The organism is Pinisolibacter sp. DMC19, assembly GCF_056313985.1.
Genome location: NZ_JBQUZF010000003.1, coordinates 114,817 through 171,121, shown reverse-complemented (window position 1 = coordinate 171,121; position 56,305 = coordinate 114,817). Strand labels below are relative to the sequence as shown.

53 protein-coding genes (1 of these 53 cut by a window edge) are annotated in these 56,305 nt (G+C 69.7%); 29 read left to right on the top strand and 24 right to left on the bottom strand.

Annotated elements, in window-relative coordinates; all coding sequences use genetic code 11:
- Positions 1-316, bottom strand: partial view of a bifunctional diguanylate cyclase/phosphodiesterase gene (locus ACT53U_RS08975; protein ID WP_476154293.1) — the beginning only. The gene continues 3,278 nt to the left of window position 1, outside the view; only the first 316 of its 3,594 coding nucleotides appear in the window; its start codon is at positions 314-316; its stop codon lies off the left edge, out of view.
- Positions 317-901: 585 nt separating this feature from the next.
- On the opposite strand from ACT53U_RS08975, the gene modB reads away from it, so the two are divergent.
- The 4 genes from modB (at position 902) to ACT53U_RS08955 (ending at position 4,435) form a co-directional block, all read left to right on the top strand.
- On the top strand, positions 902-1,591 hold the full coding sequence (gene modB / locus ACT53U_RS08970; RefSeq protein ID WP_476154291.1) for a molybdate ABC transporter permease subunit: 690 nt from the start codon (positions 902-904) through the stop codon (positions 1,589-1,591).
- A complete protein-coding gene (gene modC, locus ACT53U_RS08965; RefSeq protein WP_476155040.1) occupies positions 1,591-2,706 on the top strand; it encodes a molybdenum ABC transporter ATP-binding protein in 1,116 nt (371 codons plus the stop codon). Before modB ends, modC begins: the two co-directional genes overlap by 1 nt.
- Positions 2,703-3,560, top strand: a complete 858-nt coding sequence (gene modD / locus ACT53U_RS08960) for a ModD protein (RefSeq protein ID WP_476154289.1) — start codon at positions 2,703-2,705, stop codon at positions 3,558-3,560. The genes modC and modD overlap by 4 nt, the downstream gene beginning before the upstream one ends.
- A gap of 80 nt (positions 3,561-3,640) precedes the next feature.
- Positions 3,641-4,435, top strand: a complete 795-nt coding sequence (locus tag ACT53U_RS08955; protein ID WP_476154286.1) for a TOBE domain-containing protein — start codon at positions 3,641-3,643, stop codon at positions 4,433-4,435.
- A 189-nt stretch (positions 4,436-4,624) separates the two neighbouring features.
- Here ACT53U_RS08955 and ACT53U_RS08950 read toward each other — a convergent pair whose 3' ends face one another.
- Positions 4,625-5,050: a MerR family transcriptional regulator gene (locus tag ACT53U_RS08950; RefSeq protein ID WP_476154284.1), complete on the bottom strand. Its 426-nt coding sequence runs from the start codon at positions 5,048-5,050 to the stop codon at positions 4,625-4,627.
- A gap of 152 nt (positions 5,051-5,202) precedes the next feature.
- On the bottom strand, positions 5,203-5,424 hold the full coding sequence (locus ACT53U_RS08945) for a hypothetical protein (protein WP_476154282.1): 222 nt from the start codon (positions 5,422-5,424) through the stop codon (positions 5,203-5,205).
- 317 nt (positions 5,425-5,741) lie between these two features.
- On the opposite strand from ACT53U_RS08945, the gene ACT53U_RS08940 reads away from it, so the two are divergent.
- From ACT53U_RS08940 to pyk, 5 genes are all read left to right on the top strand, one after another.
- Positions 5,742-7,667 carry a BTAD domain-containing putative transcriptional regulator gene (locus tag ACT53U_RS08940; protein ID WP_476154280.1) on the top strand — a complete coding sequence of 642 codons (1,926 nt, stop codon included), beginning with the start codon at positions 5,742-5,744 and terminating at the stop codon, positions 7,665-7,667.
- 28 nt (positions 7,668-7,695) lie between these two features.
- On the top strand, positions 7,696-7,977 hold the full coding sequence (locus ACT53U_RS08935; protein WP_476134587.1) for a hypothetical protein: 282 nt from the start codon (positions 7,696-7,698) through the stop codon (positions 7,975-7,977).
- Positions 7,978-7,980: 3 nt separating this feature from the next.
- Positions 7,981-9,285, top strand: coding sequence for a YcaO-like family protein (locus tag ACT53U_RS08930; RefSeq protein ID WP_476154279.1), 1,305 nt, complete (start codon positions 7,981-7,983; stop codon positions 9,283-9,285).
- Entirely contained in the window at positions 9,282-10,025 is a 744-nt protein-coding gene (locus ACT53U_RS08925; protein ID WP_476154277.1) for a TfuA-like protein, read from the top strand. The genes ACT53U_RS08930 and ACT53U_RS08925 overlap by 4 nt, the downstream gene beginning before the upstream one ends.
- 182 nt (positions 10,026-10,207) lie before the next feature.
- Complete coding sequence (gene pyk, locus ACT53U_RS08920) at positions 10,208-11,617, top strand: pyruvate kinase (RefSeq protein WP_476154275.1); 1,410 nt, start codon at positions 10,208-10,210, stop codon at positions 11,615-11,617.
- A 78-nt stretch (positions 11,618-11,695) separates the two neighbouring features.
- On the opposite strand, the gene ACT53U_RS08915 is transcribed toward pyk, so the two are convergent.
- Positions 11,696-12,544: a MurR/RpiR family transcriptional regulator gene (locus ACT53U_RS08915; RefSeq protein ID WP_476154273.1), complete on the bottom strand. Its 849-nt coding sequence runs from the start codon at positions 12,542-12,544 to the stop codon at positions 11,696-11,698.
- Positions 12,545-12,841: 297 nt separating this feature from the next.
- Between ACT53U_RS08915 and ACT53U_RS08910 the strand changes: the two genes are divergently transcribed.
- The 4 genes from ACT53U_RS08910 (at position 12,842) to eda (ending at position 17,244) form a co-directional block, all read left to right on the top strand.
- The gene (locus ACT53U_RS08910) at positions 12,842-14,206 is read left to right on the top strand and encodes a GntP family permease (protein ID WP_476154271.1); all 1,365 of its coding nucleotides are present in this window, start codon (positions 12,842-12,844) and stop codon (positions 14,204-14,206) included.
- A gap of 10 nt (positions 14,207-14,216) precedes the next feature.
- Positions 14,217-14,714 (top strand): gluconokinase, encoded by a 498-nt coding sequence (locus ACT53U_RS08905; RefSeq protein WP_476154269.1) that lies wholly within the window; start codon positions 14,217-14,219, stop codon positions 14,712-14,714.
- Positions 14,711-16,531 (top strand): phosphogluconate dehydratase, encoded by a 1,821-nt coding sequence (gene edd, locus ACT53U_RS08900; RefSeq protein WP_476154267.1) that lies wholly within the window; start codon positions 14,711-14,713, stop codon positions 16,529-16,531. The genes ACT53U_RS08905 and edd overlap by 4 nt, the downstream gene beginning before the upstream one ends.
- A 77-nt stretch (positions 16,532-16,608) precedes the next feature.
- Complete coding sequence (gene eda / locus ACT53U_RS08895) at positions 16,609-17,244, top strand: bifunctional 4-hydroxy-2-oxoglutarate aldolase/2-dehydro-3-deoxy-phosphogluconate aldolase (RefSeq protein ID WP_476154266.1); 636 nt, start codon at positions 16,609-16,611, stop codon at positions 17,242-17,244.
- A gap of 18 nt (positions 17,245-17,262) precedes the next feature.
- Here the strand turns inward: eda and cowN are convergent, their stop codons facing one another.
- Positions 17,263-17,571, bottom strand: coding sequence for a N(2)-fixation sustaining protein CowN (cowN, locus tag ACT53U_RS08890; protein ID WP_476154265.1), 309 nt, complete (start codon positions 17,569-17,571; stop codon positions 17,263-17,265).
- A 116-nt stretch (positions 17,572-17,687) separates the two neighbouring features.
- Complete coding sequence (locus ACT53U_RS08885) at positions 17,688-18,422, bottom strand: LytTR family DNA-binding domain-containing protein (protein WP_476154263.1); 735 nt, start codon at positions 18,420-18,422, stop codon at positions 17,688-17,690.
- Between the two features lie 252 nt (positions 18,423-18,674).
- Here ACT53U_RS08885 and ACT53U_RS08880 point away from each other — a divergent pair, with 252 nt between their 5' ends.
- Positions 18,675-18,923, top strand: a complete 249-nt coding sequence (locus ACT53U_RS08880) for a hypothetical protein (protein WP_476154261.1) — start codon at positions 18,675-18,677, stop codon at positions 18,921-18,923.
- Positions 18,924-18,989: 66 nt separating this feature from the next.
- Here ACT53U_RS08880 and ACT53U_RS08875 read toward each other — a convergent pair whose 3' ends face one another.
- From ACT53U_RS08875 to ACT53U_RS08855, 5 genes are all read right to left on the bottom strand, one after another.
- Entirely contained in the window at positions 18,990-20,090 is a 1,101-nt protein-coding gene (locus ACT53U_RS08875; protein ID WP_476154260.1) for a CaiB/BaiF CoA transferase family protein, read from the bottom strand.
- A gap of 13 nt (positions 20,091-20,103) precedes the next feature.
- Positions 20,104-21,234, bottom strand: coding sequence for an acyl-CoA dehydrogenase family protein (locus tag ACT53U_RS08870; RefSeq protein WP_476154258.1), 1,131 nt, complete (start codon positions 21,232-21,234; stop codon positions 20,104-20,106).
- Between the two features lie 20 nt (positions 21,235-21,254).
- On the bottom strand, positions 21,255-22,445 hold the full coding sequence (locus tag ACT53U_RS08865) for an acetyl-CoA C-acetyltransferase (RefSeq protein ID WP_476154256.1): 1,191 nt from the start codon (positions 22,443-22,445) through the stop codon (positions 21,255-21,257).
- Positions 22,446-22,471: 26 nt separating this feature from the next.
- Entirely contained in the window at positions 22,472-23,239 is a 768-nt protein-coding gene (locus tag ACT53U_RS08860) for an SDR family NAD(P)-dependent oxidoreductase (RefSeq protein ID WP_476154254.1), read from the bottom strand.
- 316 nt (positions 23,240-23,555) lie between these two features.
- Positions 23,556-25,232: an AMP-binding protein gene (locus ACT53U_RS08855; protein WP_476154252.1), complete on the bottom strand. Its 1,677-nt coding sequence runs from the start codon at positions 25,230-25,232 to the stop codon at positions 23,556-23,558.
- 92 nt (positions 25,233-25,324) lie between these two features.
- On the opposite strand from ACT53U_RS08855, the gene ACT53U_RS08850 reads away from it, so the two are divergent.
- Positions 25,325-26,419, top strand: a complete 1,095-nt coding sequence (locus ACT53U_RS08850; protein ID WP_476154250.1) for an AraC family transcriptional regulator — start codon at positions 25,325-25,327, stop codon at positions 26,417-26,419.
- A 40-nt stretch (positions 26,420-26,459) separates the two neighbouring features.
- Here the strand turns inward: ACT53U_RS08850 and ACT53U_RS08845 are convergent, their stop codons facing one another.
- Positions 26,460-26,891, bottom strand: coding sequence for an organic hydroperoxide resistance protein (locus ACT53U_RS08845; protein WP_476154248.1), 432 nt, complete (start codon positions 26,889-26,891; stop codon positions 26,460-26,462).
- A 224-nt stretch (positions 26,892-27,115) separates the two neighbouring features.
- Between ACT53U_RS08845 and ACT53U_RS08840 the strand changes: the two genes are divergently transcribed.
- The 8 genes from ACT53U_RS08840 (at position 27,116) to ACT53U_RS08805 (ending at position 34,826) form a co-directional block, all read left to right on the top strand.
- Positions 27,116-27,595, top strand: coding sequence for a MarR family winged helix-turn-helix transcriptional regulator (locus ACT53U_RS08840; RefSeq protein WP_476154246.1), 480 nt, complete (start codon positions 27,116-27,118; stop codon positions 27,593-27,595).
- Between the two features lie 350 nt (positions 27,596-27,945).
- A complete protein-coding gene (gene hemP, locus ACT53U_RS08835) occupies positions 27,946-28,107 on the top strand; it encodes a hemin uptake protein HemP (protein ID WP_476154244.1) in 162 nt (53 codons plus the stop codon).
- A gap of 409 nt (positions 28,108-28,516) precedes the next feature.
- Positions 28,517-30,883, top strand: a complete 2,367-nt coding sequence (locus tag ACT53U_RS08830; protein WP_476154242.1) for a TonB-dependent receptor — start codon at positions 28,517-28,519, stop codon at positions 30,881-30,883.
- 93 nt (positions 30,884-30,976) lie between these two features.
- On the top strand, positions 30,977-31,660 hold the full coding sequence (locus ACT53U_RS08825; RefSeq protein ID WP_476154240.1) for a Fe2+-dependent dioxygenase: 684 nt from the start codon (positions 30,977-30,979) through the stop codon (positions 31,658-31,660).
- Between the two features lie 10 nt (positions 31,661-31,670).
- On the top strand, positions 31,671-32,450 hold the full coding sequence (gene exbB / locus ACT53U_RS08820; RefSeq protein ID WP_476134553.1) for a tonB-system energizer ExbB: 780 nt from the start codon (positions 31,671-31,673) through the stop codon (positions 32,448-32,450).
- A gap of 5 nt (positions 32,451-32,455) precedes the next feature.
- Positions 32,456-32,926, top strand: a complete 471-nt coding sequence (exbD, locus tag ACT53U_RS08815) for a TonB system transport protein ExbD (RefSeq protein ID WP_476154238.1) — start codon at positions 32,456-32,458, stop codon at positions 32,924-32,926.
- A complete protein-coding gene (locus ACT53U_RS08810) occupies positions 32,923-33,735 on the top strand; it encodes an energy transducer TonB (RefSeq protein WP_476154237.1) in 813 nt (270 codons plus the stop codon). Before exbD ends, ACT53U_RS08810 begins: the two co-directional genes overlap by 4 nt.
- Positions 33,732-34,826 carry an alpha-hydroxy acid oxidase gene (locus ACT53U_RS08805; RefSeq protein ID WP_476154235.1) on the top strand — a complete coding sequence of 365 codons (1,095 nt, stop codon included), beginning with the start codon at positions 33,732-33,734 and terminating at the stop codon, positions 34,824-34,826. The genes ACT53U_RS08810 and ACT53U_RS08805 overlap by 4 nt, the downstream gene beginning before the upstream one ends.
- Here ACT53U_RS08805 and ACT53U_RS08800 read toward each other — a convergent pair whose 3' ends face one another.
- The 6 genes from ACT53U_RS08800 to chvE form a co-directional block, all read right to left on the bottom strand.
- Positions 34,827-35,576, bottom strand: a complete 750-nt coding sequence (locus tag ACT53U_RS08800; RefSeq protein WP_476154233.1) for a sulfite exporter TauE/SafE family protein — start codon at positions 35,574-35,576, stop codon at positions 34,827-34,829.
- Positions 35,577-35,753: 177 nt separating this feature from the next.
- Positions 35,754-36,794 (bottom strand): UDP-glucose--hexose-1-phosphate uridylyltransferase, encoded by a 1,041-nt coding sequence (locus ACT53U_RS08795; protein ID WP_476154231.1) that lies wholly within the window; start codon positions 36,792-36,794, stop codon positions 35,754-35,756.
- Positions 36,791-37,966 carry a galactokinase gene (gene galK, locus ACT53U_RS08790; protein WP_476154229.1) on the bottom strand — a complete coding sequence of 392 codons (1,176 nt, stop codon included), beginning with the start codon at positions 37,964-37,966 and terminating at the stop codon, positions 36,791-36,793. Before galK ends, ACT53U_RS08795 begins: the two co-directional genes overlap by 4 nt.
- Before the next feature lie 78 nt (positions 37,967-38,044).
- On the bottom strand, positions 38,045-39,256 hold the full coding sequence (mmsB, locus tag ACT53U_RS08785) for a multiple monosaccharide ABC transporter permease (protein ID WP_476154227.1): 1,212 nt from the start codon (positions 39,254-39,256) through the stop codon (positions 38,045-38,047).
- Positions 39,253-40,788, bottom strand: a complete 1,536-nt coding sequence (gene mmsA / locus ACT53U_RS08780; RefSeq protein ID WP_476154225.1) for a multiple monosaccharide ABC transporter ATP-binding protein — start codon at positions 40,786-40,788, stop codon at positions 39,253-39,255. Before mmsA ends, mmsB begins: the two co-directional genes overlap by 4 nt.
- Positions 40,789-40,948: 160 nt before the next feature.
- Positions 40,949-42,016, bottom strand: a complete 1,068-nt coding sequence (gene chvE / locus ACT53U_RS08775; RefSeq protein ID WP_476154223.1) for a multiple monosaccharide ABC transporter substrate-binding protein — start codon at positions 42,014-42,016, stop codon at positions 40,949-40,951.
- Between the two features lie 668 nt (positions 42,017-42,684).
- On the opposite strand from chvE, the gene ACT53U_RS08770 reads away from it, so the two are divergent.
- Entirely contained in the window at positions 42,685-43,725 is a 1,041-nt protein-coding gene (locus ACT53U_RS08770) for a LysR family transcriptional regulator (protein ID WP_476154221.1), read from the top strand.
- Here ACT53U_RS08770 and araC read toward each other — a convergent pair.
- Entirely contained in the window at positions 43,635-44,666 is a 1,032-nt protein-coding gene (gene araC, locus ACT53U_RS08765; protein ID WP_476154219.1) for an arabinose operon transcriptional regulator AraC, read from the bottom strand. The genes ACT53U_RS08770 and araC overlap by 91 nt on opposite strands.
- A 190-nt stretch (positions 44,667-44,856) precedes the next feature.
- On the opposite strand from araC, the gene ACT53U_RS08760 reads away from it, so the two are divergent.
- Genes ACT53U_RS08760 through ACT53U_RS08750 form a run of 3 tightly spaced genes read left to right on the top strand, consistent with a single transcriptional unit; the run spans position 44,857 to position 48,633 of the window.
- Positions 44,857-46,482, top strand: coding sequence for a ribulokinase (locus ACT53U_RS08760; RefSeq protein WP_476154217.1), 1,626 nt, complete (start codon positions 44,857-44,859; stop codon positions 46,480-46,482).
- Between the two features lie 11 nt (positions 46,483-46,493).
- A complete protein-coding gene (gene araD, locus ACT53U_RS08755; protein ID WP_476154216.1) occupies positions 46,494-47,195 on the top strand; it encodes an L-ribulose-5-phosphate 4-epimerase AraD in 702 nt (233 codons plus the stop codon).
- Positions 47,196-47,226: 31 nt separating this feature from the next.
- Positions 47,227-48,633: an L-fucose/L-arabinose isomerase family protein gene (locus tag ACT53U_RS08750; RefSeq protein WP_476154214.1), complete on the top strand. Its 1,407-nt coding sequence runs from the start codon at positions 47,227-47,229 to the stop codon at positions 48,631-48,633.
- A gap of 354 nt (positions 48,634-48,987) precedes the next feature.
- Here ACT53U_RS08750 and tal read toward each other — a convergent pair whose 3' ends face one another.
- On the bottom strand, positions 48,988-49,944 hold the full coding sequence (gene tal / locus ACT53U_RS08745) for a transaldolase (protein ID WP_476154212.1): 957 nt from the start codon (positions 49,942-49,944) through the stop codon (positions 48,988-48,990).
- Between the two features lie 434 nt (positions 49,945-50,378).
- Between tal and ACT53U_RS08740 the strand changes: the two genes are divergently transcribed.
- Entirely contained in the window at positions 50,379-51,206 is an 828-nt protein-coding gene (locus tag ACT53U_RS08740) for a Cof-type HAD-IIB family hydrolase (RefSeq protein WP_476154210.1), read from the top strand.
- A gap of 3 nt (positions 51,207-51,209) precedes the next feature.
- Here the strand turns inward: ACT53U_RS08740 and ACT53U_RS08735 are convergent, their stop codons facing one another.
- Genes ACT53U_RS08735 through ACT53U_RS08720 form a run of 4 tightly spaced genes read right to left on the bottom strand, consistent with a single transcriptional unit; the run spans position 51,210 to position 55,216 of the window.
- Positions 51,210-51,950 (bottom strand): SDR family oxidoreductase, encoded by a 741-nt coding sequence (locus ACT53U_RS08735; RefSeq protein WP_476154209.1) that lies wholly within the window; start codon positions 51,948-51,950, stop codon positions 51,210-51,212.
- A gap of 8 nt (positions 51,951-51,958) precedes the next feature.
- Positions 51,959-53,293 (bottom strand): FAD-binding oxidoreductase, encoded by a 1,335-nt coding sequence (locus ACT53U_RS08730; RefSeq protein WP_476155038.1) that lies wholly within the window; start codon positions 53,291-53,293, stop codon positions 51,959-51,961.
- Entirely contained in the window at positions 53,293-53,757 is a 465-nt protein-coding gene (locus tag ACT53U_RS08725) for a GtrA family protein (protein ID WP_476154208.1), read from the bottom strand. Before ACT53U_RS08725 ends, ACT53U_RS08730 begins: the two co-directional genes overlap by 1 nt.
- Positions 53,758-53,767: 10 nt before the next feature.
- Positions 53,768-55,216, bottom strand: a complete 1,449-nt coding sequence (locus ACT53U_RS08720) for a UbiA family prenyltransferase (protein WP_476154206.1) — start codon at positions 55,214-55,216, stop codon at positions 53,768-53,770.
- Between the two features lie 189 nt (positions 55,217-55,405).
- On the opposite strand from ACT53U_RS08720, the gene ACT53U_RS08715 reads away from it, so the two are divergent.
- Entirely contained in the window at positions 55,406-56,293 is an 888-nt protein-coding gene (locus tag ACT53U_RS08715) for a cation diffusion facilitator family transporter (protein WP_476154204.1), read from the top strand.
- Positions 56,294-56,305 lie beyond the last annotated feature (12 nt).

Below are 56,305 nucleotides of genomic sequence, written 5' to 3'. Positions count from 1 at the left end.
CATGGTCGTCGCGCTGTGTGGCGAAGACCACGCGATAGGCGACGTGCGAGATCACCAGGAGCGCCACCAAGGCGAAGGTCAGCGCGATCAGGGGGGCGCGCGACAGGCCGACGCCGTCGGCCGTCGGGGCGACCGTCGACGCGGGGGCATTGCGCAGCACGACGTGGATCAACGCCGCCGACATGACGACGTAGAGCAGGCCCTTGAAGGTGGCGAGCTCGGTCATGGTCGCCGGATCGGCGATCCGCGCCAACATGGCATCGGAGAAGAAGATCCAGGCCGCGGACGCCAGCACGTAGCCCAACGTCGTCCGCAACGCGTAGGATCGGTTTGCCGAACACGAAGGCGTCTTGCGTTCCTCGGATGTCATGAACTCCGTCTCGACCTCGCGATGATCCCGCCGACACAACGACGACTGATTGCATGATCACGCTTTCGGCGCAGCGGTATTCCTCTCTGTGCGAGAGATAACCCGAAGTCCGTAAAGATCTGCTTTCATGACAAAGAAAAACGCGGCTCATTCGACTCCAGGGGGCAAGAGTCGGCCGTTTCATCCTCGATGAAAGACGGATCGGCTCGACCGACCGGAGGTTTCGATCCGAGCGCGACGGAACGCTGACGTGCGGACACGCGATCGATCGCCGTCTTCTTCGTGCCGTCGATACTGGAATTCTACTTTTGCGACAGGCGACGACGCGGAAGGCATGTCGAAGGGCCCGTCGTCGTGGCGCAGGCGCGATCGACCGGTCCGCCGTCGCGCCGCATCGCGCACCGCCGCGACGCAGGACCGCACGAGCGTTGTGCAATCGCGCTATATTTCGCCATTGAATTCGGCGGTCTCCTCTCCCAAGATCGCGCCGCCGCGGCGGATCGCGGCGGACAAGAGAAGGCGACGGACGGCGTGTTCGAACCACAGGAATGGACGGCCATCGGCCTGTCGCTGAAGATCGGAACGATCGCGACCGTCGTCTCGTTGCCCTTCGCCATCGCCGTCGCCTGGGTGCTGGCGCGGCGGCGCTTCCCCGGCAAGGCGCTGGTCGACGGGCTCGTCCACATGCCGCTGGTCCTGCCGCCGGTGGTCACCGGCTGGATCCTGCTGGTGGTGATGGGGCGGCGCGGCGTGGTCGGGTCGTTCCTCGCCGACTGGTTCGGCCTGGTCTTCTCCTTCCGCTGGACCGGCGCGGCGCTGGCAGCGGGCATCATGGGCTTTCCGCTGATGGTCCGCGCCATCCGTCTGTCGCTCGAGACGATCGACCCGCGGCTCGAACAGGCGGCCTCGACGCTCGGCGCCTCGCCGCTCTGGGTCTTCGCCACGGTGACGCTGCCGCTCGCCCTGCCCGGCATCGCCGCCGGCGCGGTGCTCGCCTTCGCCAAGGCGCTCGGCGAGTTCGGCGCGACGATCACCTTCGTCTCCAACATTCCGGGCGAGACCCAGACCATCCCGGCCGCCATCTATACCTACACCCAGACGCCGGGCGGCGACCTCGGGGCCCTGAAACTGTCGCTGGTGGCGGCGCTGATCGCGCTTGCCGCACTGGTCGCCTCGGAGGTCATGGTGCGGCGCGCCGGTCGCGGGGGAGGCTTCGAATGATCGAGGTCTCGGTCCAACTCGCCCGTCGCGACTTCGCCCTCGAGGCGCGCTTTGCCGGCGACGGCGGCGTCACCGCGCTGTTCGGCCCGTCGGGCTGCGGCAAGACGACGGTGATCCGCCTCGTCGCCGGTCTCGAACGTCCGGACGCCGGGCGGATCGTGCTGGGCGACCGGGTGCTGGTCGACACCGAGAAGCGGATCTTCGTCGCTCCGCATCGCCGCCGCATCGGCCTCGTCTTCCAGGACGCACAGCTCTTTCCCCATCTCTCGGTCGCCGCCAACCTCGGCTACGGCCGCTTCTTCACGGCGGAGACGTCGCGGCGGATCGAGCGCGACGCGGTGATCGCGGTGCTGGGGATCGGCCATCTGCTCGACCGGCGGCCGGCGACGCTGTCGGGCGGCGAGCGCCAGCGGGTGGCGATCGGCCGGGCGCTGCTCACCTCGCCCGACCTTCTCCTGATGGACGAACCGCTCGCCGCGCTCGACGAGGAGCGCAAACTCGAGATCCTGCCCTTCGTCGAAGGGCTGCGCGACGAGTTCGGCATTCCGATCCTCTACGTCTCCCACGCGGTGGAAGAGGTGGCGCGTCTCGCCTCGATCGTCGTCAGGATGGATCGCGGCCGCGTCACGGCGATCGGCGCGCCGGAGGACGTCATGGCGCCGGCGGCGCTCGCCCATCCGGTCGGCCGTTTCGACACGGTGTCGGTGCTGACCGGACGCATCGCCTCGACCGACCGCACCTACGGCGTCACCCATCTCGCCCATCCCGCCGGCTCCCTCGTGCTGCCGACGGTGATCGACGACCACGGCGGCCCGATCCGCCTCGCGGTGCGGGCGACCGACGTGACGCTGGCGCGCGAGGCGCCCGGCGGCATTTCCACCCGCAGCCACATCCACGGCCGCGTCGCCGCCGTCGAGGCGGGCGGCGGCGCCTTCGTCCATGTCCGGCTCGAGCTCGCGGGCGGCGAACATCTCGTCGCCTGGGTGACGCGGCTCGGCTGGGACAGTCTGAAACTCGAGACCGGCGACATGGCCGTGGCGCTGATGAAGTCGGTGTCGATCGACGAACGCGGCGTCACCGATCGCGTGCCGCGACCGGCAGGAGACATGCGATGACCACCTTTCGACCGACCTGCGAGGAAGCCGACCGGCTGGCGCTCGAGGACGTTCCCCACGCCGACCTCACCACCGAGGCGCTCGGCATCGCCGATCGACCGGCCCGCATGCGCTTTTCCGCCCGCGATGCGCTGGTGGTCGCCGGCATCGGCATCGCCGAAGCGCTGATCGCGCGTGCCGGCGGGGCCGTCACGCGCCTCGTCGGAGACGGCGACACGGCGGCGCCGGGGACGGTGCTCCTGACGGCGACCGGACCGGCGGGCGCCCTGCATCGGACGTGGAAACAGGCGCAGACCACGGTCGAGATCCTCTCCGGCGTGGCGAGCGCGGCGCGCGAGATGGTCGAGGCGGTCGCCGCGACCGGCCGGGCCGTGCCGGTCGCCTGCACCCGCAAGGCCTTTCCCGGCGGCCGGCGCATGCTCGGGGCGGCGATCCGGGCGGGCGGCTGCGTCGTCCATCGCCACGGGCTCTCCGACACCGTTCTGGTCTTCGACCAGCACCGCATCTTCATGCCCGACGAGCCGCTCGCCGGGCTCGCCGCACGGCTGAGGGCGGCGGCGCCGGAGAAGAAGCTGGTGATCGAGGTCGCGACCCCCGAGGAGGCGCTGGCGGCGGCGCGGGACGGTTTCGACGTCATCCAGACCGAGAAGTTCACCCCCGCCGACCTGGCACGGGCGGTCGCCATGGTGAAGGCCGAGCGGCCGGCGACCGTCATCGCCGCTGCCGGCGGCATCCACCCCGGCAACGTCGGTGCGCACGTGGCGGCCGGTGCCGACGTGATCGTCACGTCCTGGCCCTACGGTGCCCGGCCGCGCGACGTCGCGGTGGCGCTCGAGCCCGACTGCGACGGATGAACGACGCGTCGCGACTTCCCGGCCGCGCGTCGGTCGGATAGACTCGAACCGTTCCCTCCCGCGATTGCACCGAGCCCCCCATGACCGACGGCAAGATCGACGCCCTCCTCGCGATCCGTTCGAGCGAAGGACGACTGCTGGTCGGACGCGAGCGCATCCACCTGCTGGAGGCGGTCGTCGAGCACGGCTCGATCACCAAGGCCGCCAAGGCGACGGGCTTCTCCTACAAGACCGCCTGGGAGGCGGTCGACGCGATCAACAACCTCCTGCCCACCCCCGCCTTCGTGACGCGGGCCGGCGGCCGGGTCGGCGGCGGCGCCGAGGTGACGGAGGCGGGACGGCGGCTGATCGACACGTTCCACCGGCTCGAGGACCGGCTCGCGGCGATCTCCTCGGCGATCGCGGAGGAGGGAATCGACGGGCTCGAGGACGCGCTGCTCTGGGCGGTCGGGCGCAAGATCTCGGCGCGCAACGTCTTCCAGACCGAGGTGACGGCGCTGAAGCGCTGGCCGGTCGACGTCGAGGTGACGCTGGCGGTGTCGTCGACCGCCGCGATCCGCGCGGTCGTCACCAATGCCTCGGTGGAGGAACTCGGGCTGGCGCCGGGCCGACGCGTCGTGGCACTGGTCAAGGCCTCCTTCGTCCATCTGATCCCGCCGGAAGAGGCGACCGGGCTCCGGCGCAACGTCTTTCCCGGCACGGTGCGCGGGCGCATCGACGCGGAGGTCAATTCCGAGATCCGCATCGACATCGGCGACGGCAAGACCATGGTCGCCGTGGTGCCACGCGAGACGGCGGAGGATCTCGGCATCGCCGAGGGCGGACCGGCGGTCGCCACCTTCGACGCCGACCACGTCATCCTGGCGGTCGACTGAGCGACCGCGATCCACATCGAATCCTGATGCCGCGAGGCGGAAATCCCGATCGATCCCTGATGCGGTTCGGCGCAGACGTCGTGCGTCGCAACCGACCGAGGGATGTCGCGATGTCGGATTGGATGTGTTTCGTCGGCGCGATCGCGCTCGTCTTCATCGCGGCCCGATCGCGGGGACTGATCTGAGGCCTCAGGCCTCGGTCGACGACGGCGCGATGTCGTCGATCCACAGGCGCAGGTCGTCGCGCAGCACCTCGAGCCGTTCGATCTCGGCGCAGAGCCCGGCGTGGCGCGCCTCGAGACGGCGGGCGAGATCGGCACGGGCCGCCTCCGGCCCGACCTCGTCGCGCAGCACCAGCAGTTCCGCGATCTCCGGCACCGGCAGATCGTATTTGCGCAGCGACACGATGAAGCCGATGCGTGCCACGTCGGTCAGATCGTAGAGCCGGTAGCGCGACGCGGTGCGACGCGGCTTGATCAGCCCGAGCTGTTCGTAGAAGCGGATGGTACGCAGAGAGATGCCGAAGCGGTCGGAGATCTCGCGAATCTGATGTTCGCGGTTCTCGATTTCGCCGCTGGCCAACGAGAATTCACAATCGAGAGGACCGAGCAGCATTCGCTTCTCCCCATGTGCAACTGTCGTCGGTCGTGCCGAGATGGGATCGGGTGTCCGGATGGGACGGCGTCGCGACGCGGTGCCGGGGATGGCACCGGTCTTCCGCGAGCGGCCCGGAGGCCGCACGGAGAGGTGTGAGGTGCGGGGGGCGGTCAACCGCGCGAGCGCGCCGGCGCCTCGAGATTGGATCGGTGCTCGACGACGGTCTGGGCGATCATGCGGAGCATGTAGACGAGAAAGTCGTCGTCCAACCGCTTGGCCCGATCGATGTTCGACAGGACCTCGCGATAGAGAACGTCGAGTTCCCTGGCGCGATCGAAGGGCGGAGCGACGATCTCCGATCGCCCGTACTGTTCGGGTCCGACATTCAGCATGCGACCGCCTCCATTTCGGGTTCGTATCACACGAGCATATCGCCGCCCCCGTCACGAGCCGACAGTTGAGACGCAGCGTAACTACAACCAAATCTTCCGCCGCGAGACGCCTTCACGGTCCGGCATCCTGCCGCGATGCAACGTATGGTTTTCAATCCAATTCATAGGGTTGTCGGTAATTTCGAGAATCGCGCAAAAGCGTCACAGCCCCCCGTCACACACCATAGCCGGGAGGCGTCGATGCGGTTTCGCGGTTCGGTCGACTGCGATATCGTCCACATCCGTCGCGTGAAGTCCGAGAGGTGCGTGGAAACCGCATGAAGGCGTCGCTGGCCCTTCTGGGAAGACCCCGTCTCGAGAGGTCCGACGGCACCGCGGTGGTGCTGCCGGCCAAGGCCTTCGCCTTGGCCGCACAGATCGTGCTCGACTGCCCGAGCCGCGAGACGACGCGCGGCACGGCCGCCGCCTTCCTGTGGGAGGCCGCGGGCCAGCAACGTCGCCGCTCGGGCAATCTGCGACAGCTGATCCAGCGCATCCTGACCGCCCAGAGCGAGAGCGGCGTGCGCGTCTTCGTCTTCGAGGACGACCGTATCCGTCTCGACGGCACGGCGGTCGGGATCGATCTCGACCTCCTGCCGACCGAGAATGCGCCGATCGACGGCGACGGCGTCCACGCGCTCGGACGCCTCTACCGCGGCGAGCTGCTCGCCGGCATCGACGAGGACGGACCGGAGTTCGCGCAGTGGCTGATGGCGCGGCGCGAACGGCTGCGCGACCTCTTCGTCAGGACCGTGGCGCCGCTGGTCGACGCCGATCCGCCGCGACTCACCGACGAACAGACCGCCTATGTCGCCCATCGCCTCGCCGAGATCGATCCCTGCGAAGAGGCCGGCTATCGCGGCCTGATCCGGCTCCACGGCCGCCGCGGCGACGCCGAGGCGGTGCAGCGCACCTTCCGCCAGTTGCAGAGCGAGCTCGAGCGCATCGTCGACGCCAAGCCGTCGGAGACGACACGGGCGGTCTATCTGGCGGCGACGCGACGCCTCGTGCCGACCCGAGAGGCCGGTTCCACATTCGCCGGCATGGCGCCCGCCTTCGCGCCGCTGGTCGGTCGCATCCGGCCGCTGATGGCCGTCCACATCCGCATCGCCTCGTTCCTGAGCGACGCGGAGGCCGAACGGGCGCGATCCCACGTCGACGAATGCGTCGATCTGCTGTGGCGGTCGCATTCGGTGACGGTGATGCGGAGCGACGACGAGCCGGGCATGCCGTCACGCCCCTTCGCGGGGTGCGACTATCGCCTCGATCTCGGCGCCAGCCGCTCCGAGGACCGTCTGGTGCTGCGTTTCCAGCTGCGCGCGACGACGACCGGCGAGGTCCTGTGGTCGTCGAAGGCGGCGCCGGACCAGTCGCCGGCCGCGCTGACGCGGGCGGTCGAGGACATCCAGCGCTACGTCGAGATCGGCGAACTGGCGGCGGGCGACCACCCCGCGAGCGTCGAACGGCAGGTCCACCGCCTGACGCTGCAGGGCGAACGCTGGCTGAAGAACATCGAGCTGCCGTCGGTCCGTCGCGCCAAGTCGCTGTTCCGCAACGCGCTGAACAGCCGCGGCGAGCACGCTCCGGCGCTCGCCGGTCTGTCGCGCGCCTTCCGGATGGAATGGCTGCTGCTCACCCGCGGCGACATGACCGAACTCGAGACGGCGGAGCACTGGGCCAAGAAGGCGATCGCCGCCGACCCGGACGACGCCCGCGGCGCCCACGAGATGGGGATCTGCCAGATCTATCGCCGCCGCTTCGAGCACGGGCTCGAGCTGCTCGAGCGCGCCGCCCGGAGTGCCCCCGCCAACGTCACCATCGCCGAGGACCTCGCCGACGCACGGGTGATGAGCGGTCTGATCGACCAGGGCCTCGCCCAGTTCGATGCCCTGCTGGCCCGCCTGCCCCACCCCAGCGACCAGCTGCTGTGGTATGCGGCCGGCGGCTTCTATCTCGCGGGCCGGTACGACCGGGCGATCGACCTGCTCGATCGCATGGTGATGCCCGACACCGCCTTCCATCTGCGCGCCGCCTGCCACGCCATGCTGAACCAGCGGGCCGAGGCCGACCACTTCGTCCGGGCGATGCGCGACCGACTGCCCGACTTCAGAATCGGCTCGCGTTCCCACATGGCGCCGCTCCGGCGACCGGAAGACCGGGAGCATTTCGAGGCGGGGCTGGTGTCGGCCGGGTTCGATCGATGAGCGATCGAAGAACGAAGAGGAGAAGCCTATGGCCAATACCGTCGTACTCAAGGTGACCGGCGACGACCGCACCTTCGTGGTGGATCTCGAGACCCTCACGGTCCAGGTGGCCGACGCCGATCTCGTCGCGACGGGCGACGAAGCCACGGTCGAGGGCATCGAATGCGCCGTGGCGCTCGACGTCCGCGCCGAGGGCGCCTCGCATGCGCTCTTCGCCAATTCCCACGCGCTCTTCGCCAACTCGCATGCGCTGTTCGCCAATTCGCATGCGCTCTTCGCCAACTCGCACGCCCTCTTCGCGGCGCGCTGAGCCATGACGACCCCCGCGCGCGCCGGCGCGCCCGAGATCGCCTCGATCTTCGCCGTCGGCGCGCGCGGCTTTCCCTCCGACTACCTGGACCGGGCCCGCGATCCGGAAGAGACCGTCGCCCTGATGTGGCCGCGCGCCGCCGAGTTCGGCCTGACGCGGCTCGCCGCGGTCACCGGTCTCGACCGCATCGGCATCCCGGTCTGGGCGGCGATGCGACCCAACTCCAAGAGCCTGGCGCTGTGCCAGGGCAAGGGCGTCTCCGACGCCGCCGCCCGTGCCTCGGCGCTGATGGAGGCGGTGGAGGTCGCGACCGCCGAGCAGGCGACCGTGCCCAGCCGGATCGCCACGACGGCCGAACTCGCCGCCGAGGGCCGCGCCTTCGACACGCTCGAGACCCTCTTGCTGCACGGCGCGACGCCGCCCGCCGCCGACGAGCCGATCGCCTGGTTCGAGACCCACGATCTCACCGGCGCCGGCACGCGGCTGGTGCCGCTCGAGGCGATCCGCCTCGACGACGCGACGACCCCCAATCGCTGGTGGCAGTCGACCGACGGTCTGGCCTCGGGCAACACCGTCTGGGAGGCGACCTTCCACGGTCTGTGCGAGCGGATCGAGCGCGACGCGCTGGTGCTCTGGTCGCTCAAGGGCGACGCCGACGTCGCCGCCGCCTGTTTCGATCCGCGCGAGCTCGGCGATCCGGTCCTCGACGGTCTCGTCGACCGGATCGAGGCGGCCGACATGCGGATCCGCCTGTTCGACACGACGTCCGACCTCGGCCTGCCGACCCACATGGCGATCCTGTCGCGTCCCCCGAGCGGCCACGAGGACAAGTGGAAGCACTTCGACCTCGCCTCCGGCAGCGGCTGTCATCCCGATCCGGTGCGCGCCGCGATCCGTGCGGTGACGGAGGCGGCGCAGTCGCGCCTGACCTCGATCGCCGGAGCGCGCGACGACTTCGCCCCCGAGATCTACGGCGCCGGCATCAACCGGGCGCTGCTGCCTTACGTCCGCGCCGAGCCGCGTGCGGGTGCCGCGCGGGCGACCGGGCGGCGGCTGGCGCGCGACGCCTATCTGCCCGAGATGATCGCCCACATGGCCGAACGCGGCGTCGGCGACGTGACGGTGGCGGTGCTCGCCGACGGGTCGCAGGGCCATGCGGTCGTCAAGGTGATCGCGCCCGGGCTCGAGAACCCGCCGGGCGAACGCCGCGTGCGTTTCGGACGTCGGGCACTCTCGGCTGCGCTGTCGGCGCGGATCGCCGCGGCCAAGGCGGCAGGGGCGGCGAAGGTTCCGGAGACGGTGGCATGAAGATCCTCTTTTCCGGCCCGACCCTGCACGGCCTCGTCCGCGACGGGCGGATCGAGGCGGCACCCGATCTCGTCTGCCGCCCGCCGGCCCGCCAGGGTGACATCTTCGCCGCGGTCGAGGAGGGCGCGACGGTGATCGGCCTCGTCGACGGCCGTTTCGACGACGTCGCAGCCCCCTGGCACAAGGAGATCCTGCACGCGCTGTCGCTCGGCTGCACGGTGCTCGGCGCCGGCAGTCTCGGGGCCTTGCGCGCGGCCGAATGCGCCGCCTTCGGCATGATCGGCATCGGCCGGGTCTACGAGAGCTATGCCTCGGGCGCCCGGTTCGACGACAGCGACGTGGCGCAGGTCCACGGCCCCGACGAGATGGAGCACCTTCCACTCTCCGAGCCGCGAGTGAACGTCGAGGCGACGCTCGACGCGCTCGTCGAGGCCGGGGCGATCGACGCCGCGACCCATGCCCGCCTGACCGAGGCGGCGCGACGCATCCACTTCGCCGACCTGTCGATGGGCGCGGTCGCGGCGGCGGCGAGCGACGATGCGGCCGAGGGCCGGCGGATCGCCGACCTGCTGGTCGCGGCCCGGGTCGACCGGAAGCGGCTCGACGCGCTGGAGCTGGTCGCGGCGATGGCCGAGCTGCCGGCCCGTCGCGGCGCGGCGCCGGCCGACTGGACGCTGGCGCTGCCGCATCGCTGGCTGCAGTTCACGGCCAGGGCACGGGCGGCGGCCGGGGCGGCGTGAGATCGGCCTCGGTGCGGGACATCGTCGAGCGCCGCCACCGCTGCATACTCCTCGCCCCCACGAGGCGAAAACACCCCGCCGGACGGCCTGCGGCCCTTTGAAACTCGATTTATTCATACTTTCGTCGTATATGGCTGGCACGAGTCTTTTCCGTCCGCCCCGCAACGAAGGATGCCCGCCCCATGCGCCGCCACCGCCGCGCCAAGATCGTCGCCACCGTCGGTCCCGCCTCGTCTTCTCCCGAGATGCTGAAGAAGCTGCATCTGGCCGGCGTCGACACCTTCCGCCTCAACTTCTCGCACGGCTCCCACGCCGATCACGAGAAGGTCTTCCGCGCCATCCGGGCGCTCGAGGCCGAGGTCGGCAGCCCGATCGGCATCCTGCAGGACCTCCAGGGTCCGAAGATCCGCGTCGGCAAGATCGCCGGCGGCCGTTTCGAGACCAAGGCCGGCGACCGGCTGCGCTTCGTGCTCGGCACCACCGAGGGCGGACCGGACGCCATTCCGCTGCCGCATCCCGAGATCTTCGCCGCCGTCGCACCGGGCCACGACCTGCTGATCGACGACGGCCGCGTCCGCGTCCGCGTCACCGCGCTCGAGGCCGCGGTGATCGAGGCGGAGGTGATCGTCGGCGGCACGATCTCCGACCGCAAGGGCGTCAACCTGCCCGGCACCATGCTCGACCTGTCGCCGCTGACCGAGAAGGACCGCGCCGACCTCGCCTTCGGGCTCGAGCTCGGCGTCGACTGGGTGGCGCTGTCCTTCGTGCAGAAGCCGGCCGACGTGATCGAGGCCAAGGCGTTGATCGATCGGCGCGCCGGTCTCGTCGCCAAGATCGAGAAGCCGCAGGCGCTCGAGCATCTCGACGACATCATCCGCCTCTCCGACGCGATCATGGTGGCGCGCGGCGATCTCGGCGTCGAGATCCCGCACGAGGACGTCCCCGGCCGCCAGAAGGAACTGGTGCGCGCCTGCCGCCGCGCCGTGACGCCGGTGATCGTGGCGACCCAGATGCTCGATTCGATGGTCGCCTCGCCGACGCCCACCCGCGCCGAGGCCTCCGACGTCGCCACCGCCATCTACGACGGCGCCGATGCCGTCATGCTGTCGGCCGAATCGGCGACCGGTCAGTGGCCGGTCGAGACGGTGTCGATGATGGACCGCATCATCCGCGCTACCGAGAGCCACTCGCTCTACCGCTCGATCGTCACCGCGACGCAGCCGCCGGAGGAGGACACCCCGCCGCACGCGGTCGCCGCCGCCGCCGCCGATCTCGCCGAGGCGATCCGTTCGCCGGCGATCGTCGCCTATACCGCCTCGGGCAACACCGCCGGCCGCATCGCCCGCAAGCGTCCGGCTCTGCCGATCCTGGCCATGACGCCGTCGGAAGCGGTGTCGCGCCGGCTGACGCTGATGTGGGGGGTGCATTCGGTGCTGTCGGGCTCGGCGACGAGCGTGCAGGAGATGGTCGACCGCGCCTGCCGCGTCGCCAAGACCCTCGGCTTCGCCACCGCCGGCCAGCCGATCGTCGTGGTCTCCGGCCGTCCCGATGCGCCGGGCACCACCAACAATCTGCGCGTCGCCGAAGTCTGAGCGGCGCGACCCTCGCGAACACGAGAACGGCGGCCGAGAGGCCGCCGTTTCCATGTCCGAACCCGCGATGTTCCGCGCTCAGGGCCGGCGCCGGCGCACCGCCTGTTTCGTCCGCTCGAGCTGCAGGCGGGCGATGTCGCCCTCGAGCAGGGCGACGGCCACGGTCAGCATGTCGCCGATCACCAGATGGGCGAGGCGCGAGGCCATCGGCGCGTAGACCTCCGAATCCTCCGACACGGCGACGGCGATGGTGACGCTGGCGAGGTCGGCGAGCGGCGAGCCGTCGCGGGTGATGGCGATGACGTCGGCGCCGGCGGCGCGTGCCTCGCGCGCGGCTTCGAGCACGTCGGAGGTGCGGCCGGAGTTGGAGATCGCCACCACGGCGTCGCCGGGACGAAGCGTCAGCGCCGACATGCAGAAGACGTGGGGATCGGTATAGGCGACGGTCGGCATGCCGAGGCGGAAGAACTTGTGCTGGATGTCCTGCGCGACGATGCCGGAATTGCCCGAGCCGTAGAACTCGATCCGCCGCGCCGCGGCCAGGATGCGCGCGGCCGTCGTGACCGCCTCGGCCGGCAGGTGTCGGCGGACCTCGACCAGGGCGGCGATCGCCCCGTCGACGATCTTGCGCGCCACCACGTCGGAGGTGTCGTCCGGGTCGACGTCGGGGTGGGCGAAATGGACCGCCTGACCGCGGTCACGGGCCAGCCGCAGCTTGAAGTCGCGGAAACCCTTGCAGCCGACGGCGTTGCAGAAGCGCACGACGGTCGGGGCGCTGACCTCCGCGCGGGCGGCGATCTCGTCCATGGTCCATTCGACCGCGGCGTCGGGCGCGGCGAGGACGAGGTCGGCGAGTTTCTGCTCCGACGGGCGCATCGCCTCACGCGCGGCCTCGAGTCGGACGAGGAAGGAAGGATCGGCGATCACGGGCGTCTCCTCGGGTGACGGGTCGGGCACCGATCCGCGGGCGCGGGGGCGCGGGGGCGCGGCGACCCTGCGACGGCGCCCGACCAGCCATGTAGTTCTTATACACGATCGCCTCCGAAACGGGCGGGAAATTCGGTCGCATACGGAAAAATCCGCTTGTGGCGATCGACTTTCGGCGTAGTTGTGTAGTAAACCTACATGGGCAGCGCCGCTGGTCGATCACGCGCTCCATCCCATGTCAGGGACACGGGATATCGGCAAGCCCCGAGAGAGGGCGCCGAGATCATGGAGGACATCATGCCATCCGCAGCCGCCGTCGCGGGACCCCAGCTCCTGCTCTATGCCCTTCTCGCCATCGTCGCGCTGGTCGTCATGATCGCGCGCTACAAGGTCAATCCCTTCGTCACGCTGGTGATCGTGTCGCTCGCCATGGGCGTCGCCGCCGGCATGCCGCTCGACAAGGTCGTCGGCTCGTTCCAGTCCGGCGTCGGCGGCGTGCTCGGCTTCATCGCCGTCGTCGTGGCGCTCGGCACCATGCTCGGCAAGCTGCTCGCCGAATCGGGCGGCGCCGAACGCATCGCGCTGACGCTGATCGGCGTCTTCGGCGAGAAGCGCGTCCATTGGGCGATCATGTTCGTCGCCTTCATCGTCGGTATGCCGGTGTTCTTCCAGGTCGGCTTCGTGCTGCTGGTGCCGCTGGTCTTCGCCATCGCCAAGCGCACCGGCACCTCGCTGATCATGCTCGGCGTGCCGCTGGTCGCGGGTCTGTCGATCGTCCACGGTCTGGTGCCGCCGCATCCCGCCGCCATGCTCGCCGTCGGCGCCTTCAAGGCGGACGTCGGCCTGACCATCATCTATGCCGTGCTCGTCGGCCTTCCGGCCGCAGCCCTCGCCGGCCCGATCTACGGCAAGTGGATCTCCCCGAGGATCATCCTGCCGGATCACAATCCGCTGGCCGAGACCCTGTCGGCGACCGGCACCCGCGAGGATCTGCCGAGCTTTGCGACCTCGGTCCTCACCATCATGCTGCCGGTCTTCCTGATGATCGGCTCGTCGATCGCCGACCTGACGCTCGCCGCCGGTACGCCTTCGCGCCAGATCCTCGACTTCATCGGCAACCCGGTGATCTCGCTGCTGATCGCGCTCGTCGTGGCGTTCTGGACCTTCGGCTTCCATCGCGGCTTCGACCGCGAGAAGATCCTCGCCTTCACCACCGACTGCCTCGCCCCCACCGCCACCATCCTGTTGGTCATCGGCGCCGGCGGCGGCTTCAACCGGGTGCTGCTCGACAGCGGCGTCGGCAAGGCGATCGCCGATCTCGCGGTGCAGCTGCACGTTCCGCTGCTGGTCCTGGCCTTCGTCGTCGCCGCGGTGATCCGCGTCGCCACCGGCTCGGCCACGGTCGCACTGACCACCGCCGCGGGCATCGTCGCCCCGATCGCGGCGGCCGCGAGTGCGGGTGCCGTGCGGCCGGAACTGCTGGTGCTCGCCACCGGCGCCGGCTCGATCATCCTCAGCCACGTCAACGACTCGGGCTTCTGGTTGATCAAGGAATACTTCAACATGTCGGTGGAGCAGACGCTCAAGACCTGGACCGCGCTCGAGACCATCCTGGCGCTCGCGGCCTTCGGCCTGACGCTCCTCCTGTCCACCATCGTCTGAGGATAGATCCATGATCATCGTGCTGATGGGCGTCTGCGGCTCGGGCAAGACCACGATCGGCGAGAAGCTCGCCGAGACGCTCGGCTGCGGCTTCTCCGACGCCGACGGGTTCCACCCGGTGGAGAACGTCGAGAAGATGCGGGCCGGCATCCCGCTGACCGACGACGATCGCTGGCCCTGGCTGCGCGCCCTGCGCGCCGCCATGGAGGGCTGGCAGGCCGAGGGCAAGAGCCACGTCTTCGCCTGCTCGGCGCTGCGCGAGGTCTATCGCGAGGTGCTGTCGCCGAAGGGTGACGTCGTCTTCGTCTACCTCAAGGGCTCGCCGGAAGTGATCGGGCCGCGGCTTCGGGCGCGGCAGGGTCACTACATGAACCCGGCGCTGCTCGACAGCCAGTTCGCCACGCTGGAGGAGCCGAAGGACGCGCTCACCGTCGACATCGGCGGCACGCCGGAGGAGATCGTCACCGACATCCTCGGCCGTCTCCCGAGCGAAGGAGCGGCGGCATGAGCGTTCGCGACGCCATCTCCGCCGTCACCGAACGGATCGAGCGTCGCTCCCGCGACGCTCGATCCGCCTATCTCGACGAGATCCGCGCGGCGGCGGCCGACCGCCCGGCGCGGCGGCGACTGCCGTGCTCGAACCTCGCGCACGGCTTCGCCGCCTGTCCGTCCTCCGAGAAGGACCGGCTGGTGGCGGCAGACGCGCCGAACCTCGCGATCGTCACCACCTACAACGACATGCTGTCGGCGCATCGGCCCTACGAGCGCTATCCGGCACTGATCCGCGACGAGGCCTTCCGCCTCGGCGCGGTGGCGGAGGTCGCCGGCGGGGCGCCCGCCATGTGCGACGGCGTCACGCAGGGCCGCGCCGGCATGGAACTGTCGCTCTTCTCGCGCGACGTCATCGCCCAGTCGACCGCCATCGCCCTGTCGCACGACATGTTCGACGCGAGCCTGATGCTCGGCATCTGCGACAAGATCGTGCCCGGCCTCGTCATGGGCGCGCTCTCCTTCGGCCATCTGCCGACGGTCTTCGTGCCCTCCGGGCCGATGGGATCGGGCATGACCAATGCCGAGAAGAACGCGGTGCGCCAGGCCTTCGCGGCCGGCAAGGCGACCGAGGCGGATCTGCTCGACGCCGAATCGAAGTCCTATCATTCGGCCGGCACCTGCACCTTCTACGGCACCGCCAACACCAACCAGATGCTCATGGAGATCATGGGCCTGATGCTGCCGGGCTCGGCCTTCGTCGCCCCGGACACGCCGCTGCGCGACGCGCTGACCCGCGCCGCCGTCTCCCGTGCCATCGAGATCGCCCGGCCGGGCGCGAAACTGCCGATCGGCGAGATGCTCGACGCCCGTGTCTTCGTCAACGGCATGGTCGGGCTCTGCGCCACCGGCGGATCGACCAACCTGACGATCCATCTGATCGCCATGGCGCGGGCCGCCGGCCTCACCATCGACTGGGACGACTTCGCGGCGATCTCCGCGGTGGTGCCTCTGCTGGTGCGCGCCTATCCCAACGGTCAGGCCGACGTGAACGGCTTCCGCGATGCCGGCGGCATCCCCTTCCTGGTGCGCGAACTCATCGGCGCCGGCCTGCTGCACCCCGACGTGACGACCGTCATGGGCGAGGGGCTCGCGCCCTACGCCCTGACGCCGAAGCTCGACGAGGCCGGCGGGCTGGTCTTCGCCGAGACGACGCCGACGACGCGCGATCCGGGCGTGGTGCGGCCGGCGGCCGAGCCCTTCCGCCCGACCGGCGGTCTCGAACTGGTCACCGGCAATCTCGGCCGGGCGATCGTCAAATCGTCCGCCGTGGGCGACGCCCATCTGGTGGTCGAGGCGCCGGCGAAGGTCTTCCATTCGCAGGAAGAGCTCCTCGCCGCCTTCAAGGCCGGGGCGCTCGACGACGGCGACTTCGTCGCGATCGTCCGCTTCCAGGGGCCCAAGGCGATCGGCATGCCGGAACTCCACAAGCTGACGCCGCCGCTCGGCGTGCTGCAGGACAAGGGCCGCAAGGTGGCGCTGGTCACCGACGGCCGCATGTCCGGCGCCTCCGGCAAGGTGCCCGCCGCCATCCACGTCTCGCCGGAAGCCGCCGACGGCGGGCCGATCGCCCGCGTCCGCGACGGTGATCTCGTCCGTCTCGACGTGACCAAGGGCACGCTCGAAGTTCTGGTTCCGGCGGAAGAGTGGGCGGCGCGCCCGCTCGCCACCGCCGATCTTTCGGCGCATGCTCGCGGCACCGGGCGCGGCCTCTTCGGCATCTTCCGTCGGGCCGTCGGCTCGGCCGAGGAAGGGGCGAGCGCCATCCTCGGATGATCTTCGCCCGGCGCCCTCGGTGCCGGGCCTCTCCTCTCTCCCCCGAGCGGGCGAGACCCATCGATACGGAGCATTTCATGGCCCAGGACGTCGCCGCCATCGATCGCGTCATGACCCTCGCGCCGGTCATCCCGGTGCTGATCCTCGACGATCCGGAGACCGCGGTCTCGGTCGGCCGGGCGCTGGTCGCCGGCGGCCTGCCGGCACTCGAGGTGACGCTCCGGACGCCGCGGGCGCTCGACTGCATCGCCGCGCTCGCCGGCCTGCCGGGTGCCGTCGTCGGCGCCGGCACCATCCTCGAGGGCGCGCAGGCGGAAGCCGCCAAGCGGGCCGGCGCGACCTTCCTGGTCTCGCCGGGCGCCACCGCGAAGCTCGTCGCCGAGGTCGAGGCGCACGGCGTGCCGCTGCTTCCCGGCGTCGCCACCGCCGGCGAGGCGATGGCCATGCTGGAGCGCGGCTACGAGCGGCTGAAGTTCTTCCCGGCCGAATCGGTCGGCGGCGCCGGCCACCTGAAGTCGCTCGCCTCGCCGCTGCCGAAGATCCGCTTCTGCCCGACCGGCGGCATCGATCTCGCCAAGGCGCCGACCTATCTCGCCAGCCCGAACGTGACGTGTGTCGGCGGCTCGTGGATCGCCCCGGCGGATGCGATCAAGGCCGGCGACTGGGACCGCATCGAGCGGCTGGCCCGCGAGGCGGCGGCCCTGCCGCGCTGAAGAGCGCGGCGGTTCGCCTCAGAAGCACTCTTCCTCGAGCTTCTTCAGATCGGCCAGCGCGACCTCGTCGTCGTGGTCCTCGAAGAGCTCGACCATGTAGTAGACGTGGGAATGGAGCAGCAGCAGCCGGTCCTGGATCGAGGCGGCGCCGGCTTCCGCCGTCGCCAGCCGCGCCTCGAAACGCTGCCAGAACGGGTTGTTCTTCGCAGGATCTGCGAGATGGCGGCGCAGGTGGCCGAGCACCACCGCCATGTTGCCCTCGAAGTCGATGTCGCGGAACGTGACGTAGCGGTCCGGCCGCGCCTCTTCCTTCCCGATCGCCGTCATGGACGCCCTCCCTCGTTCGGCCCCGACATGGTCCGTGTCCGGCACGAAGGGCGCAACGCCGACCGCTCGGGCCGCGCGAACCTCGCACGAACGGCACTCCTGTTGCACGAACGGCATCACACCGCCAACCGTGCCCTGAGTTCGGCGACGACGCGGCGGCCGACCGGCACGCCCGTGCGGGCCGCGTCGTCGAGCGTCAGCATCCAGCGGCCGTCGACGCGCTCGACGGCGCGGACATGGCCGAGATTGACCAGATGGCCGCGATGGACGCGGAAGAAGCGCGCCGGATCGAGCCGCGCCTCGAGGTCGGCGAGCGAGCGCGGGCAGAACAGCCGCCCCTCGTCGGTCAGTGCCTCGGCATAGTGGCCGCGGGCGGAGAGGACGAAGACGCGATCGACGTCGACCAGGGCGATCCGCCCCTTGGCGCCGCGTTCGACCGGCAGCTTGGCGAGCGGCGCGCCCACCGGCTCCGGCCGCGCCTCGGCCGGCGGCAGCGTGAAGCCGAGCGGCACGAAGAGCAGGGCGAAGCCGGAAGCGCTGGCCTCGGCCGAGGCGAGCCGCGATGCCTTGGCGAGGAAGTTGCCCATCGGCGTCGCGACCAGGGTCGAGGCCTCGCCGTCGACGCCGCGCGCGTCGTCGATCAGGCGGCGGATGCGTTCGCGCGCGGCGGGGGGATGGAGATCGAGCAGGTCGCGGCCGAAGACCTCGCCGGAGCGCACGGCGAGCGCCCGTTCGGCGACCGCGTTGGCGGCGATCACACGACCGCCGGCATCGAGCACCGCCACGCCGACGGCGAGACGTTCCAGCCGATATTCGAAGGGCGGCTCGCGCTCCGTCTTCCGTTCCGTCACGCCGATGCTCCCGTCATCGATGTCGTCGCATCGTCATAACGCCACGCGACGGCCCGGTTCGTCGAGCCCCGATCGTCGTCGCCGAGCAGTGCCCCGGTATCGCCGTGCCACCGATGCCGAATGGCCACATCTTGCTGGATCCTGTCCGAGTTGCAGATTGAGTATATCTTCTCACCGACTTTAGTCGTATGATGACCTTTCCGGCACTCGACATGCCGGCAACGATCCGGCAACTCCGGAGCGACAGAGAGCATGAACACACTGTTGAAACCCAATTGGCGCCAGATCGACGCCGGCATCTGGAGCCGCCACGGCGGCCGAGGGCACGTCGAGATCTGTTTCGCCACCGCGGGCGACTACACGCCGATCTACGAGATCGCCGTGTATGACGAGCGTGGACGATCGATCGCGGCAGAAGGCCCGACGATCTTCCGGAGCCTCGACGAGGCCCGGCGCCACGCCGAGACGCACCACCTGCCCGCTCTCGCGAAGGCGGCCTGACACCGCCTCACGACCCGTTTCGATGACTCTCGCGACCGGCCGTCCGCGGCCGGTCGCGTCTGTGCGTCACGAAACGCGAGGTTCGCCGAGCCATTCGGCGAGCGCCTCCGCACCGCCCTCGCCGAGGCGCGGCGCGGAGCGCGGCCGCGCGGGCACGTCGCGGGAGAAGCGCGGCGCCGGTGCCGGCTGAACGCGGCCGTCGATCTCGACGAAGGTGCCGCGCGCACGGTTGTGCGGATGCTCCGGCGCCTCGTCCATCGACAGGACCGGGGCGACGCAGGCGTCCGATCCTTCGAAGACGGCGCACCATTCGTCCCGCGACCGCGCCAGGAACAGCGCGGCGAGGCGGGCGTGAAGGCGCGGCCAGACGGCGGGATCGAGATGGTTCGGCCAGTCCGCCGGATCGAGGCCCAATCGCGTGGCGAAGTCGACGAAGAACTTGCGCTCGAGCGGCGCCACCGCGACGTGGCGGCCGTCGGCACAGACATAGGTGCGATAGACCGCCGCCGCGCCGTCGAGGAGGTTCGACGCGCGTTCGTCGCGCCATTTCCCCTCCCCCTTCATCGAGTACATCATCGCCATCAGGAGCGACGCGCCGTCGGTGATGGCGGCGTCGATCACTTGACCGCGACCCGAGCTCTGGCGGGCGAAGAGCGCGGCGAGAATGCCGGTGACGAGCATCATCGAGCCGCCGCCGAAGTCGCCGACGAGGTTCAAGGGTGGCACCGGCGCCTCGGCGCCGCCGATCGCGTGCAGCGCTCCGGTCAGGGCGATGTAGCCGAGGTCGTGGCCGGCGGTGTCGGCGAGCGGGCCGGTCTGGCCCCAGCCGGTCATGCGGGCATAGACGAGGCGGGGATTGATCGCGGCGAGCGGCTCGGGACCGAGGCCGAGGCGCTCCATCACGCCGGGGCGGAAGCCTTCGACCAGCACGTCGGCGGCGCCTGCGAGATCACGGGCGGTTCGACGGCCGTCTTCCGATTTCAGATCCAGCACCAGCGAACGACGGCCGCGATCGAGCACGTCGCGGTCGAGGCCGAGGAGGCTGTCGCCGCCGGCCCGGTCGATCCGCAGCACGTCGGCGCCGAGATCGGCCAGCACCATGCAGGCGAAGGGCGCCGGGCCGAGGCCGGCGAATTCCAGCACGCGCAGACCGTCGAGCGGACCCATGGGCTTTCCTCCCTCACGCCACCGCGCGGGCGATGACCAGACGCTGTATGTCGCTGGTGCCCTCGTAGATCTGGCAGACGCGGACGTCGCGCCAGATGCGTTCGACGGGGAAGTCGCGGGTGTAGCCGACGCCGCCGTGGATCTGGATCGCGGCGGAGGCGACGCGCTCGGCCATTTCCGAGGCGAAGAGCTTGGCCATGCAGGCCTCCGTCAGGCACGGTTCGCCGGCTTCCCGCAAGCTCGCCGCATGCAGGACGAGCTGGCGCGCCGCCTCGATCTCCGTCGCCATCGAGGCCAGTCGAAAGGCGACCGCCTGATGCTCGGCGATCGGCTTGCCGAAGGTCTGGCGCTCGCGGGCATAGTCGCGCGCCGCCTCGAAGGCCGCGCGCGCCATGCCGACCGCCTGGGCGGCGATGCCGATGCGGCCGCCCTCCAAATTCGCCAGCGCGATCTTGTAGCCTTCACCCTCGGCACCCAACCGGAGGTCGGCCGGAATGCGCAGCCCCGTGAACGCCAGTTGGCAGGTGTCGGAGGCGTGCTGACCGATCTTCTCCTCGACCCGGATCACCTCGTAGCCGGGCGTGTCGGTCGGCACGATGAAGGCCGAGATGCCCTTCTTGCCGGCGGCAGGGTCGGTGACGGCGAAGAGGATGATCAGGTTCGCGTTTTTCCCTGAGGTGATGAACTGCTTCGTCCCGTCGATGACGTAAGCGTCGCCGTCGCGTCGCGCCCGGGTCTTGAGATCCGAGGCGTCGGAGCCGGCGTGCGGCTCGGTCAGGGCGAAGCCGCCGATCCATTCGCCCGACGCCAGTTTCGGCAGGAAGCGGCGTTTCTGCGCCTCGGTGCCGAACTTGACGATCGGGCCGCAGCCGACCGAATTGTGCACCGACAGGATGGTCGAACAGGCGCCGTCGCCCGCGGCGATCTCTTCGAGCACCGCGGCATAGGCGACCGCGCCGACGTCACAGCCGCCCCATTCCTCCGGCACCACCATGCCGAGGAAGCCGAGGGCACCCATCTCGCGCAGTTCGTCGCGCGGGAAGGCGTGGTCGCGATCGCGCGCCGCCGCGGTGGGGGCGAGGCGTTCGCGGGCGAAGTCGCGGGCCATGTCGCGGATCGCCGCGCGGGTCTCGTCGAGACGCATGGGAGATCTCCTTCGTCGGCTCAGAACATCAACTCGACGGCGACGGCGGTCGCCTCGCCGCCGCCGATGCAGAGCGAGGCGACGCCGCGCTTCGCACCGCGCTCGGCCAGCGCCGCCATCAGCGTCACCAGAATGCGGGCACCCGATGCGCCGATCGGGTGCCCGAGCGCGCAGGCGCCGCCGTTGACGTTGACCTTGTCGTGCGGCAGGTCGAGATCGCGCATCGCCGCCATGGCGACGACCGCGAAGGCCTCGTTGACCTCGAAGAGATCGACCTCGCCGCTGCGCCAGCCGGTCTTTTCCATCAGCTTGCGGATCGCGCCGATCGGCGCGGTGGCGAATTTCGACGGTTCCTGCGCATGAGTGGCGTGGCCGGCGATGCGGGCGAGCGGCGTCAGGCCGCGCTTCTCGGCTTCGGACGCACGCATCAGCACCAGCGCCGCGGCACCGTCGGAGATCGACGAGGAGTTCGCCGCCGTCACCGTGCCGCCGGCGCGGAAGGCGGGCTTCAGCGTCGGGATCTTGTCGAGGCGGGCCTTGCCGGGCTGCTCGTCGATCGAGACGACGCGCTCGACCTTGCCGGACTTCACCGTGACGGGAACGATCTCGCCGGCGAAGCGACCTTCTGCGATCGCCTTCTGGGCACGGGTGAGGGACGCGATGGCGTAAGCGTCCTGCTCCTCACGGGTGAACTGATAGGCCTCGGCGCAGTCCTCGGCGAAGGTGCCCATCAGGCGACCCTTGTCGTAGGCGTCCTCGAGCCCGTCGAGGAACATGTGGTCGAGCACTCGTCCATGACCGAGGCGATAGCCGCCGCGGGCGCGATCGAGGAGGTAGGGGGCGTTGGTCATGCTCTCCATGCCGCCGGCGACGACGATCGAGGCCGAGCCCGCCGCGATCAGATCGTGGGCGAACATCGTCGCCTTCATGCCCGAGCCGCACATCTTGTTGACGGTGGTGGCGCCGGCCGAGAGCGGCAGCCCGGCCTTCAGCGCCGCCTGACGCGCCGGGGCCTGGCCGAGACCGGCCGGCAGGACGCAGCCGAAGACGATCTCCTCGACGGCATCGGGCGCGAGCTTCGCCCGCTCCAGCGCGGCGCGGATGGCGGTGGCGCCGAGTTCCGGCGCCTCGACGTCGGAGAGATCGCCCTGGAAGCCGCCCATCGGCGTGCGGGCGGCGGAGACGACGACGATCGGATCGTGGTTCGACATGGGGCTTCCTCCTCGTTCTTGCTTATTCAGCGCGGCGCCATGCGCAGCGCGCCGTCGAGGCGAATGACCTCGCCGTTGAGCATGTCGTTCTCGATGATGTGGGCGACCAGAGCGGCGAACTCGTCGGGGCGGCCGAGCCGCGACGGGAAGGGCACGCCGGCGCCGAGGCTGTCCTGCACCTCCTGCGGCATGCCGGCCATCATCGGCGTGGCGAAGATGCCGGGGGCGATCGTCACGCAGCGGATGCCGGAACGCGCCAGTTCGCGGGCGACCGGCAGGGTGAGACCGGCGACGCCCGCCTTGGAGGCGGCATAGGCGGCCTGACCGATCTGGCCGTCGAAGGCGGCGATCGAGGCGGTGTTGACGATGACGCCGCGGCGGCCCTCGTCGTCGGCCGGCTGCTTCGACACGGCGTCGACGACGAGGCGCAGCATGTTGAAGGTGCCGATCAGGTTGATCGTCACGGCGCGGGCGAAGCTGTCGAGCCCGTGCGGTCCGTTGCGGCCGACGACCTTCTCGCCCGGCGCGACGCCGGCGCAATTGACGAGCCCGTCGAGCCGGCCGAAGGCGGAAAGCGCTGCGGCAACCGCGGCCTCGCCGTCGGCGGCCGAGGTCACGTCGGTCCGCTGGAAGCGCGCGGCGGCGCCGAGTTCGGCGGCGACGCGTTCACCCGCTTCCGCATTGACGTCGGCGATGAGCACGCGGGCGCCGTCGGCCACCAGCCGCTTCGCCACCGCCGCGCCGAGGCCGGAGCCGGCACCGGTGACCACGAAGACTCGATCTGCGATCTGCATCGATCGTCCTTTCTCAGGGCGCGGCCCCTCGGCGCGCGGGTATTGTTTCGTTCGCCGCCCAACAGGCGGTCTTTCGATGGAGCCCCTTCATCCTGAGGTGCCCGGCGCAGCCGGGCCTCGAAGGGCGAAGGGGCGATGGGCACGATCCGTCGGGTTCGTTCCCTCTGAAGCGCTCGTCTCCCGGCCCTTCGCCCTTCGAGGCTCGCGTTGCTCGCACCTCAGGATGAAGGACCTGCACGAAGGCCTCGGGTGAGCCCCCCTCCCTGACCCTCCCCCTCGAGGGGGGAGGGAAAAGAGAGGCCTCGCCCCGTTTGGCTCACGCCGCCGGCTTGTCCATCGCGCGGAGCACGAAGCGCTGGAGCTTGCCGGACGGGGTCTTGGGCAGTTGCTCCATGAACTGGATCTCGCGCGGATAGGCATGTGCCGACAGCCGCTTGCGGACGTGGACGCGCAGTTCCTCGGCGAGGTCGTCGCCACCGGAGACGCCCGGCTTCAGCACGACGAAGGCCTTGACGATCTCGGTGCGCTCCGGGTCGGGCTTGCCGACCACCGCCGCCTCGATCACCGCCGGGTGCTCGATCAGCGCGCTCTCGACGTCGAAGGGACCGATGCGGTAACCCGACGAGGTGATGACGTCGTCGTTGCGGCCGACGAAGGAGATGTGGCCGGAGGGCTCGAGTTCGGCGACGTCGCCGGTGCGATACCACTTCGGTCCGAGCGACGGGGTCTCCTGGTTCAGATAGCCGCCGAACCAGAAGAGCGGCGAGGCGGTCACGTCGACCGCCAGTTCGCCCGGCATGTTGGGCGGTAGCTCGGTGCCGTCGATGTCGATCACCCGGACGCGATGGCCGGGCATCGAGAAGCCGGCGGACCCGGCGCGGACGTCGTGGGCGAGGCCGTGGTGGTTGTTGACCACCATGCCGAGCTCGGTCTGGCCGTAGTGATCGGCGATCGGCGCGGCGAGCGCGGTGTCGAACCAGCGGATGACTTCCGGGTTCAACGGCTCGCCGGCCGAGGAGACGACGCGCAACTGCCCCTTGATCGAGGCCGCCGCCTCGTCGCCCGCCGCCATCAGCAGGCGATAGGCGGTCGGCGAGCCGGCGAGATTGGTGATGCCGTGCTCGCGGATGATCCTGTAGGTGCTCTCGGCGGTGAAACCGCCTTCGTAGAAGGTCGTCGCGTGGCCCAGCATCAGCGGGCCGGTGACGGCATAGTAGAGACCATAGGCCCAACCCGGATCGGCGATGTTCCAGAAGCGGTCGGAGGGGCGCAGGTCGACCGCCTGTTCCATGTAGACGCGGAAGCCGAGCAGTGCGCGGATCGGCACCGGCACGCCCTTGGGCAGGCCCGTGGTGCCGGAGGTCGACATCATCAGGAAGGCGTCGGTGCCCTTGCGCATGACGGGCGCGAAGCTCGGCGCGGCGGCGGCGAGCGCTGCGGTGAAGTCGAGATCGCCATCGGTGACGCTCTCGCCGCGGGCTGGGCGCGCCACCACGGCGATCACCGGCTTCACCGCGACGTCGTCGAGCTTCGGCCGGTTGGTCGGGTCGGTGACGACGAAATTCGCGCCCGAGGTCTGAAGGCGATGCTCGATCGCCTTGGGGCCGAAGGCGGTGAAGAGCGGCTGGTAGACACCGCCGACCCGCCACGTCGCCAGAATGGTGACGAGCAGTTCCGGGCAGCGCGGCAGCATGCCGGCGACGACGTCACCCGCCTTCACGCCGTGGGCGGAAAGGACATTGGCGAAGCGGGCGGCACGGTCGGCGAGGTCGGCGAAGGTCAGCGTCTCGCGCTCGCCGCGGGCGCCTTCCCAAACGAGGGCGACGGCGCCACCGGATGCATGCGAGTCACAACATTCGACGCAGACGTTGATGCCGGTCTCGAGGTCGCCGGCAAGCGTCTTCGCCACATCCTCGGGGCGGAAGGCGGCGTGGAACGTGGCGTAGTCGGGGCGGGTCGAGACGGATTCCGGGCGTCGATCGGTCGGGCTCATGATGGGGCATCTCCTCCGGACGAGCGCCGCGTCTTCTTGCGTGCGTGCACCCGTCGTCGTGGTGATCGAACACCCGGACGACATGGCCGTCGATGACCCGACTGGCGAGATTTCGTCGGCGGTTTTACCATGTCGCGGAAAGCGCCGCGCGAGACGGCGCCGCGGGGGCGAAGATGTCCGAGAATACCGAACGGCGGATGATCCGGCCGAGCTTCGTCGAGGAGGCGCTGGAAGCCCTCAGACGCAAGGGCCTGCCGACCGCGCCGGTTCTCGCCGCAGCCGGGCTGCCGCCCGACGTCGTCGAGCCGGTGTCGGCGGAGGCCTATGGACGGATGTGGCTGGCGCTCGCCGCCGCCATGGACGACGAGTTCTTCGGCCTCGGCGCGCGGCCGATGCGGCCGGGCAGTTTCGTCATGCTGTGCCACGCCCTGCGCGACACCGGGACGCTGGAGCGGGCGCTGCGGCGGGCTCTCCGCTTCCTCGCCGTGCTGCTCGAGGATCCGCGCGGCGAGCTCGTCGTCGCCGACGGGCTGGCGCAGGTGATCCTGCACGACGCCGGCAGCGCGCGGAGCGCCTTCGCCTATCGCACCTTCTGGATCGTGCTGCACGGCATCCTGTGCTGGCTGGTCGGGCGGCGCATTCCGCTGCGGCTCGTCGACTTCCGCTGCGCCGAGCCGGCGGGCGTCGCCGACTATCGCCAGTTCTTCGGCGCGCCGGTCGACTTCGGCCGACCGGTGAGCCGCATCGCCTTCGACGCGCGGCATCTGGCGCTGCCGATCGATCGGTCGGAGAAGGCGCTGAAACAGTTCCTGCGCGCCGCGCCCGCCAATCTGCTGGTGCGCTATCGCTACGACGCCGGCGTGGTCGCCCAGGTCCGGGCGAAGCTGCGCGCGCTGCCGCCGAGCGCCTGGCCGGATTTCGAGGCGACGGCGCGGGCGATGCGGATGTCGCCGTCGACGCTGCGCCATCGGCTGCGGCAGGAGGGGCAGAGCTGGAACACGGTGCGCGACGACATTCGCCGCGAACGGGCGATCGCGGCGCTGACGACGACGGGCCGCGGCGTCGTCGAGATCGCCGGCGATCTGGGCTTCGCCGAGCCGAGCGCCTTCCACCGCGCCTTCCGCAAGTGGACGGGCAAGAGCCCCGGCGCCTTCCGCCGCGAGGTCGCGGGGCGGGCGCCGGGGTGAGACGTCCGGGGGGAGACGTCGGGCGTTCGGCGGGCGCCGATCAGCCGCGGGTGGTGGTCGGCACCGGCACCGAGGCGCGGATGGCGTTGGAATAGGGGCAGATGCCGTGCGTCACCTCGACCAGCTTCGCCGCCTCGTCCGCCGGCATGCCGGGGAGAAGCACGTCGAGCGCGGCGGTGATGCCGAAGCCGCCTTCCGAGCGCGGGCCGATGCCGATGGTGGCGGTGACCGTGGTGCCTTCCGGCAGCTTGGTCTTCAGCTGCTGCGCGCCGACGCGGAGCGCGCCGAGGAAGCAGGCGGAATAGCCCAGCGCGAAGAGCTTCTCCGGGTTGGCGCCGTCGCCGCCGGGGCCGCCGAGTTCCTTCGGCACCACCAGATCGAAGGCCAGCGTGCCGTCGGCCAGCACCGTCCTGCCGTCGCGGCCGCCGCCGCTCGCCGTGGCCGTGGTGGTGTACTTCGCATCGACGGACATGGGTCTTCTCCTCTTTCGTCGGGATCGGTTCGGGTGCCCGCCCGTCCGATGTCGAACGGATGCGGGCGGGGACAAGGGGCGACGACGTCACGCTCGCGTGTCCCGTCGTCGGTTTCGATTTCCATCGTCAGCGATTTTATCGCGCACGATATTTATCCGAGATAGACCTGCCGCGACGAGATGTCAAGCTTGCGATCATATCGCGTGCGATTTATATTGAAGCCATGACCGAACGCACCGTTTCCGCCACCGACGCCGCCTGCGCCCGCCTGCCGGGTCTCGACGACTTCCTCTGCTTCGCCGTCTATGCGACGGGGCTGGCCTTCAACCGCGCCTACAAGCGGCCGCTGGAGCGCCTGGGGCTGACCTATCCGCAGTATCTCGTCATGGTGGCGCTGTGGGAGGAGGACGGCGTCGGCGTCGGCCGGCTCGGCGAGCGGCTGTCGCTCGACACCAACACGCTGACGCCACTCCTGAAGCGGCTCGAGGCGATGGATCTGGTGGTGCGCCGCCGGGCGGTCGAGGACGAACGCCGCGTGCTGGTGTCGCTCTCCGACAAGGGCCGCGCCCTCGCGGAGGCCCGCGGCGAGGTGATGCGCTGCATCGTCGAGGCGACGGGCATGAGCCTCGAGGAGATCGAACGCATCGCCGGCGACATGCGCCGCCTGCGCGCCAATCTCGAGCGGGCGACGGAGACGGCCTGAGCCGGGCGCGGAAGGCGGTCGAAGGCCGAGGTCACGTGTCCGGCCGGGATACGGGGATACGGGGATACGGCGGTCACACGCCGGACCACATGGCACAACTCCGTTCGCGCCGCCGGACCGCCCGCTTCGTGCCCCCTCTCTGCACGCCGCGCGCCCACACGTCTCCTCCCCAGCCCCGCCGAGCCGCTACACGCCCCCCTCCCCGTCCCCGTCCCCGACGAAACGGTCGCCCTCTCCCCCTGCCATGCGTCTCGAACTATTGCGAGTCAGTCGCATTTGCAATATTGCTCACGAGATCATGCACGGGGACGGCCGGGGGGCCGCTCGTTGCGTCGCACGAGGAGGGGGGCATGCAGGCACCACCGGACACCGAAGACGAACGCCGCACCGCACCGCCGGTCTGGCCGATCGAAAAACTGGTCGGGACGGGCCGTGAGGCGCTGATCCGCCACGACGAACAGCTCTACCGCTTGCGGATCACCGCGCAGAACCGCCTGATCCTCACCAAGTGAGGTCGCGCGGTCGCGGCCTCGCAGGCCGGTCGAGAGGTCGGTCGGGCGAGACGAGAGGAAGGCGCCTCCTTGCCGGGCGGACCTCCTCGATGCATCGCACACGGCCTCGACGCGCTTCCTCGACGTCGACCGGAGGTCTCCGCCGGCAGGGGCGGCGTGCCTTGACCGACCGGTCGAATTCGCAAGTGCGAAGAGTCGCTTGACATGTATTTGCGACTGATTATCATTACTATCACTCGACCAGGCAGCCCAAAGGACGGTCCGTCCAGCCACCCAAGATCGAGCATCGTCGGCGGAGCCCGTTGTCGCGCCTCCGCCTCCGATCGATCGAAGGGTCGGGTGCCTCGTGCCGCCCGACCCATGGACGGCGAGCCACGTGCTCGCGCCTTTGGGGGGCTGCATCGCAATCATGAGCAACACCGTTCTTTCTCCCGCGTCCCTGAGGGCGCGGCTGGCGGCGCCGCGCGCCGTCTCGCGACCCGAGATCGCGGTACCGGTCGCCGTCGCCACGATGGTGGCGATCGCCGGCGGCGCGCAGGCGCAGAGCGCGCCGCAGGAACTGCCGGCCCTGACCGTCGAGGCGTCGAAGGAGACGAAGAAGGCGCCGTCGAAGAAGCGGGCCGCCACCACCCGTCCGGCACCGGCCGCGCCACAGGCCGCGGCGCCGACGCCGGCCGCTCCGGCGCCGATCCCGGTGGCGGGCGCCGGTGGCAGCAATCCCAATGCCGAGCCGGGCGCGCCCTGGAAGATCAACACCTCGACCAACTCCAAGTTGGTCCGGCCGATCGCCGAGACGCCGCGCACCATCGTCGCCATCCCCAAGGAGGTGATGGAGGACAAGGCGGCGACCTCGTTCCGCGAACTGGTCCGCACCACCGCCGGCATCACGCTGGGGTCGGGCGAGGGCGGCAATCCCTTCGGCGACCGTATCTTCATCCGCGGCTTCGACGCCCGCAACGACGTCTTCGTCGACGGCCAGCGCGACGCCGGCGTGGCGGTGCGCGAGAACTTCGCCACCGAGCAGATGGAGATCCTCAAGGCTCCCTCGGCGACCGTCGCCGGCCGCGGCACCGCCGGCGGCGCCGTCAACGTCGAGACCAAGAAGCCGTTCTTCGCCGACCACTACGAGGCGACGACGACGGTCGGCACCGATCAGACCCGGCGCGTCGAGGTCGACGTCAACAAGAAGATCTCCGACGCCTTCGCCATCCGCGCGAACGGCATGTGGCAGAAGGCGGAGGTCGCCGGCCGCAAGTACGGTCGCGACGATCGCTGGGGCGGCCTGATCGCCGCGACCATCCGGCCGAACGACACGTTCAAGACGACGATCGACTGGTATCACCTCGACATCGACCAGCTGCCGGACTACGGCGTGCCCTTCATGGCCGGCACCAACAAGCCGGTGACCGAGCTCGGCGTGAACCGGGACACCTATTTCGGCCTGCCCGACCGTGACTGGCTGAAGAACCGTCAGGACATCGTCTCGGCCAAGACCGAGGTGCAGATCTCCGACAGCGTGCTATGGACCAACCGTCTGCGCGCCGCGACCTCGGAATATTCGCTGGTGGTCGCCAAGCCCGGCTCGACCAACGCCACGACGCTCGCCGGCAACTCGTCGACCGCGACCTCCTATCGCGAGAACGAGTCGGTCGCGATGACCAACGATCTCAAGGTGACCTTCGACGCCTTCGGCATGAAGCACACCGTGGTCGCCGGCACCGAGATCTCGCGCGAGCATCTCTTCATGGGCACGGTCGGCTGCACCATCGGCTCGACCGGCGTGACGACGACCTGCGCCGGCCGGACGGAAGGCATCAACCAGTTCTCCTACGGCAACGTCAACACCGTCGACTTCTCGGGCATCGTCCCGGCGATCGGTTATCCGGTGACCCGGCAGGGCGTCGTGGCGATCGACACGCGCAGCCTCTATCTCTCGGATGCGATCGACCTGACCGACCGCTGGAAGCTCGATCTCGGCGCCCGCATCGACGACTATTCGGTCGATCGCGACGGCACGATCTCGCGGCACGACACGCTGCTCAACTGGAACGCCGGCCTCACCTGGCAGTTCTGGTCGAACGCCAACGTCTATGCCGCCTTCGGCACCTCGTCGAACCCGATCGGCGCCGAACTCGACGTGTCGTCGGCCTCCTACGGCGGCATCGACGCGGCGACCTCGGTGCTGCCGCCGGAGCTCAACCGTTCCTATGAGATCGGCACCAAGTGGCAGTTCTTCGACAAGAAGCTGCTCGCCACCGCCGCGCTCTTTCGCACCGACAAGGACAACGCGCGCGAATCCGTCTCCGGTCGCTGGGCGAGTTCCGGCGCCTACACGGTCCAGGGCGTCGAGTTCAACGTCGCCGGCAACGTCACGGAGCGCTGGTCGATCTTCGGCGGTGCGGTCTTCATGAACTCGGAAGTGACCAGGTCGGCGAACCCGTCGAACGTCGGCAAGCGGCTCGGCCGCAACGCCCACCAGACCTTCAACGTGCTCTCCAAGTACGAGATCTTCGACGGCGTCTCCGTCGGCGGCGGCGCCACCTACAAGAGCGCGGTCTACGGCGGAACGCTGGCGGAGGCGGCGTGGTCGGTGCCGGGCGGCTGGCGCTTCGACCTGATGGCGGAGTGGAAGATCCGCCCGAACATCCTGCTCAAGGCCAACGTCAACAACGTCTTCGACACGGTGCTCTACGAGACGCCCTACGAGAACGCGGCGCAATACGCCCACATCGCGCCGGGTCGTGCCGCCTATCTGTCGCTCAACGTCAAATATTGAGCGCCCCCGGATGACGGCGGGCCGCCCCGCTCGCCGTCATCCCCTCTCTTCACCCACGGGCCGCACCGACGGCCCCAGGCAGGATGGAAGACGATGCTGATCACCATTCCCGATCTGCTTACGCCAGACGAGGTCGCGTGGTGTCGCGACCGCCTCGCCAAGGCGACGTGGGCCGACGGGCTGACCACGGCCGGGCCGATCTCGGCGATCGTGAAGAACAATCGCCAGCTCGATCCGACCTCGGTCGACGCGATCGAGATCGGCGAGGTGGTGCTCGCCGCGCTGCATCGTTCGCCGACCTTCCTCTCGGCGGCGCTGCCGCTGCGCATCCTGCCGCCGATGTTCAACGCCTATCGCGGCGGCGAGCACTTCGGCATCCATGTCGACAACGCCATCCGCAACGCGCCGGGCAGCGCCACGCGCATCCGCACCGACGTGTCGACCACCGTCTTCTTCTCCGAGCCGGACGAATACGAAGGCGGCGAACTGACGATCGAGACGCCGTTCGGTGCGCAGGCCGCCAAGCTGCCGGCCGGCTCGGCGATCGTCTACCCCTCGACCTCGCTGCACGAGGTGACGCCGGTGACGGCGGGCGAGCGCGTCTGTTCCTTCTTCTGGACCCAGAGCCTGGTGCGCGACGAGGGCGAGCGGACGCTGCTCTACGACCTCGATCAGGTGATCCAGGATCTGCGCGAGACCCACGGCGAGGGAGATCCCCATGCGCTCAGGCTGTCCTTCGTCTACCACAACCTCGTGCGCCGCTGGGCCGAGACCTGAGGAGGCACCCATGACGCTCATCCCCCGCCTGCCGCTGTTCGGCGCCGTCGCCGCGCTGATCGGCGTCTTCGCCGGCCCCGCCTCGGCGGCGACCGGCACGGCCGATCTGTCGCCGCTCGCCATGTTCCTCGGCGCCGACTGGGTGGTGAAGACGGTGATGGGCGTGCTCTTCGCCGCCTCGTTGCTCTCCTGGACCATCTTCGTCGCCAAGATGCTGGAGCTGCGCGCCGCCAATGCCCATGTCGCCGAGACGATCGAGGCGCTGACCCGCGCGCCGCGTCTCGCCGATGCCGCCGCCGCACTCGGCGCCGATCGCGGACCGGGCCGCGCCATGCTCGACGCGGTCGCCCGCGAGATCGAGCTCTCGGGCGAGACGGTCGATCGCGCCGGGCTCGAGGAGCGCGTCGCCTCGCGGCTCGCCCGTATCGAGGCGGCGGTCGCGGCGCGGATCTCCTCGGGCGTCGGCCTCGTCGGCACGGTCGGCTCGACCGCCCCCTTCGTCGGCCTGTTCGGCACGGTCTGGGGCATCATGAATTCCTTCGTCGGCATCGCCAAGGCGCAGACCACCAATCTCGCGGTCGTCGCCCCGGGCATCGCCGAGGCGCTCTTCGCCACGGCGATCGGCCTCGTCGCGGCGATCCCGGCGGTCGTGCTCTACAATCGACTGGTGCGCGCCGTCGGCCTCCACCGCAACGCCGTCGCCGATGCCGGGGCCGCGGTGCGCCGCATCCTGTCGCGCGAACTCGACCGCGGCGCGGCCGCGTGCCCGCTGGCGCGGGCGGCGGAGTGACGGCGATGGCGGGCGGGCTCCTTCCTTCCGGCGGCGACGATCATCTCGGCGAGATGTCGGAGATCAACGTCACGCCCTTCATCGACGTGATGCTGGTGCTGCTGATCATCTTCATGGTGGCGGCGCCGCTCTCGACGGTCGACGCCCCGGTCGATCTCCCGGTCTCGACCGCCAAGCCCGAGCCGCGACCCGACAAGCCGGTCTTCGTGACGATGAAGACCGACCTCTCTGTGCTGATCGGCGAGGAGACCGTCTCGGCCGACGGCTTCGAACTGGCGCTCGGCCGGGCGACCGGCTTCGACCACGGAAAACGCATCTTCGTGCGCGCCGACAAGGCGGTGCCCTACGGCGAGGTGACGCGGCTGATGAACATGCTGCGCGCCGCAGGCTTCCTCAAGCTGGCGCTGGTCGGCACCGAAGGCAGTTCGGTCGCGGCGCCGCCGGCCGTGCCGCCGAACGGAGGGCCGACGCCGTGAGCGAGACGCTGCTCTCCGATCCCGACCATCGGCGCCGCCTGATCCTCGGCGCGCTGGCGGCGATCGCGCTCCACGTCGCCCCCGCCGGGGCGAGCCTCGCGGTCTTCGGCCGCGCCGAACAGGTCTTCGAGGACGAGGGCGTACCGATGATCGCCGAATTCGCCGACACGGTCGCCGCCGCCGAGCGCTCCGACAGCGAGGCCGAGGCGGCGGAGGCGGAGGCCGCGCAATCGACGCCGGAGGTGAAGGAATCGCTCTCCGCCAAGTCGACCGACGATCTGCCCGAGACCGACGCCTCGACCGCCCGGCCCGACGATCCCGAACTGCTCCTCGCCGAGAAGAAGACCGTCGAACGCACCGAGGACGCCGCCGAGCAGCAGACGACGGAGGCGATGAAACCCACCGAGAGCGCCGCCGACAGCGCCGCCTCGCAGGCCGCCGCGGCGCCTTCCGCCATGGACCAGACCGCCTCGGTGACCGCCGCGCCGGCGGAAGGCAGCGTGCGCGAGGCACCGCCGACGCCGGCCTCCTGGACCAAGGCGGTGATGGCGCATCTCGGCCGTCACAAGAGCTATCCGCGCGAGGCGCGCGCCGCCGGCGACGAAGGCGACGTGCAGGTGGCGATCACCATCGGCCGCGACGGCCGGGTGGTGGCGCGGCGGCTGCACCGCTCCGGCGGCACGGCGACGCTCGACCGCGCCGCGCTCGATCTGGTGGATCGCGCCGCCCCCCTGCCCGCATTGCCGGCGAACTTCCTGATGGATCGGATCGAGGTGGTCGTGCCGATCCGCTATCGGCTGAAATCGTGAGCGGCGCGGCCTCCCCCGCCGCTCCGCCTGCGCCCTCCGACGCCGACGCCTTCGGGCGGGTACCGGAGGGCGTCGCGGCGCTCGACGACTGGACGGACCACGCCCGCGCCGCTCTACCGCCGGATCGCTGGGCCTATCTCGCGGGACACGCCGGCGACGGCCACGCCGCACGACGCAACCGCGAGGCCTTCGCCCGCGCCGAGATCGTGCCGCGCCTGCTCCTCGACGACCACGCCGCCGACACCGGAACGACGCTCTTCGGCCGGCCGATCGCCCTTCCTGTCCTGGTGGCGCCTGTCGCCCATCAGGGCCTCTTCCACCCGCTCGCCGAACGCGCCACGGCGATGGCGGCGGCGGCGGTCGACACGATCTTCACGGCCTCGACGCTGGCGACGCTGAGCCTCGAGGACATCGCGGACGTGCGCGACGTCGGCGGGCAGTGGTTCCAGCTCTATGTCCAGCCGGATCGCGGTCTCACCGACGAACTCGTCGCCCGCGCCGAGGCGGCGGGATACGAGGCGTTGATGATCACCGTCGACGCGCCGGTCTTCGGCATTCGCAACGTCGAGCAGCGCTCCGGCTTCCGCCTGCCGGAGGCCCTGACGCCGGCCAATCTCGCCGGCCATGTGCCGCCCGATACGTCGGGCACCGACGGGATCGCCGCGCTGCTCGCGCACAGACCCACCTGGGTCGACGTCGAGCGGATCGCCGCGCGGACGCGGCTTCCGGTGATCCTCAAGGGTATTCTGCACGCGGACGATGCCGCGCGGGCCATGGCGTCGGGGGCCGTGGGCGTCGTCGTCTCCAACCACGGCGGCCGGGTGCTCGACGCCGCACCCGCCGCGCTCGACCGGGTGGCGCCGATCCGTGAAAGGCTCGGCGACGGCGCGACCGTCCTGATGGACGGCGGCATCCGCCGCGGCTCGGACGTCTGGTCGGCGCTGGCGCGCGGCGCCGACGCGGTGATGGTCGGCCGACCGATCGCCGAGGCCCTGGCGGCGGGCGGGCCGCTCGGCGTCGCTCATGCGCTGAAGACGCTGGGCGAGGAATATGCCGTGACGATCGCGCTGGCGGGACGGCCGCGGACCTGATCAGGCGAAGCGCTTCCAGAACACCACGGCGACGATCACCGCGTTGAGGCAGGTGATGACGATGCGCGCCACGGCGGGATCGAGGCGGCGGCCGAAATGGCCGGTCACCCAGCCGCCGACCGTCGCGCCGATCAGCAGCGCCGCCATCTCGTGCCAGTGGACGAGGCCGGTCGCCACGAAGAGGATCGAGGCGGTGGCGTTCATCGAGGCGTTGAGGATGTGGCGGGTCGCCTGCATCGTGTTGATCGAGGCGGTCGTCAGCACCGACCAGGTCGCCAGCATCATCACCCCGACGGCGCCGCCGAAATAGCCGCCGTAGACGCCGAGGAAGAACTGGGCGACCGGCAGGGCGTGCGGGTGGACGTCGATCCGGGTGCGCAGCCAGTCGCCGAGCTTGCGGCCGAAGGCGAAGACGGTGACGCCGAAGAGCAGCAGGAAGGGGAAGATCGCATCGAAGAAGCGCTGCGACGTCACCGTCAGCAGCACCGCGCCGATGATGCCGCCGACGATCGACACGGCGATCATCGTCTTCATCGACACGCTCTCGAAGCCCAGCCGATCGCCGCGATAAGCGTAGGCGGTGGCGAGCGCCGAAGGCACCAGGGCGACCGTCGAAGTGGCGTTGGCCTGCAGCGCCGGCACGCCGACGGCGACCAGCGCCGGCAGGGTGACGAAGGAGCCGCCTCCGGCGATGGCGTTCATGGCACCGCCGAGGAGGCCGGCGGCGGCGACGATCACGAGGTCGTTCATGGGTCGACGGGTGCCCCGAAGTGACGACGGGACGTTTGCCCGCAGGAGCGTCGAAACTATCGGACGCGAAGGCCGGGTCAAGCGGAGCGGAAGCGTCGCGACGACGATGTTCGCGGCACGACGAGGGTCACCCACCTCCCCGCGAGGGGAGACGGGTGGACCACCGCCCTCTGCCCCTCAGAGGGACCCGAGGAAATGCTCCGCCGGCAGCGCCCGCAGGCGTTCGGCGGCGGCTTCCGCGGTGATGTCGCGCTGGGGCGAGCCGAGCATCTCGAAGCCGACCATGAACTTCTTCACCGTCGCCGAGCGCAGCAGCGGCGGGTAGAAATGGGCATGCATCACCCATTCCGGATGATCCCGCCCGTCGAGCGGCTTCTGGTGGAAGCCCATCGAATAGGGGAAGGAGGTCAGGAAGAGATTGTCGTAGCGCACGGTGATCGCCCGCAAGGCGTCCGCGAGTGCCTCGGCATCGCCCGGCTCGAAGTCGTCGAAGCCGGCGATCGGCCGGCGCGGCAGGACCATGGTCTCGAAGGGCCAGACCGCCCAGAACGGCACCAGCACGACGAAGCGATCGTTCTCGTGGACGATGCGGGTGCCCTCGGCGAGTTCGCGCGCGAGATAGTCCGAGAGCAGCGGCCGACCGCGTTCGGCGAACCACGCCCGCTGGCGCTCGTCCTCCTTGGCCGGCTCGTTGGGCAGATGCCGGCTCGCCCATATCTGGCCGTGGGGATGCGGGTTGGAACAGCCCATCACCGCGCCGCGGTTCTCGAAGATCTGCACCGAGGCGATGTCGTCGCGGGCGCCGAGTTCGGCGACCTGGGCCTGCCAGGTCTCGACCACGCGGGTGATGTCGGCGACCGACATGCGCGCCAGCGTCACGTCGTGGCGCGGCGAGAAACAGACGACGCGGCAGAGGCCGCTCTCGGGCTCGGCGATCAGGAGATCGTCGCTCGAGGCGGGGCCGGCCGCGGTGTCGGGCAGCAGCGCGGCGAAGTCGTTGTCGAAGACGAAGGTGCCGTCGTAGGCCGGATTGGCGACGCCGCCGGCCCGCGTGTTGCCGGGGCAGAGGTAGCAGGTCGGGTCGTGGGCCGGCATGGCGTCGACCGCCACCGCCTCCATCTGGCCCTGCCACGGCCGCTGGGTGCGATGGGGCGAGACCAGGACCCAGTCGCCGGTCAGCGGATTGAAGCGGCGATGCGGCGCGTCGGGCTTGGTCACGCGAGGCCTCCCTCGAGGATCTCGCCGGCACCGGCGCCCGGCGCGCAGGCGAAGACGTCGCAAGTGATGCCGGTCGCCGCGCGATAGGCCGTCTTCAGCGTCGCGGCGAAGGCCTCGACCGCTTCCACAGCGACCAGCGACACGGTGCAGCCGCCGAAGCCGCCGCCGGTCATGCGGGCGCCGTGGACGCCGGGAAGGGCACGGGCGAGATCGACCATCACGTCGACCTCGGCGCAGGAGATCTCGAAGTCGTCGCGCATCGAGACGTGCGAGGCATCCATCAACGCGCCGAAGCGGGCGACGTTGCCGGCCTTGGCGGCGGCCTCGGCCGCGAGCACGCGGTCGTTCTCGGTGACGATGTGGCGGCAGCGGCGGTAGGTCTCGTCGTCGAAGAGGCCACGGTGCGCCTCGAGCTCGGCGATCGTCACGTCGCGCAGCGCCGTGACCGGATGGCCGAGGACGGGGGCGAGCAGGCGCACGCCGGCCTCGCAGGAGGCGCGGCGGGCGTTGTATTCGCCGCCGCCGGCGAGCACGTGATGGACCATCGAGTTGGCGATGACGATGCGGCTCGCGGAATCGATCGCGACGGGCCGCGCCTCGAGGCTGCGGCAATCGATGAGGAGCGCGTGACCGGCGACGCCGCAGCTCGCGGCATATTGGTCCATGATGCCGCAACGCATGCCGACGTGCTCGTTCTCGGCCTTCTGACCGATCTTCGCTGCCTCGATCTTGCCGATCTCCAGGCCCGAGACGGCGGCGAGCGCGCGGACGGTCGCGACCTCCAACGCGGCGGAGGACGAAAGCCCCGAACCGATCGGCACGGTCGAGGTCAGCGTCAGGTCGCAGCCGGTCAGCCGATGGCCGGCCTCCTCCAGCATGCGAGCGACGCCGAAGACGTAGTCCGACCAGTCGCGACGCGGGCGGATCGGGCCGGCGTCGAGATCGAGCGTCGCGGTCTCGCCGTTGAGGCGCGAATGGACGACGATGGTGCGATCGGCGCGCGGGGCGACGGCGACGGCGGTCGCGTGCTCCAGCGCCGCCGGCATGACGAAGCCGTCGTTGTAGTCGGTGTGCTCGCCGATCAGGTTGACCCGGCCGGGGGCGCGGAAGACGCGCGGGGGGCGGCCGAAACGGGCGGCGAAGTCGGCGGCGATCTCGCCGAAGACGATCATGGGCGGTCTCCCGGCGGAAGAACCCCGCGCGGGATGGTCCGCGCGGGGTGTGACAGGGGCTGGCCGAGGCGGGAGGCCTCAGCGCTTGACCTTGTTGTAGACGTCGAAGAACACGGCGGCGAGGAGCACGAGGCCCTTGATGACCTGCTGCCAGTCGATGCCGATGCCGAGGATCGACATGCCGTTGTTCATCACGCCCATGATGAAGGCGCCGATCACCGCGCCCGTCACCTTGCCGACGCCGCCGGTCGCCGAGGCGCCGCCGATGAAGCAGGCCGCGATGACGTCGAGCTCGAAGGAGACGCCGCCCTTCGGCGTCGCGGTGTTGAGGCGCGCGGCGAAGACGAGACCGGCGAGGCCCGCCAGCATGCCCATGTTGACGAAGGTGTAGAAGGTCAGCCTGCGGGTATCGATGCCCGACAGGCGCGCCGCCTTCTCGTTGCCGCCGAGCGCGTAGATGCGGCGACCGATCGTCGTGTGCTGGGTGACGAAGGCATAGAAGACGATCAGCACGAACATCACGATGAGGACGTTCGGCAGACCCTTGTAGGTCGACATCTGCCAGCCGATGGCGATCAGCGCGGCGGCGAGCGCCGCCTGCTTGGCCCAGAACACCACGCCCGGTTCGACCTCGACGCCGAAGTGCCGGCGCTTGGCGCGGTCACGGATGGCGTTGAAGACGAGGATCGCCGCGGTCGCCACCGCCAGCACGATCGTCAGGACATGGAGGCCCGGCACGCTGAAGACGTCCGGGATGAAGCCCGACGACAGGCGCTGGAAGGCGACCGGGAAGGGGCCGACCGACTGACCGGCGAGCAGCGCCAGACACAGACCGCGGAACACCAGCATGCCCGCCAGCGTCACGATGAAGGACGGGATGTGCATGTAGGCGACGAACCAGCCCTGCGCCGCGCCGATCAGCGCGCCGGCGGCGAGGCTGACGATGGTGGTCGTCACCGGATCGAAGCCCCAGGTCACCATCATGGTGGCGGCGAGGGCGCCGATGAAGCCGACGACCGAGCCGACCGACAGGTCGATGTGGCCGGCGACGATCACCAGCAGCATGCCCAGCGCCATGATGATGACGTAGGAATTCTGCAGCACCAGGTTGGTGAGGTTCAGCGGCTGGAACAGCGTGCCGTTGGTCATCCACTGGAAGAAGACCATGATGAACACGAGCGACATCAGGATGCCGTACTCACGCATGTTCCTCGAGATGAAGGTCAGGAGCGAGGTGCCCTCGGGGGCATGATGGGGCTCCTGCGGGCGGTCGAGGGTTTCGGTGCTCATCGGGCCAACTCCCGGGACGACATGATCGCCCTCATGATCTTTTCTTGTGAAGCGTCTCGGGCCGGCATCTCGGCCACCACCGCGCCCTCGTCCATGACGTAGATGCGATCGGCGACGCCGAGCAGTTCCGGCATCTCCGAAGAGATGAGCAGAACACCACGGCCTTCGGCAACCAGCTTGTTGATGATGCCGTAGATCTCGTACTTGGCGCCGACGTCGATGCCGCGGGTCGGCTCGTCGAGGATGAGGATCTGCGGATCGGCGAAGAGCCACTTGGCGAGCACCACCTTCTGCTGGTTGCCGCCCGACAGGTCGAGCGTCTCCTGGAAGATGTTGCGGCAGCGGATGCGCATCGACTTGCGATAGTCCTCGGCGACGCCGATCGAGGCCACCGCATCGAGGACGCCGCGGCTCGACACACCCTTCATGTTGGCCATGACGGTGTTCTCGCGGATGTCCTGCCCCAGCACCAGACCGTAGGTCTTGCGGTCCTCGGTGGCATAGGCGATGCCGGCTTCGACGGCGCGGCGCACCGACGAGACGTCGATCTCGCGGCCGTCGAGCCTGGCCTTGCCCTTGACCCAACGGCCGTAGGAACGGCCGAACAGGCTCATGGCGAACTCGGTGCGCCCGGCGCCCATCAGGCCGGCGATGCCGACCACCTCGCCCTTGCGGACCTCGATCGACACCGACTTGGAGATCCGCCGGTTCGGGATGATCGGATCGTCGACGGTCCAGTCGGAGACCTCGAGCAGGACCTCGCCGACGTGCGAGGTGCGCTTGGGATAGCGGTCGGTGATCTCGCGCCCGACCATGCCGCGGATGATGCGGTCCTCGTCGGCGCGGCCGCCGGAGCAGTCGAGTGTCTCCACCGTGGTGCCGTCGCGCAGGATGGTGATGCGGTCGGCGACGCGGGAGACCTCGTTGAGCTTGTGGCTGATCAGGATCGAGGCGATGCCCTGTTGCTTGAACTCGAGCAGGAGGTCGAGCAGCGCGTCGGAATCGGCCTCGTTGAGGCTCGCCGTCGGCTCGTCGAGGATGAGGAGGCGGACCTCCTTCGACAGCGCCTTGGCGATCTCGACCAGCTGCTGCTTGCCGACACCGAGGTCGCCGACGATGCGCGAGGCATGTTCGCGCAGGCCCACTTTCTTCAGCAGTTCGGTGGTACGGCGGGCGGCCTCGAAATGGTCGACGATGCCGAAACGCCCGGGCTCGGCGCCGAGGAAGATGTTCTCGGCGATCGAGAGGAGCGGCACCAGCGCCAGTTCCTGATGGATGATGATGATGCCGACCTTCTCGCTGTCGGCGATCGAGTCGAAACGGCGGACCTCGCCTTCGTAGACGATGTCGCCCTCGTAGGTGCCGTGAGGATAGACCCCCGACAGGACCTTCATGAGGGTCGACTTGCCGGCGCCGTTCTCACCGACCAGAGCATGGATCTCGCCCGGCATCACCTCGAGATTGACGTCGGAGAGCGCCTTCACGCCCGGAAACGTCTTGGTGATGTGGCGCATCTCGAGAATGGGGGTCATCGGCGACCTCCTCGTCGAAACCCGGGACCGACGGTGCCGGCGGGGGCGTTGCTCGCCCTCTCGTCCCGGCACCTTCGGGACGAACGCCCCGCCTTCGACGAGCGCGGCGGCGGCGGAAGACCGGCCGGGGGCTGGCCCCGGCCGGTCGATCGGGAGCCGATCACTTGATCTGGCTTTCCTTGTAGTAGCCGCTGTCGACCAGGATCTGCTTCCAGTTGGTCGCATCGACGCTGACCGGCTTCAGCAGATAGGAGGGAACCACCTTCTTGCCGTTGTCGTAGGTCTTGGTGTCGTTGATCTGCGGCTGGGCGCCACCGAGCACGGCATCGACCATCGAGACGGTGACCTTGGCGAGTTCGCGCGTGTCCTTGAACACCGTCGAACGCTGCTCACCGGCGAGGATCGACTTCATCGACTGCACTTCGGCATCCTGACCGGTCACGACCGGAAGAGGCATGTCCTTGGTGCCGTAGCCGACGCCCTTGAGCGACGACAGGATGCCGATCGACAGGCCGTCATAGGGCGACAGGACCGCATCGACGCGCTTCTTGGTGTAGAAGGCGGAGAGCAGGTTGTCCATGCGGGCCTGGGCGACGGCGCCGTCCCAACGCAGGGTCGAGACCTTGTCCATGCCCATCTGGCCGGACTGCACGACGAGCTTCTTGGAGTCGATGTAGGGCTTCAGCACCGACATCGCGCCGTTGTAGAAGAAGTAGGCGTTGTTGTCGTCCGGCGAACCGCCGAACAGCTCGATGTTGAACGGACCCTTGCCTTCCTTGAGGCCGAGCGCCTGTTCGATGTAGCCGCCCTGGATGACGCCCACCTGGAAGTTGTCGAAGGTCGCGTAGTAGTCGACGTCCGGCGAGTTCCGGATGAGGCGGTCGTAGGCGATGATCTTGACGCCCTTCTCGTGCGCCTTGTGCAGAGCGTCGGTCAGGGTCGTGCCGTCGATGGCGGCGATGACGAGGACGTTGACGCCCTTGGTCACCATGTTCTCGATCTGAGCGAGCTGGTTGGGGATGTCGTCGTCGGCGTACTGGAGATCGGCCTTGTAGCCCTTGGCCTCCAGATACTTGACCATGTTGTTGCCGTCGTCGATCCAACGGGCCGAGGACTTGGTCGGCATGGACACGCCGACGTACTTGTCGGCCGCGGAAGCGCCAAAGGCGGCGAGGCCCATGGCCGCGGCAACGGCGGTGCCGATCACGTATTTCGCGAGCTTTTGCATCGCGTCGTCTCCCTGACTGCGGTGCCTTCGACCGGGTCCGTCTGTCGCGTCGTTCCGGGTCTCGTTGCGGGTGAGCGCCCGTGAAGGCGATGACCCAGACCGTTGCGCACGCGCCGGTTCCGGCGAGACGTTCTTGCTTGCAGGCCGAACCTCAATCCGATTGCCAATACAGTCAAGTTCCATGTTCCATAAAATCCATATCGAAAACGATATGCCTCAGAGATCGGTACGAAACATTACAACGTAATGACGTCATATAACAACGTATCTACACCTCATCGCTCGCGATCGGATCGTGATTCTTTCGTTTCTTTTTTGTTTATCGAATGCACACGATCCACATACACACAAAATATCGAAATAAGACGATCCAATCATATGCGCTTCATCGGACATTCTACGCTTCAAGCAAGCCATTATATGCGAACTTTGCATGGAACATCATGCGAACGAAAGATATCGTCTCCTGCATTTTGTCGAGCGGTAGCGCGTTCCCGACGAAGCCCTTGCGGTTTTGACATGTAACCGTGATCGTGCCATTCGATATGCGGGAGTATTGGACCCGGTCGAAACTGCGCCACCCATGTCATATGCGGCATCGGTCGGCGCCGACAAGGCCGACGCGGGGGACGGATCGCGCGGCGACGCGTGGATCGGAGGTTCGGGTCATGACCGACGTGAACGGGATCGACAGGGCGATCGTCGGACGCAGGGCGACGCGCGGACCTTCGCTCGAACAGCTCGTGACGATGCGGCTGAAGCTGCGCCATCTGCGCCTGATCGTCGCCCTCGACGACCACCGCAAGCTCAATCGCGCGGCGCAGGAGATGGGTCTGTCCCAGCCCGCCGCCTCCAAGATGCTCTCCGAGATCGAGAAGACCGTCGGCGTGCCGCTGTTCGAGCGCCGCCCGCGCGGCATCGAGCCGACCCGCTACGGCGAGGCGCTGGTCAGGCGCACCCGTGCCATGCTCGCCGAACTCGGCCATGCCGGCGAGGAGATCGAGGCGCTGCGCTCCGAGACCGGCGGCGCAGCCTCGGTCGGGGCGCTGATGGCGCCGGCGGCGGAGTTCCTCGCCGAGGCCGTCGGCGTGGCGCGGCGGCGGCTGGCCCGTCTCCAGGTTTCCGTCGACGTCGACACGTCGGACACGCTGATCGCCCGCCTGCTCGCCGCCAAGCTCGACTTCGCCATCGCCCGCATTCCCGAGGGCGTCGACCCGGGGCCGTTCGAATACGAGGAGATCGGTCGGGAGAGCGTCGAACTGCTGGTGCGCCGCGGCCATCCGCTGGCCGGGGCGGGCACCGTCGCGCCGGCGGATCTCGCCGAACGCGAATGGGTTCTGCCGCCGCGCGGGTCGCTGGTCCGGCGCTCGATCGAAGCGCTGTTGCGGCGCCATGGCCTGCCGCCGGCCGACCGGGTGTTGAACTCCGGTTCGGTGCTGATGTCGCTGGTGATGGCGGGCCGCACCGACGCGATCGCGCCGCTCGCCGCGCCCGTCGCCGAACTCTTCGCCCGTTCCGGCGATCTCGTCCGCCTCGAACTCGCCGAGCCGCTGACGGTCGAGCCCTACGGCCTGATCTCGGTGCGCGGCCGGCCGATGTCGCCGGCGGCGCGCATTCTCTACGACGTCGTGCGCGGGCGCGAATACGTGCCCTCGGCGATCGGCGCGACGGTGCGCACCGCCGGGACGGTCCATTCGCCCCGTTCGTGACGCCGGCCGTGCTCGCCGCGGAAGGCGCGCGGGCTGCAGCCGGTGTAGCGGCGGAAGACCCGGCTGAAATAGAGCGGATCCTCGAATCCGACCTGAGCGGCGATCTGCTTGACCGGGCTCGGCGAGACCAGCAGCAGCTGGCAGGCGAACTGGATCATCTGCTCTTCCCGCCACTTCAGGATCGAGCGCCCGAGCGTCTGGGTGAAGAGATGGGCGAGGCGCGACGGCGACAGGCAGACCTTCTGCGCGATCTCGGCGACGCTGAGCGGGCGATGCAGATTGTCGGTGATGAACTTGCAGGCCATCAGCAGCCGTTCGTCGAAGCGGTTGGCCGGCGCTTCGGCGCGATCGTTGCGGGCGATCAGCAGGATGATCCTCTCGAGATCGTTCATCGCCAGTTCCATCGACAACAGGTCGTTGTTGACGGACCAGGCGGCGACCTCGGCGAAGAGGCGGTCGAGTTCGGCGAGGCGGCGAGGCTCGGAGCCGCGCTGGAGGAAGAGGGGGCCGCGCACCTCCTTCCAGGAAAGCCATGTCGTCCATGACGCGCGCGGCTGGAAATAGATCCAGCGGTGCCACCACGCGTCGGCATCGGCGGCGCGATTGTAGTCGTGGATCGCACCCGGCGGGAACAGCACGAGATCGCCGGTTTCGACGCGGAAATGGCTGGTTCCGTCGAAGACCTCGCCGGCGCCGCGCACCGTCAGGTTGACGATCCAGCCGCGCATGCCGTCGTCGCGGACGATGGGGAAGTCGAGCGGACCGTCGCGTTCGATCGGCGTGATGCCGGCGACCAGACGGGTGTCGAAGCGATAGCCCGGAAACAGCGGCGCCATCTGCGGATCGACGCTGCCGTCGCCGGCCGCGCGCAGCAGGGAGAGGCGTCGAATGATGCTGTCGACTTCCGCGGAAGTGGACGAGGACGTAGCAGAATCATCCATGTAAAAAGCCGTATCAGCCCTGTGGGTCCCATGCTGGCGCCACTATAATCCATGCTACCAACTCGAACAACAACAACGGCCATAAACGGCCGCTGCGGGAGGATGCGACGACGGGCCGACGGCTTGCCCCGGCCGAACGGTCGACGGTCGATCGCGCTCTCCCGCCGACCGGGAGATCGGTCTCATGTCCATGTCGAATCCTCGTCGCGTCGTCGGTCTCGACTTCGGCTCCGACAGCGTCCGTGCCGTCCTCTTCTCGGCCGACGACGGCTCGGAACTGGGTCGCTCGGTCGTCGCCTATCCGCGCTGGGAGACCGGTGCGTGGTGCGACCCCGTCACAAGCCGTTACCGCCAGCATCCGCTCGACCATCTCGAGGCGATGACCGAGGCCGTGCGCGGCCTGTTCCGCGCCGCGCCGGAGGAAGCCTCGCGCGTCGTCGGCATCGGCGTCGACACCACCGGCTCGAGCCCGCTGCCGCTCGCCGCCGACGGCCGGGCACTTGGGCTCCATCCCGAGTTCGCCGACAATCCCAACGCGCTCTGCGTGCTGTGGAAGGACCACACCGCGATCGCCGAGGCCGAGGAGATCAACACCCTCTGCCATTCCGGCGCGATCACCGACTACACCCGCTACGTCGGCGGCATCTACTCGTCGGAATGGTTCTGGGCGAAGATCCTCCACGTCCATCGCGCCGATCCGGAAGTGGCCAAAGCTGCCGCGACCTGGGTCGAGTTCTGCGACTGGATCCCGGCGGTGCTCGCCGGCGTCACCGACCACACCAAGATCGTGCGCGGCCGCTGCGCCGCCGGTCACAAGGCGCTGTGGCATCCGAGCTGGGGCGGCCTGCCGGGTCGCGAGTTCCTGGAGAAGCTCGATCCGCTGCTGCTGTCCCTGCCCTATCCGCTGTTCGAGAACCCGCTTCCCGCCGACGCGGAAGCCGGCCGGCTGTCGGCCGAATGGGCCGAGCGGCTGGGCCTGACGGCGGGCATCGCCGTCGCGGTCGGCGCCTTCGACTGCCACATGGGCGCGGTCGGTGCCGGCGTCGAGCCCTACGATCTCGCCCGCGTCATGGGCACCTCGACCTGCGACATCCTCGTCGCCCCGCCCGGCGAGGTCGGCAACATCCTGGTCGACGGCATCTGCGGCCAGGTGCCCGACAGCGTGCTGCCGGGGCTCACCGGCTTCGAGGCGGGACAGTCGTCCTTCGGCGACGTCTTCGCCTGGTTCAAGCGCCTGCTCACCTGGGGCGACGACGATCCGGCGCGTGCCGCGCATCTCCTGGCCTCGCTCGAGAAGGCGGCGGCCGAACTGCCGCCCGGCGGATCGGGCGAGATCGCCCTCGACTGGTTCAACGGCCGGCGCACGCCGGACGCCGACCAGCGGGTCAAGGCGATCCTCGGCGGCCTGCATCTCGGCTCCTCGGCGCCGGCGGTCTATCGCGCGCTGGTCGAGGCGGTCGCCTTCGGCACCCGCGCCATCGTCGATCGCTTCGAGAGCCGCGGCATCGAGGTTCGTCGCATCGTCGCCCTCGGCGGCATTCCGCAGAAGTCGCCGCTGGTCGTCCAGACCTGCGCCGACGTGCTGAACCGGCCGATCTCGGTGGTCGCCTCCGAGGAATGCTGCGCCCGTGGCGCCGCGGTCTTCGCCGCCACCGCCGCCGGCTGCCACGGCTCGGCGGAAGCCGCCAAGCAGGCGATGAAGAGCGGCATCCTGCGCGACTACACGCCGAACCCGGAGGCGGTCGCCGCCTACGCCCGGCTCTACGAGCGGCGCGAGCGCTTCGCCCGCTTCGGCGAAACCGACATCCGGTCCTGAGGAGGCCAACCGTGCTCGAAGAGCTGAAGAAGGCCGTCTGCGAGGCCAATCTCGAACTGGATCGACGCGGAATCGTCGTCCACACCTGGGGCAACGTCTCCGGCATCGACCGGGCGCGCGGCCTGGTGGCGATCAAGCCGTCGGGCGTCTCCTACGACGAGCTGACGCCCGACAAGATCGTCATCGTCGATCTCGACGGCAATCGCGTCGAGGGTGATCTCAATCCGTCGACCGACACCCGCACCCATCTGGTGCTCTATCGGGCCTTCCCGACGATCGCCGGCGTCGCCCACACCCATTCGGCCAACGCGGTCGCCTGGGCACAGGCGCGGCGCGAGATCCCGTGCTTCGGCACGACCCATGCCGACTACTGCCACGGTTCGGTGCCGCTGACCGCGGCGCTGACGCCGGACGAGGTGGCGCGCGACTACGAGGGCGAGACCGGCCATGCCATCGTCCGCCGCCTCGGCAACGACGATCCGCTCGCCCGGCCGATGGCGCTCGTCGCCGGCCACGGGCCGTTCACCTGGGGCAAGAGCCCGAAGGACGCGGTGCTCAACGCCGTCTTCCTCGAGGAGATCGCCCGCATCGCCACGGCGACGGTGACCATCGATCCCGCCGCCCGCCCGGTCGAAGAATACGTCTCCGACTATCACTACCAGCGAAAACACGGCCCCGGCGCCTGGTACGGCCAGGGCAAGAAGGGTTCGTGATCCCCCATCCGCCAGCACGAGGAAACACGCGATGTCTCTCGACGTGGTCACCCGCAAGCCGAAGATCGGCCTGCTCGGCATCATGCAGGAACTCTACGACAAGATGCTGCCCGGCATCACCGAGCGGCAGGAGGCCTATGGCCGTGACGTCGCCGGCCGGCTCTCGGACGTCGCCGACGTCGTCTTCCCCGGCGCCGTGCGCTGCCGCGACGACATCGAACGCACCATGGCGGGCTTCGCCGCCGAGGGCGTCGACGGTGTCCTGATCGTCATGCTGACCTACGGGCCGGGCCTGCGGCTGGTCAACGCCTTCCGCGACTGCTCGCTGCCGCTGATGCTCGCCAACATCCAGCCCGAGCCGCAGGTGACGACCGCCTGGGACATGGGCGACCTGACCTACAATCAGGGCGTCCACGGCGCGCAGGACACGGCCAACACGCTGATCCGCCTCGGCAAGAAGTTCACCGTCTTCTCCGGCGACTGGAAGAGCGACGCCTTCGTCGCGGCGGTCGAGACCTTCGCGGTCGCCGCCCACACCGTCACCGCGATGAAGCAGGCGAAGGTCGCCGTCTTCGGCCGCATGCCGGGCATGGGCGACATCCTGACCGACCCGCACACCTTCATGCGCAAGCTCGGTCCGCAGATCGACCACATCGGCATGGGCTCGATCGTCTGGCACATGAACCAGACCACCCAGGCCGAAGTGGACGCCGTGCTCGACTTCTGCAAGGCCAACTTCGAGATGGATCCGCGCCTGAAGCCGGCCCAGCTCGAGGAGGCCGCGAAGATCCAGATCGGCATCACCAAGCTGCTCGAGGCCGGCGGCTACGACGCCTTCTCGCTCTACTTCAACGAGATCGGCTTCGACGGGCGCTTCAGCCAGATCCACATGATGGCGGCGTCGAACCTGATGGCGGCCGGCTACGGCTATTCCGCCGAAGGCGACACCAACTGCGCCTCGCTGATGGTGGCGGCGCGGTCGATCGCGCCCGATCCGCACTTCACCGAGATGTACGCCATGGACTTCGAGCGCGACGCCGCGCTGCAGAGCCACATGGGCGAGGGCAACTGGAAGGTCGCGCGCAAGGACCGCAAGCCGAAGCTGATCGATCGCCCGCTCGGCATCGGCGGCCTCGACAACCCGCCGACCGTGCTCTTCATGGCCGAGCCGGGTCCGGCGACGCTGGTCAGCCTGCTCGATCCGGGCGAGGGCAAGTATCGCCTCGTCGTCGCCCAGGGCACGATCCTCGACACCGAGGAACTGCCGACGGTCGAGATGCCCTACTTCTTCTTCAAGCCCGACACCGGCGTCGCCGAGTGCCTGAACGGCTGGCTGAGGAACGGCGGTACCCACCATCAGGTCCTGCACCTGGGCGACGTGCGTCCGCGCTGGAAGGCGTGGTGCGACCTCGCCGGCGTGGAATACGTCGAGGTCTGAGCGGGAGCGGCGGCGCTGCGCCGAGGGTCGGCCTCCTGTCCCCTCCTGCGCGCGCCGTCCGTCGACCGGCGGGCGAGACCGAAAGGTCTCGCCCGTTTTTTTGTGTCTGCAGCGTTCGGACGCGGGTGCGCGATGCTTCGAGACGGCGCGCGGACCGCGCGCCTCCTCAGCATGAGGCGTATGTATTCGTATCGACTATGAAAAGCGCCTCATGCTGAGGAGGGCGTCGAAGACGCCCGTCTCGAAGCATCGCGCACCGAGCCGAATCCACCGACGCGAATCGACGGTACCATTCGGACGGACGAGCGCCGCCGAGCCCCTCGCGAGACCCGGCAGCGCAAAGAAGACACCCGCTCAGAGCGCCGCGGCGATCGTGCCGAGATGGGCGACGAGCTTCTCGGTGTCGGCGTGGAAGAGGCGCAGGCCTTCGGCGAGCTTCTCGTTGGCCATCGGGTCGGTGGCGAGCGCCCAGCGGAACGACGCCTCGTCGACGGCGATGCGCGCGACGTCCGACTTCGCCGCCTCGGCCGCATCGAGGCGACGCGGCACCTCGCCTTCGGCCGCCGAGAGCTCGGCGAGCAGGGCCGGCGACACCGTCAGGCGGTCGCAACCGGCCAGCGCCTCGACCTCGCCGGCCGAGCGGAAGCTCGCGCCCATGACGACGGTCGAATAGCCGAACTTCTTGAAATAGCTCCAGATGCGGCGGACCGACAGGACGCCCGGATCGTTCTCCGGCGCGAAGGTCCGGCCCTCGGCCTTGACGTACCAGTCGAGGATGCGGCCGACGAAGGGCGAGATCAGGAAGGCGCCGGCCTCGGCGGCGGCGACGGCCTGGGGCAGACCGAAGACCAGCGTGACGTTGGTCTGAATGCCGCGCTTCTCCAGGATCTCGGCGGCGCGGATGCCTTCCCAGGTGGCGGCGAGCTTGATCAGGATGCGGCCGCGCGGCACGCCGGCGGCCTCGTAGAGGGCGATCAGACGCTCGGCGGCGGCGACGGAGGCCGTCGTGTCGAAGGAGAGGCGCGCAGGCACCTCGGTCGAGACGCGGCCGGGGACGATCGCGGAGAGTTCGCGGCCGATGGCGACGGTCAGATACTCGACGGCGCGCTCGAGCGGCGCATCGCCGCCCTCGGCGACGGCACGGGCGACGGCGTCGCGCACCAGTTCGGCATTGGTCGGCAGCAGAGCCGCCTTGAGCACCAGCGAGGGATTGGTGGTGCAGTCTTGCGGCGCGTGGGCGCGGATCGCCTCGACGTCGCCGCTGTCGGCGACGATGACGGTGGAACGGCGCAGGGATTCGAGCTTGGTCACGGGTCTTGCTCTTCTCTTCGGGTTCTTCTTCTTGTCGGGCTCGCATCGCCGCCGGCGACGCGGGAACCGTGCGTGGCCCTCGCCACGGCCGGTTCGACCCTTCGGCGAGAGCATAACCACGAAAACGGAAAGGACACCCCTCCCGATGATGTCCGAGTTTCGTGCAATTTCTTTCGCGACGCTATCCGGAGAACCCCTCCCACGGGTTCGACGATCGGTACTTTGTCGCATATCCACTCGGAATCATTCGAAGGCATGGCCGGACGATAAATCAGAAATTTCTTGCAGTCACGCTGCGATTCCTGCTTTTCCATGGACCATCCTGCTGATCGCCCCGCGCGGGCGAGCCTCGCGTCGGGACGTCTCGACGCCGGCCGCACGACATGCGACTTTCGTCCAATGGGGCGCCGACGATTGGGGAAGGACGAGACTTCATGACGGGTAAGACGATCAGGTTGGTGGCGCTCGATCTCGACGGCACCTCGCTCGACGGCACCGGACAGTTCCGCGACAGCACGCGTGAAGCCGTGGCACGGGCGCGCGCGGCGGGCGTCGAGGTGGTGGTGGTGACCGGCCGCCATCACGTGCTGACGCGGCCGCTCCATGCCGAACTCGGGCTCGACAATCCGGCGATCTGCTGCAACGGCACCTATGTCTGGGACTTCGCCGAGGGCCGGCCGGTGGTCGGCGAGCCGATGGCCAAGGATCAGGCGCGGCGGATGGTGGCACTGTGCCGTCGCCACGGCGTCCACATGCTGGTCTATCTGCGCGACGCCATGACCTACGAGGTGGCGACGCCGCATCTCGACGGGCTCTCGGCCTGGGCCTCCAGCTTCCCCGAGCCGATCCGGCCGCGGCTCGAGCAGATCCCCGACTTCGAGGCGGCGATCACCGCGGCGCCGCTCGTCTGGAAGGTCGTCGTCTCGTCCGAGGACCCGACGCAGCTCGCCGCGTGGCGCGCCGAGGCCGGGACCTTCGACGGCTTCAACATCGAGGCGTCGTGGATCGACCGCTACGACGTGATGGTGTCGGGCGCCTCCAAGGGGCCGCGGCTGATCGAATGGGCCGCCGCCAAGGGCATCGCCGCCGACGAGATCCTCGCCTTCGGCGACAATCTCAACGACGTGACGATGATCTCGGCCGTCGGCCACGGCGTCGCCATGGGCAATGCCGCGCCGGGCCTGAAGGCCGTCGCCGACGAGATCATCGGCGACAACGACGGCGACGACATCGCCGCGGTGATGAGGCGGATGATCGCCTGAAGCTCAGAGCTTCGTGCGCTTGAAGATCGGCTCGGGCAGGGCGCGGATGATGGTCATCACCCAGCGCCAGACGCCCTTGACCCAGACGACGTCGCGCTTCTTCTCGACCGCCGCGAGGATCGCCGCCCCGACCATGTCGGGCTCGGCGGTCAGTGCGCCGGGCAACTCCAGATGCGCCGTCATCTTGGTGCGCACGAATCCGGGCTGGACCGAGACGACGTGGACGCCCGCCTTGAAGCAGCGGTTGCGGAGCCCGGAGAGGAAGGCGGTGAAGCCCGCCTTCGCCGCGCCGTAGACGTAGTTCGAGGCGCGCCCCCGCTCGCCGGCGACCGAGGACACGCCGACGATCGTGCCCGAGCCGCGCGCGATCATGCGCTCGGCGAAGAGGCCGAGGATCAGCGCCGGGCCTTCGAAATTCGTCCGCAGCACCAGGCTCGCGTGGTCGAGATCGGTCTCGGCGCGGCGCTGGTCGCCGAGCAGACCGACGGTCGAGACGACGGCGTCGGGCAGGGACGCGAGGGCGTCGACGAAGCCGGCGAAGGATCCGGTGTCGAGCGCGTCGAAGCGAAGCGTCGCAATCTCCGTTCCGGTCCGCGTGGCGACGTCGGCGGCGTCGCGGGCGAGCGCCTGGGCATCGCGAGCGGCGAGCGTCACGCGCCAGCCGGCGCGGGCGAAGGCGATCGCCGCGGCGCGGCCGATGTCGGAGGTGCCGCCGAGGATCAGGACGGATTGCGGTTCGGTCATGGCGGGTCTCACAGGCCGAGGCGGAGGGATTGGCGCGACGCGACGCGGCCGGTCGGGTCGAGGCTGCGCCGGAGCGCGCGGAAACGATCGACGGCCGCGCCATAGCCGGCCTCGAAGGTGGCGCGCGACTGGCGGGCGTCCTTGGCGAGATAGAGCCGGCCACCGGCCTTCACCACGATCGCGTCCAGCTCCTCGAGGAAATCGAGGAGGCCGGGCGTCACGGGGAAGTCGAGCGCCAGCGTCCAGCCTTCGAGCGGGAAGGAGAGCAGACCGTTCGCCCGGCCGAGCTTCTTCAGCACGGCGAGGAAGGAGGCGTCGCCGCGCGCCGCGATGCGGTCGAGCATCTCGGCTAGGGCGGCAGGGCCGGTCGCCGTCGGCAGCACGCACTGGTGCTGGACGAAGCCGCGGCGGCCGTAGATGCGGTTCCAGTCTCCGACGCCGTCGAGCGGGAAGAAATAGGGGCCGGCCGCCACGGTGAAGGGCGCCCCCGCCTTGCGGGCGCCGAGGCGGAAATAGGCCTCGTTGAAGGCGGCGACGCTCCAATGCGCCAAGGCGAAGCCGGGCGCGTCGATCGGCACGGCGAGACGCGGGCCCGGGATCGGCGGGAAGGGGTTGCGCGCCGCCGAGGCGTCGAGATCGGCGCGGGTCGCGTGCTCGCCGAGGAAGACGAGCGAGCGGCCGAGCGCCGCGCCGCGGGCGACGCAGTCGATCCAGGCGACCGAATAGGTCGTGGCGTCGGCGGCATCCAGCGCGGCGATCGCGGCGGCGAGATCCTTCGCCACCACCGTCGTCTGGCGAATCCAGCCGGTCTCGACGCGGCGCAGGCGGATCGTCGCCTCGAGGATGGTGCCGGTCAGCCCCATGCCGCCGATGGTCGCGGCGAAGAGCTCGGCGTTCTCCTCGCGCGAACAGGTCAGGACGTCGCCGCCGGCCGTCGCCAACACCAGCGAGACGAGGTGATCGCCGAAGCCGCCGTCGCGGTGATGGTTCTTGCCGTGGACGTCGGCGGCAATCGCCCCGCCGATGGTGACGAGGCGGGTGCCGGGCACCACGGCGGGAAAGAAGCCGCGTGGGCCGAAGGCGTCGACGACGTCGGCGAGCAGGACGCCGGCCTCGAGCGTCAGCAGCCCGGTCGCGGCATCGAAGGCGATCATGCGGTCGAGACCGCGGGTCGAGAGCGTCGCCCGGGCGCCGATCGCGGCATCGCCGTAGGCGCGACCGTTGCCGCGCGCCACCACGCCCTCGGTCGCGGCAAAGGCGGCGCGGGCATCCTCGCGGCGGGCGGGGGCGAGCCATTCGCTCTCCACCATCGGCCAGCGGCCCCAACCGGCGAGGCGGCGCATCATGACGACCTCCCGAAGACCCAATGCTTGTCCATCAGGTACTTGATCCAGTTGCCCAGCGCGAGGCCGACGGCGGCGCCGACGTATTTCGCCTCGACGGTCCGCCACAGATGCCAGGCGCCGAGTTCGATCGCCCAGAAGAGCAGGGTCGTGCCGACGCCGAAGAGACCGTAGACGGTGATCTTGCGCAGCTCGGCGGCGTGGCTCTCCCAAGCGTCGAAGAAGATGAAGCGCTTCTCGAGCAGGTATTTGACGAAGAAGCCGGTGCCGGTGCCGGCGAGGACCGAGACCATCAGCGGCCAGGCAGGACCGATCCGGACCGTCGCCTCCTGGGCGCCGAGATTGGCGAGGCCGGCGATCACGGCGAAGAGCACGTAGCGGACGAAGACGGCGTGGGCGGCGAGGAAGGGGCGGGTCGCCGCCTCTCCGGCTTCGATCGTCTCGCGCTCGGTCGCTTCGCTCATGTCCGCCACCTCACACCACTGCCACGGCGACGATCGCGCCGGCGAGCGCGAAGGCGAAGAGGCTGTTGCGATCCTTCAGGGCGAAGAGGATCGGGTCGTCGGCCATCTCGCGGCGATGGGCGAGCATCAGGGCGCGGCCGAGCCAATACACCAGGATCGGGCAGACGAGCCAGAGCAGCGCGGGTTGGCGATAGAGCCGATGCGCCGTCTCGGAAGAGACCCAGAGGGCGAACACCGTGACGGCATTGAAGGCGGCGGCGGCGGCGAGCGCCGAGACGACGGGCAGATCGGCCTTGCGCCAGTCGCGGTTCTCCGGGTCCGGCAGGTCGCCGTCGATGCGGGCGGCGAGTTCGACATAGCGCTTGATCAGGGCGAGCGATGTGAAGACGAACATCGAGAAACCGAGCAGCCATTCCGACACCGGCACGCCGATCGCCACCGCGCCGCCGATGACGCGGAAGGTGTAGAGCCCGGCGAGCACCAGCACATCGACCAGCATCTTGCGCTTGAGCCAGAAGGAATAGGCCGTGGTCGCCGCCAGATAGATCGCGACGACGCCGGAAAAGAACGGCGAGACCGCCAACCCCGTCAGGAGCGCCGCGACGACGAGCAGGGCCGCGACCGGCGGCGCGGCGAGGATCGGCACGCGGCCGGCGGCGAGCGGCCGGCGCTTCTTGGTCGGATGCTCGCGATCGGCGGCGAGGTCGACGAGGTCGTTGACGACATAGACGGCGGAGGCGGCGAGCGAGAAGGCGACGAAGGCGAGAACCGCCTCGGCGAGCGCCGCGGCGGCGAACTTCTGCGCCGTGATCAACGGCAGGAAGACCAGCGTGTTCTTCACCCACTGGTGCGGCCGGAAGAGGTCGATCCAGGCCTTCGCCCGGCCGGGCAGCGGCGGCACGATCGTCACGTCGGGGCGCGTCGCGGCGAGGCGGGCGCGGGTCCGGCGCGACGGCTCGACGGCGATGCCGCGGCGACAGACCGCCCAGACCGGCAGGTCGACCGCACCGTCGCCGACATAGTCGAAGCCCTTCTCGCCGAAGGTCTCGACCAGCCGGCGCGCCTTGGCCTCACCGGTCAGGTTGACCCTGTCGTCGGAGGCGAGCCAGCCGTCGAGGCCGAGATGGGCGGCGACCGCGGCGACGTGACGCTCGTTCGAACCGGAGGCGAGCCAGACCGGCCGGCCGGCGTCGCGCGCCGCCTCGATCATCGCCAGCACGCGGACGTCCCAGGGCAGACGCGTCGGATCGACCGGGGTGGCGGCGGCGATCGTCGCCTTCAACGCCGCCTTGCCGCGACGGGCGGCGGCGATCAGGCCACCGACGCCGAACGGATGGGCGGCGACGTGGGCGATCGCGGCCTCGACCAGGAGATCGGAGGCGACGAGCGTGCCGTCGAGATCGAGGACCAGCGGGATCGGCCCGGTGGCCGTCACGGGGTCTTCGACTGGGTCGCTCATGCGGATCTCCGGGAAACGATGCGGCGGGCCGCGATGCGGGCGCCGCAGCCGATTCGTGATCCTAACACCGGCTCCGACGGGAGACACCTCGACGCGGTGACGCCCACCGAAGGACGACTGTCGCGCGCACGGCGTTCGTGACAATGTGGCGCCGCCGGCGCGACCCGGGCCGGTCGACGGAGCCACCCCATGACCACCACCCACCGTATCGCCATCGGCAGCATCGTCGTCGGCGTCTTGGTGCTCGCACTGAAGCTCGTCGCCTGGGCGGTCACGGGGTCGGTGGCGCTGCTCTCCGACGGTCTCGAGAGCATCGTCAACGTCGCCACCGCGATCGCCGCTCTGGTGGCGATCCGCATCGCCGCGCGGCCCGCCGACGCCCGCCACCCCTACGGCCACCACAAGGCCGAGTTCTTCTCCGCCGCGCTCGAAGGGGCGATGATCGTCGTCGCCGCCGTCCTGATCTTCCGCGAGGCCTGGGCCGGGATCCTGGCGCCGCGCGCCATCGACGCGCCGTTCGAAGGTCTGGCGATCAACGGTCTGGCGAGCGTGATCAACGCGGCCTGGTGTCGGGTGCTGATCGTGCGCGGTCGACGACTTCGCTCGCCGGCGCTGGTGGCCGACGGACACCACCTCCTCTCCGACGTCGTCTCCTCGGTCGGCGTGGCGGCCGGCGTCGGACTGGCTGTCGTGACCGGCTGGATGATCCTCGATCCGCTGCTCGCCGCCGCGGTGGCGGTCAACATCCTGTGGGCGGGCTGGAAGGTGATGCGCGATTCGCTCTCCGGCCTGATGGACGAGGCGGTCGGCAGCGACATCCTGGCGAAGATCTCCGAGATCATCGCCGCCGAGGCGACCGGCGCGCTCGAGGCCCATGCCCTGCGCACGCGCCATGCCGGCCGCGCCGTCTTCGTCGACTTCCATCTGGTGGTGCCGGGCGACATGGCGGTGCGCGAGGCGCACGCCATCTGCGACCGCATCGAGGCGGCGCTGGCGGCGGCGATCGAAGACGCGATCGTCACCATCCACCTCGAGCCGGAGGGCGAGGCCGAACACCGCGGCGTCCTTGTCCTATGACAAGCGGCGGCG

Excerpts from the sequence above, each read along its gene's own strand:
- chvE (WP_476154223.1), bottom strand. The coding sequence starts at position 42,016 with ATGCAAAAGCTCGCGAAATACGTGATCGGCACCGCCGTTGCCGCGGCC.
- ACT53U_RS08870 (WP_476154258.1), bottom strand. The coding sequence starts at position 21,234 with ATGCGTCTCGACGAGACCCGCGCGGCGATCCGCGACATGGCCCGCGAC.
- modD (WP_476154289.1), top strand. The coding sequence starts at position 2,703 with ATGACCACCTTTCGACCGACCTGCGAGGAAGCCGACCGGCTGGCGCTC.
- pyk (WP_476154275.1), top strand. The coding sequence starts at position 10,208 with ATGCGCCGCCACCGCCGCGCCAAGATCGTCGCCACCGTCGGTCCCGCC.
- ACT53U_RS08850 (WP_476154250.1), top strand. The coding sequence starts at position 25,325 with ATGACCCGACTGGCGAGATTTCGTCGGCGGTTTTACCATGTCGCGGAA.
- ACT53U_RS08750 (WP_476154214.1), top strand. The coding sequence starts at position 47,227 with ATGTCTCTCGACGTGGTCACCCGCAAGCCGAAGATCGGCCTGCTCGGC.
- ACT53U_RS08855 (WP_476154252.1), bottom strand. The coding sequence starts at position 25,232 with ATGAGCCCGACCGATCGACGCCCGGAATCCGTCTCGACCCGCCCCGAC.
- ACT53U_RS08825 (WP_476154240.1), top strand. The coding sequence starts at position 30,977 with ATGCTGATCACCATTCCCGATCTGCTTACGCCAGACGAGGTCGCGTGG.
- ACT53U_RS08955 (WP_476154286.1), top strand. The coding sequence starts at position 3,641 with ATGACCGACGGCAAGATCGACGCCCTCCTCGCGATCCGTTCGAGCGAA.
- cowN (WP_476154265.1), bottom strand. The coding sequence starts at position 17,571 with ATGACGGCGATCGGGAAGGAAGAGGCGCGGCCGGACCGCTACGTCACG.
- ACT53U_RS08715 (WP_476154204.1), top strand. The coding sequence starts at position 55,406 with ATGACCACCACCCACCGTATCGCCATCGGCAGCATCGTCGTCGGCGTC.
- edd (WP_476154267.1), top strand. The coding sequence starts at position 14,711 with ATGAGCGTTCGCGACGCCATCTCCGCCGTCACCGAACGGATCGAGCGT.
- exbD (WP_476154238.1), top strand. The coding sequence starts at position 32,456 with ATGGCGGGCGGGCTCCTTCCTTCCGGCGGCGACGATCATCTCGGCGAG.
- ACT53U_RS08730 (WP_476155038.1), bottom strand. The coding sequence starts at position 53,293 with ATGCGCCGCCTCGCCGGTTGGGGCCGCTGGCCGATGGTGGAGAGCGAA.
- ACT53U_RS08910 (WP_476154271.1), top strand. The coding sequence starts at position 12,842 with ATGCCATCCGCAGCCGCCGTCGCGGGACCCCAGCTCCTGCTCTATGCC.
- ACT53U_RS08905 (WP_476154269.1), top strand. The coding sequence starts at position 14,217 with ATGATCATCGTGCTGATGGGCGTCTGCGGCTCGGGCAAGACCACGATC.
- ACT53U_RS08945 (WP_476154282.1), bottom strand. The coding sequence starts at position 5,424 with ATGCTGAATGTCGGACCCGAACAGTACGGGCGATCGGAGATCGTCGCT.
- ACT53U_RS08720 (WP_476154206.1), bottom strand. The coding sequence starts at position 55,216 with ATGAGCGACCCAGTCGAAGACCCCGTGACGGCCACCGGGCCGATCCCG.
- ACT53U_RS08930 (WP_476154279.1), top strand. The coding sequence starts at position 7,981 with ATGACGACCCCCGCGCGCGCCGGCGCGCCCGAGATCGCCTCGATCTTC.
- ACT53U_RS08940 (WP_476154280.1), top strand. The coding sequence starts at position 5,742 with ATGAAGGCGTCGCTGGCCCTTCTGGGAAGACCCCGTCTCGAGAGGTCC.
- ACT53U_RS08760 (WP_476154217.1), top strand. The coding sequence starts at position 44,857 with ATGTCGAATCCTCGTCGCGTCGTCGGTCTCGACTTCGGCTCCGACAGC.
- ACT53U_RS08865 (WP_476154256.1), bottom strand. The coding sequence starts at position 22,445 with ATGTCGAACCACGATCCGATCGTCGTCGTCTCCGCCGCCCGCACGCCG.
- ACT53U_RS08875 (WP_476154260.1), bottom strand. The coding sequence starts at position 20,090 with ATGGGTCCGCTCGACGGTCTGCGCGTGCTGGAATTCGCCGGCCTCGGC.
- ACT53U_RS08950 (WP_476154284.1), bottom strand. The coding sequence starts at position 5,050 with ATGCTGCTCGGTCCTCTCGATTGTGAATTCTCGTTGGCCAGCGGCGAA.
- ACT53U_RS08935 (WP_476134587.1), top strand. The coding sequence starts at position 7,696 with ATGGCCAATACCGTCGTACTCAAGGTGACCGGCGACGACCGCACCTTC.
- galK (WP_476154229.1), bottom strand. The coding sequence starts at position 37,966 with ATGATCGTCTTCGGCGAGATCGCCGCCGACTTCGCCGCCCGTTTCGGC.
- ACT53U_RS08840 (WP_476154246.1), top strand. The coding sequence starts at position 27,116 with ATGACCGAACGCACCGTTTCCGCCACCGACGCCGCCTGCGCCCGCCTG.
- eda (WP_476154266.1), top strand. The coding sequence starts at position 16,609 with ATGGCCCAGGACGTCGCCGCCATCGATCGCGTCATGACCCTCGCGCCG.
- ACT53U_RS08740 (WP_476154210.1), top strand. The coding sequence starts at position 50,379 with ATGACGGGTAAGACGATCAGGTTGGTGGCGCTCGATCTCGACGGCACC.
- exbB (WP_476134553.1), top strand. The coding sequence starts at position 31,671 with ATGACGCTCATCCCCCGCCTGCCGCTGTTCGGCGCCGTCGCCGCGCTG.
- ACT53U_RS08735 (WP_476154209.1), bottom strand. The coding sequence starts at position 51,950 with ATGACCGAACCGCAATCCGTCCTGATCCTCGGCGGCACCTCCGACATC.
- mmsB (WP_476154227.1), bottom strand. The coding sequence starts at position 39,256 with ATGAGCACCGAAACCCTCGACCGCCCGCAGGAGCCCCATCATGCCCCC.
- ACT53U_RS08830 (WP_476154242.1), top strand. The coding sequence starts at position 28,517 with ATGAGCAACACCGTTCTTTCTCCCGCGTCCCTGAGGGCGCGGCTGGCG.
- mmsA (WP_476154225.1), bottom strand. The coding sequence starts at position 40,788 with ATGACCCCCATTCTCGAGATGCGCCACATCACCAAGACGTTTCCGGGC.
- ACT53U_RS08925 (WP_476154277.1), top strand. The coding sequence starts at position 9,282 with ATGAAGATCCTCTTTTCCGGCCCGACCCTGCACGGCCTCGTCCGCGAC.
- ACT53U_RS08800 (WP_476154233.1), bottom strand. The coding sequence starts at position 35,576 with ATGAACGACCTCGTGATCGTCGCCGCCGCCGGCCTCCTCGGCGGTGCC.
- araC (WP_476154219.1), bottom strand. The coding sequence starts at position 44,666 with ATGGATGATTCTGCTACGTCCTCGTCCACTTCCGCGGAAGTCGACAGC.
- hemP (WP_476154244.1), top strand. The coding sequence starts at position 27,946 with ATGCAGGCACCACCGGACACCGAAGACGAACGCCGCACCGCACCGCCG.
- ACT53U_RS08880 (WP_476154261.1), top strand. The coding sequence starts at position 18,675 with ATGAACACACTGTTGAAACCCAATTGGCGCCAGATCGACGCCGGCATC.
- ACT53U_RS08860 (WP_476154254.1), bottom strand. The coding sequence starts at position 23,239 with ATGCAGATCGCAGATCGAGTCTTCGTGGTCACCGGTGCCGGCTCCGGC.
- ACT53U_RS08770 (WP_476154221.1), top strand. The coding sequence starts at position 42,685 with ATGACCGACGTGAACGGGATCGACAGGGCGATCGTCGGACGCAGGGCG.
- ACT53U_RS08845 (WP_476154248.1), bottom strand. The coding sequence starts at position 26,891 with ATGTCCGTCGATGCGAAGTACACCACCACGGCCACGGCGAGCGGCGGC.
- ACT53U_RS08725 (WP_476154208.1), bottom strand. The coding sequence starts at position 53,757 with ATGAGCGAAGCGACCGAGCGCGAGACGATCGAAGCCGGAGAGGCGGCG.